Source organism: Streptomyces sp. NRRL F-2580 (genome assembly GCF_000720115.1).
In the GTDB taxonomy this organism is placed as follows: Bacteria; Actinomycetota; Actinomycetes; order Streptomycetales; family Streptomycetaceae; genus Streptomyces.
Map to the genome: position 1 here is coordinate 1 of NZ_JOIR01000003.1, position 56,014 is coordinate 56,014.

General features: G+C 71.6%; 53 protein-coding genes and 1 pseudogene (1 of these 54 cut by a window edge). 19 read left to right on the forward strand and 35 right to left on the reverse strand.

What is annotated here, in order from left to right:
- Positions 1-717 (forward strand): TerD family protein (locus IF88_RS0103045; RefSeq protein ID WP_030706985.1); only part of this gene is annotated, 717 nt, incomplete at its 5' end.
- A gap of 102 nt (positions 718-819) precedes the next feature.
- Positions 820-996 (forward strand): hypothetical protein, encoded by a 177-nt coding sequence (locus IF88_RS47155; protein ID WP_199808021.1) that lies wholly within the window; start codon positions 820-822, stop codon positions 994-996.
- Positions 997-1,135: 139 nt separating this feature from the next.
- Here IF88_RS47155 and IF88_RS0103055 read toward each other — a convergent pair whose 3' ends face one another.
- Both IF88_RS0103055 and IF88_RS0103060 read right to left on the reverse strand, forming a co-directional pair.
- Positions 1,136-2,575: an alkaline phosphatase PhoX gene (locus IF88_RS0103055; RefSeq protein WP_030706986.1), complete on the reverse strand. Its 1,440-nt coding sequence runs from the start codon at positions 2,573-2,575 to the stop codon at positions 1,136-1,138.
- 182 nt (positions 2,576-2,757) lie between these two features.
- A complete protein-coding gene (locus IF88_RS0103060) occupies positions 2,758-4,260 on the reverse strand; it encodes a hypothetical protein (RefSeq protein WP_030706987.1) in 1,503 nt (500 codons plus the stop codon).
- Positions 4,261-4,651: 391 nt separating this feature from the next.
- Between IF88_RS0103060 and IF88_RS0103065 the strand changes: the two genes are divergently transcribed.
- From IF88_RS0103065 to IF88_RS0103075, 3 genes are all read left to right on the forward strand, one after another.
- Positions 4,652-6,493: an endonuclease/exonuclease/phosphatase family protein gene (locus IF88_RS0103065; protein WP_030706988.1), complete on the forward strand. Its 1,842-nt coding sequence runs from the start codon at positions 4,652-4,654 to the stop codon at positions 6,491-6,493.
- A 59-nt stretch (positions 6,494-6,552) separates the two neighbouring features.
- On the forward strand, positions 6,553-7,014 hold the full coding sequence (locus IF88_RS0103070; RefSeq protein ID WP_030706989.1) for a GNAT family N-acetyltransferase: 462 nt from the start codon (positions 6,553-6,555) through the stop codon (positions 7,012-7,014).
- Positions 7,015-7,157: 143 nt separating this feature from the next.
- Positions 7,158-7,412, forward strand: coding sequence for a hypothetical protein (locus IF88_RS0103075; RefSeq protein WP_030706990.1), 255 nt, complete (start codon positions 7,158-7,160; stop codon positions 7,410-7,412).
- Between the two features lie 31 nt (positions 7,413-7,443).
- Here the strand turns inward: IF88_RS0103075 and IF88_RS0103080 are convergent, their stop codons facing one another.
- The 3 genes from IF88_RS0103080 to IF88_RS0103090 form a co-directional block, all read right to left on the reverse strand.
- A complete protein-coding gene (locus IF88_RS0103080; protein WP_030706991.1) occupies positions 7,444-7,857 on the reverse strand; it encodes a hypothetical protein in 414 nt (137 codons plus the stop codon).
- 151 nt (positions 7,858-8,008) lie between these two features.
- Entirely contained in the window at positions 8,009-8,989 is a 981-nt protein-coding gene (dapD, locus tag IF88_RS0103085) for a 2,3,4,5-tetrahydropyridine-2,6-dicarboxylate N-succinyltransferase (protein ID WP_030706992.1), read from the reverse strand.
- 9 nt (positions 8,990-8,998) lie between these two features.
- Positions 8,999-10,255, reverse strand: coding sequence for an MFS transporter (locus IF88_RS0103090; RefSeq protein ID WP_078892693.1), 1,257 nt, complete (start codon positions 10,253-10,255; stop codon positions 8,999-9,001).
- Positions 10,256-10,341: 86 nt separating this feature from the next.
- Between IF88_RS0103090 and IF88_RS0103095 the strand changes: the two genes are divergently transcribed.
- Positions 10,342-11,217 (forward strand): winged helix-turn-helix transcriptional regulator, encoded by an 876-nt coding sequence (locus IF88_RS0103095; protein ID WP_030706994.1) that lies wholly within the window; start codon positions 10,342-10,344, stop codon positions 11,215-11,217.
- 123 nt (positions 11,218-11,340) lie between these two features.
- Here IF88_RS0103095 and IF88_RS0103100 read toward each other — a convergent pair whose 3' ends face one another.
- Together IF88_RS0103100 and IF88_RS39990 are read right to left on the reverse strand one after the other, a co-directional pair.
- Positions 11,341-11,916, reverse strand: coding sequence for a TetR/AcrR family transcriptional regulator (locus IF88_RS0103100; RefSeq protein ID WP_030706995.1), 576 nt, complete (start codon positions 11,914-11,916; stop codon positions 11,341-11,343).
- A pseudogene (locus tag IF88_RS39990) lies at positions 11,916-12,235 on the reverse strand (DMT family transporter). The gene IF88_RS0103100 and the pseudogene IF88_RS39990 overlap by 1 nt, the downstream one beginning before the upstream one ends.
- Positions 12,236-12,361: 126 nt before the next feature.
- Between IF88_RS39990 and IF88_RS41925 the strand changes: the two are divergent.
- Positions 12,362-13,204 carry a hypothetical protein gene (locus tag IF88_RS41925; RefSeq protein ID WP_051836367.1) on the forward strand — a complete coding sequence of 281 codons (843 nt, stop codon included), beginning with the start codon at positions 12,362-12,364 and terminating at the stop codon, positions 13,202-13,204.
- Here IF88_RS41925 and IF88_RS0103120 read toward each other — a convergent pair.
- The 9 genes from IF88_RS0103120 to IF88_RS0103160 all read right to left on the reverse strand — a co-directional run bounded on the left by IF88_RS0103120 (position 13,188) and on the right by IF88_RS0103160 (position 21,341).
- Positions 13,188-14,519 carry a hypothetical protein gene (locus IF88_RS0103120; protein ID WP_107050466.1) on the reverse strand — a complete coding sequence of 444 codons (1,332 nt, stop codon included), beginning with the start codon at positions 14,517-14,519 and terminating at the stop codon, positions 13,188-13,190. The two genes, IF88_RS41925 and IF88_RS0103120, sit on opposite strands and share 17 nt — an antisense overlap.
- Before the next feature lie 227 nt (positions 14,520-14,746).
- On the reverse strand, positions 14,747-15,091 hold the full coding sequence (locus tag IF88_RS0103125; protein WP_030388904.1) for a metal-sulfur cluster assembly factor: 345 nt from the start codon (positions 15,089-15,091) through the stop codon (positions 14,747-14,749).
- A complete protein-coding gene (gene sufU, locus IF88_RS0103130) occupies positions 15,088-15,549 on the reverse strand; it encodes a Fe-S cluster assembly sulfur transfer protein SufU (protein ID WP_030706998.1) in 462 nt (153 codons plus the stop codon). Before sufU ends, IF88_RS0103125 begins: the two co-directional genes overlap by 4 nt.
- 36 nt (positions 15,550-15,585) lie before the next feature.
- Positions 15,586-16,842 carry a cysteine desulfurase gene (locus tag IF88_RS0103135; protein WP_030706999.1) on the reverse strand — a complete coding sequence of 419 codons (1,257 nt, stop codon included), beginning with the start codon at positions 16,840-16,842 and terminating at the stop codon, positions 15,586-15,588.
- Positions 16,839-17,603, reverse strand: coding sequence for a Fe-S cluster assembly ATPase SufC (sufC, locus tag IF88_RS0103140; protein WP_030707000.1), 765 nt, complete (start codon positions 17,601-17,603; stop codon positions 16,839-16,841). The genes IF88_RS0103135 and sufC overlap by 4 nt, the downstream gene beginning before the upstream one ends.
- Positions 17,604-17,610: 7 nt before the next feature.
- Positions 17,611-17,928 carry a bifunctional 3-phenylpropionate/cinnamic acid dioxygenase ferredoxin subunit gene (locus tag IF88_RS0103145; RefSeq protein WP_030027083.1) on the reverse strand — a complete coding sequence of 106 codons (318 nt, stop codon included), beginning with the start codon at positions 17,926-17,928 and terminating at the stop codon, positions 17,611-17,613.
- Positions 17,928-19,106 (reverse strand): Fe-S cluster assembly protein SufD, encoded by a 1,179-nt coding sequence (sufD, locus tag IF88_RS0103150; protein WP_030707001.1) that lies wholly within the window; start codon positions 19,104-19,106, stop codon positions 17,928-17,930. Before sufD ends, IF88_RS0103145 begins: the two co-directional genes overlap by 1 nt.
- Positions 19,107-19,167: 61 nt before the next feature.
- Positions 19,168-20,583 (reverse strand): Fe-S cluster assembly protein SufB, encoded by a 1,416-nt coding sequence (sufB, locus tag IF88_RS0103155; RefSeq protein WP_030707002.1) that lies wholly within the window; start codon positions 20,581-20,583, stop codon positions 19,168-19,170.
- Entirely contained in the window at positions 20,580-21,341 is a 762-nt protein-coding gene (locus IF88_RS0103160) for a helix-turn-helix transcriptional regulator (RefSeq protein WP_030707003.1), read from the reverse strand. The genes sufB and IF88_RS0103160 overlap by 4 nt, the downstream gene beginning before the upstream one ends.
- 366 nt (positions 21,342-21,707) lie before the next feature.
- On the opposite strand from IF88_RS0103160, the gene IF88_RS0103165 reads away from it, so the two are divergent.
- The 4 genes from IF88_RS0103165 (at position 21,708) to IF88_RS0103180 (ending at position 25,609) form a co-directional block, all read left to right on the forward strand.
- Positions 21,708-22,634: an ABC transporter ATP-binding protein gene (locus tag IF88_RS0103165; protein WP_030707004.1), complete on the forward strand. Its 927-nt coding sequence runs from the start codon at positions 21,708-21,710 to the stop codon at positions 22,632-22,634.
- Entirely contained in the window at positions 22,631-23,413 is a 783-nt protein-coding gene (locus IF88_RS0103170) for an ABC transporter permease (protein WP_030707005.1), read from the forward strand. Before IF88_RS0103165 ends, IF88_RS0103170 begins: the two co-directional genes overlap by 4 nt.
- Before the next feature lie 68 nt (positions 23,414-23,481).
- Positions 23,482-24,615: a hypothetical protein gene (locus IF88_RS0103175; protein ID WP_051836372.1), complete on the forward strand. Its 1,134-nt coding sequence runs from the start codon at positions 23,482-23,484 to the stop codon at positions 24,613-24,615.
- A gap of 4 nt (positions 24,616-24,619) precedes the next feature.
- On the forward strand, positions 24,620-25,609 hold the full coding sequence (locus tag IF88_RS0103180) for a COX15/CtaA family protein (protein ID WP_030707007.1): 990 nt from the start codon (positions 24,620-24,622) through the stop codon (positions 25,607-25,609).
- Between the two features lie 14 nt (positions 25,610-25,623).
- On the opposite strand, the gene IF88_RS0103185 is transcribed toward IF88_RS0103180, so the two are convergent.
- The 3 genes from IF88_RS0103185 to IF88_RS0103195 all read right to left on the reverse strand — a co-directional run bounded on the left by IF88_RS0103185 (position 25,624) and on the right by IF88_RS0103195 (position 28,152).
- Positions 25,624-26,724, reverse strand: a complete 1,101-nt coding sequence (locus IF88_RS0103185; protein ID WP_030707008.1) for an amidohydrolase family protein — start codon at positions 26,722-26,724, stop codon at positions 25,624-25,626.
- 105 nt (positions 26,725-26,829) lie between these two features.
- Entirely contained in the window at positions 26,830-27,180 is a 351-nt protein-coding gene (locus tag IF88_RS0103190) for a hypothetical protein (protein WP_037805494.1), read from the reverse strand.
- A gap of 24 nt (positions 27,181-27,204) precedes the next feature.
- On the reverse strand, positions 27,205-28,152 hold the full coding sequence (locus IF88_RS0103195) for a heme o synthase (protein ID WP_078892694.1): 948 nt from the start codon (positions 28,150-28,152) through the stop codon (positions 27,205-27,207).
- Positions 28,153-28,478: 326 nt separating this feature from the next.
- Between IF88_RS0103195 and tkt the strand changes: the two genes are divergently transcribed.
- The 5 genes from tkt (at position 28,479) to pgl (ending at position 35,306) form a co-directional block, all read left to right on the forward strand.
- A complete protein-coding gene (gene tkt, locus IF88_RS0103200; RefSeq protein ID WP_030707011.1) occupies positions 28,479-30,566 on the forward strand; it encodes a transketolase in 2,088 nt (695 codons plus the stop codon).
- 34 nt (positions 30,567-30,600) lie between these two features.
- On the forward strand, positions 30,601-31,719 hold the full coding sequence (gene tal / locus IF88_RS0103205) for a transaldolase (protein WP_030707012.1): 1,119 nt from the start codon (positions 30,601-30,603) through the stop codon (positions 31,717-31,719).
- Between the two features lie 5 nt (positions 31,720-31,724).
- Positions 31,725-33,251 (forward strand): glucose-6-phosphate dehydrogenase, encoded by a 1,527-nt coding sequence (gene zwf, locus IF88_RS0103210; RefSeq protein ID WP_420710900.1) that lies wholly within the window; start codon positions 31,725-31,727, stop codon positions 33,249-33,251.
- Entirely contained in the window at positions 33,248-34,285 is a 1,038-nt protein-coding gene (gene opcA / locus IF88_RS0103215; protein ID WP_030707014.1) for a glucose-6-phosphate dehydrogenase assembly protein OpcA, read from the forward strand. Before zwf ends, opcA begins: the two co-directional genes overlap by 4 nt.
- Positions 34,286-34,523: 238 nt before the next feature.
- Positions 34,524-35,306 carry a 6-phosphogluconolactonase gene (gene pgl / locus IF88_RS0103220; protein WP_030707015.1) on the forward strand — a complete coding sequence of 261 codons (783 nt, stop codon included), beginning with the start codon at positions 34,524-34,526 and terminating at the stop codon, positions 35,304-35,306.
- 60 nt (positions 35,307-35,366) lie between these two features.
- On the opposite strand, the gene pgi is transcribed toward pgl, so the two are convergent.
- The 13 genes from pgi to IF88_RS0103285 form a co-directional block, all read right to left on the reverse strand.
- Positions 35,367-37,049 (reverse strand): glucose-6-phosphate isomerase, encoded by a 1,683-nt coding sequence (gene pgi / locus IF88_RS0103225; protein WP_030707018.1) that lies wholly within the window; start codon positions 37,047-37,049, stop codon positions 35,367-35,369.
- A 151-nt stretch (positions 37,050-37,200) separates the two neighbouring features.
- Entirely contained in the window at positions 37,201-37,536 is a 336-nt protein-coding gene (locus IF88_RS0103230) for an RNA polymerase-binding protein RbpA (RefSeq protein ID WP_010352468.1), read from the reverse strand.
- A 182-nt stretch (positions 37,537-37,718) separates the two neighbouring features.
- Complete coding sequence (gene secG, locus IF88_RS0103235; protein ID WP_030388924.1) at positions 37,719-37,949, reverse strand: preprotein translocase subunit SecG; 231 nt, start codon at positions 37,947-37,949, stop codon at positions 37,719-37,721.
- A gap of 130 nt (positions 37,950-38,079) precedes the next feature.
- Positions 38,080-38,868, reverse strand: a complete 789-nt coding sequence (gene tpiA / locus IF88_RS0103240) for a triose-phosphate isomerase (RefSeq protein WP_030707020.1) — start codon at positions 38,866-38,868, stop codon at positions 38,080-38,082.
- Positions 38,869-38,874: 6 nt separating this feature from the next.
- The gene (locus IF88_RS0103245) at positions 38,875-40,089 is read right to left on the reverse strand and encodes a phosphoglycerate kinase (protein ID WP_030707021.1); all 1,215 of its coding nucleotides are present in this window, start codon (positions 40,087-40,089) and stop codon (positions 38,875-38,877) included.
- A 131-nt stretch (positions 40,090-40,220) separates the two neighbouring features.
- On the reverse strand, positions 40,221-41,228 hold the full coding sequence (gene gap / locus IF88_RS0103250; RefSeq protein ID WP_030707022.1) for a type I glyceraldehyde-3-phosphate dehydrogenase: 1,008 nt from the start codon (positions 41,226-41,228) through the stop codon (positions 40,221-40,223).
- Positions 41,229-41,460: 232 nt separating this feature from the next.
- Complete coding sequence (locus IF88_RS0103255) at positions 41,461-44,421, reverse strand: M14 family metallopeptidase (protein WP_030707023.1); 2,961 nt, start codon at positions 44,419-44,421, stop codon at positions 41,461-41,463.
- 141 nt (positions 44,422-44,562) lie between these two features.
- Positions 44,563-45,558 (reverse strand): DNA-binding protein WhiA, encoded by a 996-nt coding sequence (gene whiA / locus IF88_RS0103260; protein ID WP_030009075.1) that lies wholly within the window; start codon positions 45,556-45,558, stop codon positions 44,563-44,565.
- Entirely contained in the window at positions 45,549-46,604 is a 1,056-nt protein-coding gene (locus tag IF88_RS0103265; RefSeq protein WP_030707025.1) for a gluconeogenesis factor YvcK family protein, read from the reverse strand. Before IF88_RS0103265 ends, whiA begins: the two co-directional genes overlap by 10 nt.
- Positions 46,601-47,548 carry an RNase adapter RapZ gene (gene rapZ, locus IF88_RS0103270; RefSeq protein ID WP_030707027.1) on the reverse strand — a complete coding sequence of 316 codons (948 nt, stop codon included), beginning with the start codon at positions 47,546-47,548 and terminating at the stop codon, positions 46,601-46,603. The genes IF88_RS0103265 and rapZ overlap by 4 nt, the downstream gene beginning before the upstream one ends.
- 33 nt (positions 47,549-47,581) lie before the next feature.
- Positions 47,582-49,582, reverse strand: a complete 2,001-nt coding sequence (gene uvrC, locus IF88_RS0103275; protein WP_030707028.1) for an excinuclease ABC subunit UvrC — start codon at positions 49,580-49,582, stop codon at positions 47,582-47,584.
- 285 nt (positions 49,583-49,867) lie between these two features.
- Positions 49,868-50,659, reverse strand: a complete 792-nt coding sequence (locus IF88_RS0103280; protein WP_030707030.1) for a hypothetical protein — start codon at positions 50,657-50,659, stop codon at positions 49,868-49,870.
- On the reverse strand, positions 50,656-51,252 hold the full coding sequence (locus tag IF88_RS0103285) for a papain-like cysteine protease family protein (protein WP_030707032.1): 597 nt from the start codon (positions 51,250-51,252) through the stop codon (positions 50,656-50,658). Before IF88_RS0103285 ends, IF88_RS0103280 begins: the two co-directional genes overlap by 4 nt.
- A gap of 229 nt (positions 51,253-51,481) precedes the next feature.
- Here IF88_RS0103285 and IF88_RS0103290 point away from each other — a divergent pair, with 229 nt between their 5' ends.
- A complete protein-coding gene (locus IF88_RS0103290; RefSeq protein WP_030707034.1) occupies positions 51,482-52,414 on the forward strand; it encodes a hypothetical protein in 933 nt (310 codons plus the stop codon).
- An 11-nt stretch (positions 52,415-52,425) separates the two neighbouring features.
- Here IF88_RS0103290 and IF88_RS0103295 read toward each other — a convergent pair whose 3' ends face one another.
- Positions 52,426-52,857 (reverse strand): Rieske (2Fe-2S) protein, encoded by a 432-nt coding sequence (locus IF88_RS0103295; RefSeq protein WP_030707035.1) that lies wholly within the window; start codon positions 52,855-52,857, stop codon positions 52,426-52,428.
- Positions 52,858-53,000: 143 nt separating this feature from the next.
- Here IF88_RS0103295 and IF88_RS0103300 point away from each other — a divergent pair, with 143 nt between their 5' ends.
- Entirely contained in the window at positions 53,001-53,882 is an 882-nt protein-coding gene (locus tag IF88_RS0103300) for a carbohydrate kinase family protein (RefSeq protein ID WP_030707037.1), read from the forward strand.
- Here IF88_RS0103300 and IF88_RS0103305 read toward each other — a convergent pair.
- Positions 53,872-54,483, reverse strand: coding sequence for a TetR/AcrR family transcriptional regulator (locus IF88_RS0103305; RefSeq protein WP_030707039.1), 612 nt, complete (start codon positions 54,481-54,483; stop codon positions 53,872-53,874). The two genes, IF88_RS0103300 and IF88_RS0103305, sit on opposite strands and share 11 nt — an antisense overlap.
- A gap of 73 nt (positions 54,484-54,556) precedes the next feature.
- On the opposite strand from IF88_RS0103305, the gene IF88_RS0103310 reads away from it, so the two are divergent.
- On the forward strand, positions 54,557-55,207 hold the full coding sequence (locus IF88_RS0103310) for an NAD(P)-dependent oxidoreductase (protein ID WP_030707041.1): 651 nt from the start codon (positions 54,557-54,559) through the stop codon (positions 55,205-55,207).
- A 130-nt stretch (positions 55,208-55,337) separates the two neighbouring features.
- Here the strand turns inward: IF88_RS0103310 and uvrA are convergent, their stop codons facing one another.
- A protein-coding gene (uvrA, locus tag IF88_RS0103315) for an excinuclease ABC subunit UvrA (protein ID WP_030707043.1) crosses the window boundary here: on the reverse strand, positions 55,338-56,014 show its end. It continues 2,308 nt past the right edge of the window; only the last 677 of its 2,985 coding nucleotides appear in the window; the start codon falls outside the window, past its right edge — the gene reads right to left on this strand; its stop codon occupies positions 55,338-55,340.

Sequence of the window (56,014 nt, forward strand, 5' to 3'; positions counted from 1 at the left end):
GCGCCCACCCCGGCCCCGCCGGTCTCCTACCCGCCCTCCCCCTGGCTCGGCGGCGCCACGACCCCGGCGGCGCCCACCCCGGCCGCGCCGGTCCCGGCGGCGGCCCCCGCCGCACCCCCGGCCGCCGCGGCCGGCACGGGGAAGATCAACCTCGACAAGGGCCGGGTCAGCCTCCAGAAGAACCAGACCGTCTCCCTGGTCAAGGGCGGCCGCCCGCTGCTCTCCCAGGTCAAGATGGGCCTGGGCTGGGAGCCCGCCTTCGGCGGCCGGGACATCGACCTCGACGCCTCCGTCATCGCGTACGGCCCCCAGCGCAACCACATCGACAGCTGCTACTTCGGCAAGCTGTCCATCCTCGGCGGCTCCGTCAAGCACTCGGGGGACAACCTCACCGGTGAGGGCGCGGGCGACGACGAGGTGATCGTCGTGGACCTCGGCCGGCTCCCCGCCGAGGCCACCGGCCTGGTCTTCACGGTCAACTCCTTCTCCGGCCAGAAGTTCACCGAGGTGGCGAAGGCCTACTGCCGTCTGATCGACGCGGCGAGCGGCGAGGAGCTGGTGCGCTTCGACCTGACCTCCGCCGAGCCGCAGACCGGCGTGATGATGGCCAAGCTGATCAAGCAGTTCAGCGGCGAGTGGGAGATGACGGCCATGGGCGAGTTTGTGAAGTCGCGCACAGTGCGCGGCATGGTCAAGCCCGCCGCACAGGCACTCTGAGCAGGTGGGCGGGCACCGGCAGCCACGGCGGCGCATCCCGGGTGATGGATGCCACGCGTAATCCGTAAGTGGCTGTCAGTGTCCGCCCGTAGCCTTGAAACCATGCACGAGACACTCACACCCGCGGGTCCCGCCCGCCCGTCCGCCGCCGAGGCGAACGAGGCGATACGGCACCTCGTCGAAACCCGGGTGGACGGCGAGTGGCCCTCGGAGGCGTATGAGTTCCTGCTCTCCGAGTGGGCCGAGGCCTCGCGTGCGGAGGTTTCCGCAGGCCCCTGAGCGCGGGCGGCCGTCCGCCCGCGCCCGTCCGTACGCACGGGCCCGTCCACACGCCCGCCCGCACGGGCCCGTTCGCCCGTCCGCACGCACGGGCCCGTCCACACGCCCGCGCCCACGGGCACACCGCGCGCCGTCCGCGTCAGTGACCGCGCCGCCACGGCCCGGTGATGGCCAGCATGATGCCCGGGGTCTGGATGTTGGCGAACAGCGTGCGCCCGTCCGGGGAGAAGCACACCCCGGTGAACTCGGAGTACTCCGGCTCCTCGGCCGATCCGACATTCAGCTCGTTGCGCGCCAGCGGGTAGGTGCGGCCCGACTCGGTCGCGCCGAACAGGTGCTGCAGCCCCGAGCCGTCCTCCGCGATGACCAGGCCGCCGTACGGAGACACGGTGATGTTGTCCGGCCCGTCGTAGCCGCCGTCCACCGCCGGCTCCGCGTTGACGCCGATCAGGACGGTCAGCCGGACCGTGCGCCGCTTCGGGTCGTAGAACCACACCTGGCCGTCGTGCGCCGCGCCCGGGCTCTCCTCACGGGCGTAGGAGGAGACGAAGTACGCGCCCCCGTCGGCCCACCACATGCCCTCCAGCTTGCGCCCGCGCGTCACCACCCCGTCCGCGAACTGCTTGCGCACCGGCACGGTGCGCGCGTCGCGGTCCGTGACGTCCACCCAGTCGACCCCGTAGACGGTGCCGATCCTCGTCGCGCGCGAGAGGTCGTCGACGAACCGGCCGGAGCTGTCGATGCACTTGGCGGCCTGGAGCACACCGGCGTCGGCCGCGAGCGTACGGAGCCTGCCGCGCCCGTGGTGGAAGCCGCGGGGCGGGGTCCAGCGGTAGAGCAGCCCGTTGGGGCCGGAGGCGTCCTCGGTCAGGTAGGCGTGGCCCTGGCGCGGATCGATGACCACGGCCTCGTGGTCGTACCGCCCGAACGCCTTGATCGGGCGCGGGTCGCGGTTGGCGCGGCGGTCGTGCGGGTCGACCTCGAAGACGTAGCCGTGGTCCTTGGTCATGCCGTTCTTGCCGGCGAGGTCCGAGTTCTCCTCGCAGGTCAGCCAGGTGTCCCAGGGGGTGGAGCCGCCCGCGCAGTTGGTGGACGTACCGGCGATGCCCACCCATTCGGCGACCTCGCCGCCGCGCCGGACCTCGACGACCGTGCAGCCGCCGGCCGCGGCCGGGTCGTAGACCAGGCCCTCGGTGAGCGGGACGGGATGGGTCCAGCCCGAACGGGGTCCCTTGAGCTCGTGGTTGTTGACGAGGAGGGTGACTCCCCGGTGGCCTTCGAAGGCGGCGGTCCCGTCGTGGTTGGACGGGGTGCTCTCGCCCGACTCCAGCGTGGTGACCCCGCTGTGCGTGATCACGCGGTACGTGAACCCGGCGGGGAGGGCGAGGATGCCGGCCGGGTCGGGGACGAGCGGGCCGTAGCCGGGCTCGCAGGGCCGCCCGTGCTCGTCGCGGTGGGTGCTGTCGTCGGCCGCCAGCGCTCCCGGGGCGGTGGCGAGTGCGCCGACCGTCCCGGTGAGGGCCACGCCCGCGCCGGCGATGACGGTACGGGCGGTGAAGTCTCTGCGGCTGAGCGGCATCGGGTCTCCTGGGGTGGGGAGGTGGTGCGCCTGTCGTGCGGTCGTCGGCGCACACGCTCGCGCCCGCACGTGAACGGCGGCTGAACTACCCACGAAGAGGATCAGTCCCCTTGCCGGTGGCCGGAATGGCCAACTCCGGCCCCAGGAACGGCGCATTGTCGCCACTGCGCCGACCGCCCGGCTCAGGGGCGGCGGGAGCGCGCCTTGAACGCGGCCTTGCGGGCCTCCTTCGCCGCCTTCTTGTCCGGGTGCAGCCGACCCATCGCCTCCAGGACGTACGCCGTCGCCGGGTGCTCCACCCGCCACACCTGCTCGAAGAAGCCCGCGTGATGAGCGGTCAGGGTCTCCATCAGGAGCGGCAGCTCCTCCGTCTCCCCGTCGGCGGCCAGCTGCGCCGCGATCGTGTCGACCGTCAGCCAGAACACCATCTCCGGGTCCGGCGCCGGTACGTCGGCCACCCCGCGTTCCGCCAGCCAGACCCGGGCGAGCCCGCCGAGCTCCGCGTCGTCCAGCACCGCCCGGACCGCCGGCTCGGCCTCGGGCCCGGCCGGCGCCAGGGCCTGCTGGCACCGGAGCCGGCGCAGCGGGCCGCCCTCGTCGTCCCCGCGCGCGGCGGCCAGCAGTTCGGCGACCGCGGCGGGCAGTTCGCGGCCGGCCAGCCACTGTTCGATCTCGGCCTGGGCGGCGTTCTCGGGGTAGAAGGCGACCGCGTCGAGCAGTGCGTCGGCGCCCTTGTCGGCCAGCTCGCCGACGGCGGGGGCCTCGACCCCGGCCTCCAGCATCCGGGCGCGGATCCCGTACAGGCCGAGCGGGGTGAGGCGGACCAGGCCGTAGCGGGAGACGTCCTCGTCGTCCGCGGTGCTCGCGGTCTCCGGCTCCAGCGGTCCGTCGGCCTCCGTCATCAGCTCCTCGTCGACGGGCCGGAACTCGACCAGCCCGATCGGCGCCAGCTGCCTGAACTGGCCGTCGAGGCGCATCATCGCGTCCGAGACCTGCTCCAGCACGGCGTCGGTGGGCTCGCCCATGCCGTCCGGCACGACCATCGACGCGGCGAGCACCGGCAGCGGAACCGGCCGGTCCGCCGCCCCGCCCTCGGTGACGGTGAGCAGGTAGAGGTTGGCGAGGACCCCGTCGAGGAAGTCCGCCTCGCGGCCCGGGTTCCAGTCGAGCTGGTCGAAGTCGATCTCGCCGCCCGCGTCCAGCGCGTCGACGAGGCCGTCCAGGTCGGGCACCGCCGCGTCGGCGAGCACCGTGTCCAGGGCCGCCAGCCAGAGGTCGAGCACGTCGCCGGGGGCGCCGCTCGTCACCAGCGCCAGGTCCTCGCCGGGCGCGGCCGTGCCGAAGCGCTCCTCGCCGCCCTGACCGGGTTCTTCGCGGATGCCCTGCCCGGCGTCCTCCTCCGGCTCCGTCACGTCGACCAGGCCGGTGTCCACGGCCACCCGCCAGGCCTGGCCCGCGTACCCGGTGGAGTCCTCGTCGGCGGCGTCGAGGCCGAGCACCGCGACGGCCTCGGGCAGCTGCTCCGCGACGAGTTCGCCGCCGACGTCGACGCGGGTTCCGGGTCCGGCCCAGCGGGCGAGGCGTACGGCGCGCGCGAACAGCGGGGCGACGAGGGCGTCGCGGGCCAGTTCCGCGTCGGAGTGCAGCCGTACCGGCGGCAGCGTGGGGTGCGACTCTGCGGACATGGTGCTGTTCTCCTCGCGGACGCGGTGGGGCCGGGCGCGCAGCCGGGCCGGCGGGTCGTAACGGCCGGTTGGTCCGTCATGTGCGCGCGGACATCGGCGACATGGCCGACATGACAGGCAAGGCGGCGCGGGGCAGATGTGGCGCAGATGACAGTGGTGGCCGTCGTTCGGCGCCCCAGCGTAGACGCATTTCGGGACCATCCGGCGGGCCATCACCGTTGGTTCATCCCACAGTCAGCTGCCGTCTTCCCTGGAGGGCTTGACAACTTTGCTGGCCACGCAGGAAATTGACGCGCGTAGATGTATCGGGAGCGGCACGCCTCCCGCAGATCTCGCTGCGACCCCGCTGCCGCGCCCCTCCTTTCCCTCTCCCACACCGGAGTTCCTGCCCATGCGCTCCTCGCATCCCCGTTCCGCCGCCGTCGCGGCCCTCGTCGCCACCGCACTGGCCACCGGCCTGCTCGCGGGCTCCGCCGACGCGGCCGAAGGCGCCGTGTCCGCCGATCCGATACGCATCCACGACATCCAGGGCACCACCCGGATATCCCCGCTGAACGGCAAGCAGGTCACCGACGTCGAGGGCATCGTGACGGGCGTGCGGACGTACGGCTCGCGCGGTTTCTGGATCCAGGACCCGGACGCCGACGACAACGACGCCACCAGTGAGGGCGTGTTCGTCTTCACCAGCTCCGCCCCGACCGTCGCCGTGGGCGACGCGGTCAAGGTCGCCGGCACCGTCGGCGAGTACGTCCCCGGCGGCCTGACCTCCGGCAACCAGTCGGTCACCCAGATCTCCAAGCCGACGGTGACCGTGGTCTCCTCCGGCAACGCGCTGCCCGAGGCCACCGCGATCAACGAGTACTCGGTGCCCGCCGAGTACGCCCCGGCGGGCGACCCGGCCGCCGCCGGCAGCATCAACGGCCTGGCCCTGGAGCCCGCGCGCTACGCCCTGGACCACTACGAGTCCCTGGAGGGCATGAACGTCAAGATCGGCACCTCCCGCGTGGTCGGCGCCACCGACCCGTACTCGGAGCTGTGGGTCACGGTGAAGGGCTGGGAGAACACCGCCAAGCGCGGTGGCACGATCTACGGCTCCTACGAGTCCCAGAACACCGGCCGCCTCCAGATCCAGCAGCTCGCGCCCCTCGCGCAGCAGCCCTTCCCGGTGGCCAACGTCGGCGACAAGCTGACCGGCACCACCGAGGGCCCGCTGGACTTCAACCAGTTCGGCGGTTACACGCTGGTGGCCCGCACCCTCGGCACGGTCCAGGCGGGCACCCTCGCCCCCGAGAAGACCAAGCCGCAGGCCGAGCAGGAGCTCGCGGTGGCCACGTACAACGTGGAGAACCTCGACCCGACCGACCCGCAGGAGAAGTTCGACGCGCTGGCGAAGGCGGTCGTCGAGAACCTCGCCTCCCCCGACGTCCTCGCCCTGGAGGAGATCCAGGACGACAACGGCGCCAAGAACGACGGCACCGTCTCCGCCGAGCAGACGCTGACGAAGTTCACCGCGGCGATCACGGCGGCGGGCGGCCCGGCCTACCAGTGGCGGACCGTCAACCCGGAGGACAAGAAGGACGGCGGCGAGCCCGGCGGCAACATCCGCCAGGTCTTCCTCTTCAACCCGGCGCGGGTCTCCTTCACCGAGCGCGCCCCGGGCGACGCGGTGACGGCGACCGGCGTGGTCAAGGAGAACGGCAAGGCCGCCCTGACCCACTCCCCCGGCCGCGTCGACCCCGCGAACCCCGCGTGGGCGGACAGCCGCAAGCCCCTCGCGGGCGAGTTCGTCTTCCGCGGCAAGACGGTCTTCGTGATCGCCAACCACTTCGGCTCCAAGGGCGGCGACGAGAGCCTGACCTCGCACCACCAGCCGCCGGTCCGTTCCTCGGAGGCCAAGCGGCTGCTGCAGGCGCAGGCCGTGAACGGCTTCGTCAAGGAGATCCTGGCGGCGGACAAGAACGCGAACGTCCTGGTCCTCGGTGACATCAACGACTTCGAGTTCTCGGCGACGACGGACGCGCTCGCGGACGGCGGGGCGCTGTACCCGGCGATCAAGTCGCTGCCGAAGGCGGAGCGCTACTCGTACGTCTACCAGGGCAACGCGCAGGTGCTGGACCAGATCCTGACGAGCCCGGCGATCAAGAAGTTCACGTACGACAGCGTGCACATCAACGCGGAGTTCGCGGCGCAGAACAGCGACCACGACCCGCAGGTGCTGCGCTTCAAGCCGTAACCACGGGGCCGCGGGGGTCCGGCCGCCGTCCCGGCCGGGCCCCCTGCCACAATCCGGCCATGGACTTCCGCAACACCACGCGCCGGGACCTGCCCGCCGTACTCGCCCTGCTCGCCGACGAGGACCGGGTCCTCGACCCGGCCTCGATCGTGGTCGGCGAGGCGCACGAGCGGGCCTTCGCGGCCATCGGGGCGGACCCCCGCAACGAGATGCTGGTCCTCACCGACGGGGTGGCCGGGGAGGAGGTCGTCCTCGGCTGCCTCCAGCTGACGTACATACCGGGCCTGGGCCAGAACGGGCAGGAGCGGGCCGTGGTGGAGGCCGTACGGGTCCGCGCGGACCGGCGGGGCGCGGGACTCGGGGCGGAGCTGATGCGCCTGGCCGTCGAGCGGGCCCGTGAGCGCGGCTGCGGCCTGGTCCAGCTGACGAGCAGCAAGCGGCGCACCGCGGCCCACCGTTTCTACGAGCGGCTGGGCTTCGCGCGCAGCCACGAGGGCTTCAAGCTGCGGCTGAAGCCGTAACGGGCCTTTTCCGGGCAAGGTGGGGACTTTCGGCCCTGCCGTGACGCTCGACACATCCCTACCGAATCCACCGGTTGTGGTGTTGAGTATCTCCACGCCCGATCTTGCCCCGGCTTGTACCGCCCCCTCCCTGGAGGATCCGCGTGTTCCCCTCCATCTCCCTCGCCCAGGAAATCGGCCTCGCCGTCCTGCTCGTGGCCGCGATCGCCTGGGTCGCCGGCCTCGGTCACATGCTGTGGGACAGCCGCTTGCACCACCCGGAGCCCAGCGCCCCCGAGGGTCTGCCGATGATCCCGGCGCAGCGCGGCTCCGCCGGGCACCCTATGGAGTCGGTGGAACTGACCGAGGCGGAACAGCAGGCCTTCGCCGGCCTGATCCGCACGATCCCCCTGCACTGACCGCCGCCGAACCGGTCGCCGCGTCCTCGGCCTACTCGTGGGCGCGCCCCGGGGGCCGTCGCCGTCCCACCGCGCCGATCAGGGCGCAAACGCCGGCGGTCACGACGATGCTCCCCACCATGACCATCCCCACGCCGATGACGAAGAGCCCGCTGGCGTCGTCCGACCAGTCGTAGGCGGCGGCGATCGTCAGGCCGGCCGTGACGCCCGCGACGGTGGCCGCCGCGTGGCCCCGGAACGCCGCCCAGCACACCGGCACCAGCAGGGTCACCACGAGCCCGATCACCTGCCAGGCCTCGTAGGGGCCGGTCTGCGAACCGTCGGGCTGCACGTCGCGCTGCTGGTCCCAGCCCAACCAGGCGGCCCAGGCCGCCGACGACACCACGGCGAGCAGCAGAGCGGTCAGGAGGCGGGGAGCGGGGCCGGACAGGAGTCGTCGTCTCATGCACCCCAGCCTTCCCTCCGGCCCCACCGCCGACCAGAGCGCGCGTACTCAGTCCCGACCGAGTACGGGCCCCGCCCATGACCGAGCGCCCTCCCGGCCCCCGAGGGGCTGGAAGGGCGCTCGGTGCTGACCGCCGGCAACCGGCGAAGCGTCAGTTGTGGCTGTGCAGGACCTCGTTCAGGCCGCCCCAGGCCGCCTTGTACGGGCGGGCCTCGACGGCGCCGGTGACCGAGTTGCGGCGGAAGAGGATGTTGCTGGCGCCGGAGAGCTCCAGGGCCTTGACGATCTGGCCGTCCGGCAGGGTGACGCGGGTGCCCGCGGTCACGTACAGGCCGGCCTCGACGACGCACTCGTCGCCCAGCGCGATGCCGACGCCTGCCTCGGCGCCGATCAGGGTGCGCTCGCCGATCGAGATGATCTGCTTGCCGCCGCCCGAGAGGGTGCCCATGGTGGAGGCGCCGCCGCCGATGTCGGAGCCGTCGCCGACCACGACGCCCGCGGAGATGCGGCCCTCGACCATGGAGGTGCCGAGGGTGCCGGCGTTGAAGTTGACGAAGCCCTCGTGCATGACGGTGGTGCCCTCGGCGAGGTGCGCGCCGAGGCGGACGCGGTCCGCGTCGGCGATGCGCACGCCCTTGGGGGCGACGTAGTCGGTCATCCGCGGGAACTTGTCGATCGAGGTGACCTGGAGGTGCAGGCCCTCGGCGCGCGCGTTGAGGCGGACGGTCTCGACCTGGTCGATCGCGACCGGGCCCAGCGAGGTCCAGGCGACGTTGGCCAGCAGGCCGAAGACGCCGTCGAGGTTCTGGCCGTGCGGCTTGACCAGGCGGTGGCTGAGCAGGTGCAGGCGCAGGTACGCGTCGTGCGCGTCCAGCGGCTTGTCCTCCAGGGAGGCGATCACCGTGCGGACGGCTACGACCTCGACGCCACGGACCGCGTCCGTGCGGATCGCCTTGGCCGCGGCGGCGCCGAGGAGCTCCACGGCCTGCTCGGCGGTGAGGCGCTCGGTACCGGCCGGGCCGGGCTCGGCGACCAGCTCGGGAGCGGGGAACCAGGTGTCGAGGACGGTGCCGTCGGCGGTGAGGGTGGCAAGTCCGGCGGCGACGGCGCCGGTGGTACGCGTAGCAGTCATATCCGAAACCTAACCGGCGACGGCCGTCGGTCGCGAACCGGTCTCATGTGCCGGGCGCGCGCGTCGCGCCACGTGCCGGGCCCGCCGGGCATGCGCCCCCCACAGCGCCGCACCCGCCCCCGCAGCGAGCACCGCGCAGAGCGGCCACAGCAGCCCGGGCGCGACGGAGTACAGGGCTCCGCCGAGCGGCGGCCCGAGGACGACCCCGCTCACCGACACGCCCGCGTACAGGCTCTGGAACCGCCCGATGGCGTGCTCGGGCGCCTGGTCGGCCATGTAGGCGGTGGCGGTGGTCTTGTAGAGGATCTCCCCGAGGCTCAGCAGGATCATCATCGCCACGGAGCTCCCGATCCCGGCCCCGAGCAACAGCGCCGCGTACCCGGCCCCGACGAGCACCATCCCGGTGCCGATGACCGGCAGGGCGGGCCGCTCGCGCAGGGCTACGGCGGCGGGCAGTTCCAGCAGCAGGATCACCCCTCCGTTCAGGGCGATGACGAGCCCGAAGACGCGCGCGTCCAGGCCGTGGTCGGCGAGGAAGGCCGGGAAGGTGGAGTACTGCTGGCGGTAGACGACGTCGGTCACCAGGATCGCGCCGAGCAGCACCAGCACGGCGGGGCGGGCGCGCAGTTCGCGCCAGAGGCTCTGTTCGCCGTGGCCCGGACCCCCGTCCTGGGCCACGGCGGGTATGCGGGAAACGCCGCGGGCCGGGACGACCCGCGCGGTCCAGACGGCGAAGAGGAGCGTGCCGATGCCGTCGCCGACGAAGAGCCAGTCGTAGGAGAGGCCGGTGGCGACCAGGGCGCCCAGCGGCGGCCCGAGGGTGAATCCACCGTTGGAGACGCAGCGCACGAGGGCGAAGGCCTGGCGGCGGGCCCCCTCCGGGACGGCGACCGCGACCAGCGCGGAGTTGGCGGCCCGGATCACGCCGGAGGCGTACTGGGCCACCGGCAGGGCCGCGTACAGCAGCGGGGTGGGCAGCAGCGGGAGCGCCGTCAGGGCGATGCCGCCGAGGGTGGCGGCGGTGAGCAGCACCCGGCGGTGTCCGAAGCGGTCGCCGTACCAGCCTCCGGTGAAATTGCCGGCGATCAACCCGACGCCGCCGATGCCGACGGCCAGGCCCGCCTGGGCGGCGCCGAGGCCTCGCGGGCCGGTCAGGTAGAGGAAGACGAAGACGAAGGTGAAGCTGACGACGGCGTTGACGAAGACCCCCGCAGCCAGCAGCCACACGACCCTCGGTATGTCCTTGAACCCCTGCAGCACACCCATGTCCCCCTGGATCCATCGACTAAGTTCCCTTTGGGAACTGACTATGTCAGCATGACAACCTCGGGTCAACGGACAAAGGAGCTCCCATGGCCCAGCGCACACACCTCGGCGACGCGGACTGCGCCATCGCCCAGGCCCTCGACGTGGTGGGCGACTGGTGGACGCTGCTGATCGTGCGCGACACCGCGCGCGGCCTGTACCGCTTCGACGAGCTCCAGCGCGAGCTGGGGATGTCCCGCAAGGTGCTGACGGAGCGACTGAAGATGCTCGTCGAGGCCGGGGTGCTGACGCGCGAGCCGTACCAGGAACGTCCGGTGCGGTACGAGTACCGGCTGACCCCGCGCGGGCGGGGGCTGCTGCCGGTCCTGGTGGCCCTCCAGGACTGGGGGGACACCTGGGTCCTGGGAGAGGGAGAGATGACGGCGACGACCGGGGAGGCCTCGCGGGAGGCGGAGCGGGTGCACGCGCTGCGCGGCACGCGGGTGCCGGAGCTGCTGCTGCCGGACCGTTTCGGCGGACTGAGCGACCCGGTGGCGGACACCCCGTTCACGGTCCTGTACTGCTTCCCGGGCGCGTACGCGCGCGCCGAGGCCTACCCGCCCGGCTGGGCCGGCATCCCCGGCGCCAAGGGCTGCACGTTCGAGTCGTGCACGTACCGCGACCAGCTCGCGGAGTTCACCGCGGCCGGCGCCACCGTGCACGGGGTGTCGTCCCAGCGCCCGGACGAGCAGCGGGAGTTCGCCGAGCACGAGCGGCTGCGGTTCCCGCTCCTCTCGGACGCGGACCTGGCGCTGACGGCGGCGCTGCGGCTGCCGACGTTCCGCGCGGCGGGCGTGACCCGGATCAAGCGGCTCACCCTGGTCGTGGACCGCGGCCGCACGGTCCGCGAGGTGTTCTACCCGATCGGCGACATCGAGGCGAGCGTGGCCGCGGCGCTGGCGGCGGTCCGCTCCGCGGGTTAGCGGGGCCCGCGAGTCGGCCGGGCCGCCGGGCCGCGGTGGGGGCCGGGCCGCAGCTGCGCGGATCCCCCACCCCGTCCCGTGCCGCCCCCCGCCCCGAAACCGGGCTCCGCCCGGGCCCGGCCCTCAGACGCCGGACGGGCCTGAGGACCCGGACCCGCGGAGCACCCGGCCCAGGACCTCGCGGGCGTACGGCTCGTCGTACGGGGTGTCCGTCAGCAGGACCTGGAGGCCGATGCCGTCCATGACGGCCACGAGCGCCCGCGCCGTCACCGGATCCGTCCGCTCGGCGAGCGCCCCGGACACGGACTCGCACCACTGCGACGCCACCGGCCGCAGCGCCGGGCGGCGCAGGGCCGCGAGGTAGAGCTCGTACTCCAGCTCGACCCCGCTCCGGTCCGCTGCCAGGAGCTCCCCCAGCAGGCGGGCCAGCGTGCGGGCGAGGTCCGCTTCCGGGTCGGCCAGCGCCGCCGAGTCCGCCACCGCCCGCGCGAAGCCCTCGTTGGCCTGGCGCAGCGCCGCGACCAGCAGGTCGTCCAGGGTCTTGAAGTGGTACGTCGTCGACCCGAGCGGTACGTCGGCCTCCGCGGCGGCGCTGCGGTGGCTCAGCCCCGCGATGCCCTTGGCCCCCACCACGCGGATCGCCGCGTCGATGATCCGCTGCCGCCGGTCCGGGTCGTAGCGCCGCACGCCGGGGGACATCAGTGCGCTCCGCCGAGGTTCAGCAGGACCACCCCGCCGATCACCAGGACGATTCCGGCGATCTTCGCGGCGGTGGCCGCCTCACCCATGAACACCATGCCGATGGCGGCGATGGCGGCGGTGCCGACGCCCGCCCATATGGCGTAGGCCGTACCGACCGACATCGACTTGAGCGTCTGCGCGAGCAGGGTGAAGGCGATGACGTACCCCAGCAGGGTGCCCAGCGAGGGCCCAGCCTGGTGAAACCGTCGCTGTACTTCATGGCGGTGGTTCCGGCGACCTCCGCGGCGATGGCCGCGGCAAGCAGTACGTAAGGCATGTGTACGAGGGTACACATCGATGCGTACACCCGTACACATCAGCGACCCGCCGCACGACCCGGGACTCCTGCGGCCCGCGGCGCTACCCTGTCCGCCTCCTCGGGAGACGAAGGGGCGGCCCGCGCATGGCGCAGCATGGGATCCACCAGGGCGGCGGCCGGCTGCCCCCGCGCTCTCCCCGGCCGGGCGTCATACCCCTGCGCCCGCTGGCACCGGGGGAGATCCTCGGCGGCGCCCTCGTCACCCTGCGCCGCTACGGCGGCCGACTGCTCGGCGCCCTGCTCCTCGGCCAGCTCGGCGGGCTGCTGCTGGTCGCCGTGGTCGCCGGGGCGGCCACCCTCGCCTCCCTGACCCGTACCGCCGGCAGCCGGGCCTTCGTCTACGCCCTCGTCCCGGCCTTCGCCCTGTTCCTGCTGTTCGGCTGGGCCCTGTCCGGCGCCCTGGCCGCGGCCCTGCTCCGGCCGGCCGTGCTCGGGCGCCGCGTCGCCGCGCGCGAGCTGCTGCGGACCGCCCTGCCCCGGACGCCCGCGGTGCTCGGCGCCGGGCTGCTGGCCCTGCTCGCCGCCGTCGGCCCGGGCGCCGGCGCCTTCGCCGCCGGGCTGCCGGCGCTCGCGCTGCTCCCGCTGGCCCCGGTCGCCCTGTGGCTCGCCGTGCTCTTCGCCCTGGCGCCCACGGCCGCCGGGTACGAGGGGATCGGCCCCGTGGCGGCCCTGCGCCGCTCGGCCCGCCTGGTGCGCGGCGCCTGGTGGCGGACCCTGTGCGTCACCGCACCGGCGGCGGCGTTGGCGCTGGGTGCCGCGTACGCCCTCCAGTACTGGTTCGGCGCCGTCGGCGTGCTGCTCGCGGCGGCCCTGCTGCCGGCCTTCCCCCAGCTGACCGCCGGCCTGCTCTACGCCGACCGGCGGCTCCGCCGTGAACACCTGTCCGGGTCCTTCACGGCGGAGCCCCTGATCACGGGCTCAGCGTGAACCAGGCCGCCCGCGCCTTCTTCCACTCGGCGTGCGTCAGGTCCTTGGCCTCGGTGCCGTCGCCGTAGAGGTCCGCGGACCCGCTGTCGGTGACCAGCTGCACCCGGGCACCGGAGGCCGTCAGGTCCGGGACGTCCACGACGGCCTCCCAGCCGCCCGGGTCGGTGGTCGGCAGGTCGGCGCGCTTGACCGGGGCGTGCCCGGGAACGCCGTCCCACTGGTAGAGCGCGTACGGGTCGGAGTTGTCGTCCGCGGCCCAGGAGCCGGCCAGGATCAGGTACTGCCCGGCCGCGTTCTTGCGGAGGTCCCGGACGGCCAGCCCGCCGAGGTCCAGCTCGATGCCCGCCCCGAACACGGCATTGGCCCCGCTCGCCAGGACCTTGTCGAAGTTGGTGACGGGCACGATCAGCGCCTTGCCGCCCGGCACGGCCGGTGCCAGCGGGGCCCGGAAGCCCAGGTAGGCGGTGGTCGTGGAGCCGGGCGCGAACTCCAGCCCCTCCACGTTGAAGCCGTCGATCTGCTGGGGTGCCTCGCCGGCCGCGGTGCCCGCCGCGAAGCCGTAGCGGTTGCCGTTCGCCGTGTCCCAGGCGACCAGGTCCTCGCGGAGCTTCTTGTACGAGCGCCCGTACGCCAGCTGCGTGCCCGTACCGGATCCGCTCACCGTGGTGGTGAACACCGTGTTCCGGGGCGCCTTGTACTCGCCGTCCTTGTTGTTGCCGAGCGAGCCCGTCCAGTAGACGGTGTCGCCGATCCGGGTCGCCCCCTCGATGTCCACCTCCTTGCTGACCCCGAGCTGCGAGCTGAAGTCCCAGGTCCTCACGGGCGCGCCCGAGCGGGAGCGGTCGTACAGGCGCAGCACGTTGGACTCGTCGTCCGCCACCACCGCGTACCCGCCGCCCACGTCCACGGCGGCCGAGGCGTCCGCGGAGCCGGTGAAGTAGCGCGCGTCGGCCGGGTTCTGCACGGCGGCCGAGGCGGCGTAGGAGAGGGTCTTGGTGGCGGTCTTGCCGCCCAGCCCGGTCACCTTGACGGTGAGGTCGGTGTAGCCGAGGCCGCGCGCGGCGACGGCCAGCTGCCGCACCGCCCCGACGCCGGTGACGGTGACGTCGCCGGTCCCGGCGACCGAGGCCTTGCTCGACGCCGAGGCGCTGACCGTCAGGGCGGAGGCGTCGGCCCCGCTCTGGCCGACGGTGACGTTCACGACCGGGTCCCCGACGCCCCCGAGGGCCCCGGAGAGGTAGGACGCGGACAGGGCGATCGTCGGCGTCCCGTACGTCACGGCCTGTGCGGGCGCGGTCAGCCCGACGATCAGCAGGGCGGCGGCGCCGGCTGTCCCGGCGGCGAAACGAACGGTCACAGAGGGTCCTCTCGTATGCGGCGCCACGTCGTGACGGCCGTCGAGAAGGTTCGGCGACGGGGGACAACTCCGGGTGCACGCCGTCCGTCCACCCGGAGAACAGCGTTCCGGATCAAGAAGACAACGGCGGAAAGCGGAGAGGGCCCCGGCACGACCGTGCCGGGGCCCTCATCCGCGAGCGGTGATCAGACGTTGAAGCCGAGCGCGCGGAGCTGCTCACGACCGTCGTCCGTGATCTTGTCCGGGCCCCACGGCGGCATCCAGACCCAGTTGATCCGGAGTTCGTTGACGATGCCGTCCGTCGCCGACTTCGCCTGGTCCTCGATGACGTCCGTCAGCGGGCAGGCCGCCGAGGTCAGCGTCATGTCGAGGGTGGCGATGTTGGCGTCGTCGATGTGGATGCCGTAGATCAGGCCCAGATTGACGACGTCGATGCCCAGCTCGGGGTCGACCACGTCGTAGAGGGCCTCGCGGACCTCTTCCTCGGTGGCCGGCTTGATCGACGCCTCGGGCGTCGCGTTCTCGGTCATGCCGTCTTCCTCTCCGCGTCGCCCAGAGCCTGGGCGGTCGCGTCCTTCCACGCCATCCAACTCAGCAGAGCACACTTCACGCGAGCCGGGTACTTGGAGACCCCGACGAACGCGACCGCGTCCTCCAGCACGTCCTCCATGGCCTCGTCCGGCTCGATCTTGCCCTTGGACTGCATCATCTCCAGGAACACGCCCTGGATCTTCTGCGCCTCGGCCAGGTCCTTGCCGACCAGCAGCTCATTGAGTACGGACGCGCTGGCCTGGCTGATGGAGCAGCCCTGGCCCTCGTACGAGACGTCGGTGAGCGTCTCGCCGTCGTACTTCACGCGCAGCGTGATCTCGTCGCCGCACGTCGGGTTGACGTGGTGCACCTCGGCGTCGCCCTCGCGCAGGCCACGCCCGTGCGGGTGCTTGTAGTGGTCCAGGATCAGTTCCTGGTACATCGAATCCAGCTTCACAGCGTCCTCGTCAGCCTCATCGTCGTCGACTCGTCGTCACCCGAAGAAGTTCCGTACGTGCTCCAGCCCGTCGACCAGCGCGTCGACCTCGGCCGGAGAGGAGTACAGATAGAAAGACGCTCGCGTCGTCGCCGGAATTCCGTAGCGCAGGCAGACGGGGCGCGCGCAGTGGTGTCCCACGCGGACCGCGATGCCCTGCTCGTCCAGCACCTGGCCGACGTCGTGCGGGTGGATGTCGCCGAGGACGAAGGAGATCGCGGCGCCGCGGTCCTCGGCCGTGGTGGGGCCGATGATCCGCAGGTCCGGCACCTCGGCGAGGCGCTTGATCGCGTACTCGGTGATCGCGTGCTCGTGCGCGGCGATCTTGTCCATGCCGATCGCGGACAGGTAGTCCACGGCCGCGCCGAGGCCGACGGCCTGGGCGATCGGGGGCGTACCGGCCTCGAACTTGTGGGGCGCCGGGGCGTAGGTCGAGGCGTGCATCGACACGGTCTCGATCATCTCGCCGCCACCGAGGAACGGGGGCAGGTCCTCCAGGAGCTCCTGGCGGCCCCAGAGGACGCCGATGCCGGTCGGGCCGCACATCTTGTGGCCGGTGAAGGCCACGAAGTCGGCGCCGAGCGCCTGTACGTCCAGCGGCATGTGCGGGGCGGCCTGGGAGGCGTCGATCAGCACCAGGGCGCCGACGTCCTGGGCGCGCCGGACGATCGCCTCGACGGGGTTGACCGTGCCCATGATGTTGGAGACCAGCGTGAAGGAGACGATCTTCGTCTTCTCCGTGATGACCTCTTCGATGTTGGACAGGTCGAGCCGGCCGTCGTCGGTGAGGCCGAACCACTTCAGCTTCGCACCGGTGCGCTGCGAGAGCAGCTGCCACGGGACGATGTTGGAGTGGTGCTCCATCTCCGTGATGGCGATCTCGGTCTCGCGGTCGACCCGGTAGGGCTCGTCCGCCCAGCCGAGCATGTTCGCGACCAGGTTGAGCGACTCCGAGGCGTTCTTGGTGAAGATCACCTCGTCGCGGCTCGGCGCGTTGATGAAGGCGGCGACCTTGTCGCGAGCGCCCTCGTACAGCGCCGTGGCCTCCTCGGCCAGCACGTGCACGCCACGGTGGACGTTGGCGTTGTGCTGCTCGTAGTACTCGTTCAGCGCGTCGAGCACCTGGCGCGGCTTCTGCGAAGTCGCCGCGTTGTCCAGGTAAACGATCTTCTTCCCGTCGTGGACCACACGATCCAGCAGGGGGAAGTCCTTGCGGATCGCCTCGATGTCGAGGAGGCCAGGCAGCTGTGTCACGCGGTCGCGCCACCCTTCACGTACTTGTCGTAACCCTCGGCCTCCAGCTGGTCGGCGAGCTCGGCGCCACCGGACTCGGCGATACGGCCGTTCGCGAACACGTGCACGAAGTCGGGCTTGATGTAGCGCAGGATGCGCGTGTAGTGGGTGATCAGCAGGGTGCCGACCTCACCGCTCTCGCGGACGCGGTTGACGCCCTCCGAGACGATGCGCAGCGCGTCGACGTCGAGGCCGGAGTCGGTCTCGTCGAGGATCGCGATCTTCGGCTTCAGGAGCTCCAGCTGCAGGATCTCGTGGCGCTTCTTCTCACCGCCGGAGAAGCCCTCGTTGACGTTGCGGTCGGCGAAGGCCGGGTCCATGTGGAGCTGCTCCATCGCGGCCTTGACCTCCTTCACCCAGGTGCGCAGCTTCGGCGCCTCGCCGCGGATGGCGGTGGCCGAGGTGCGGAGGAAGTTGGAGACCGAGACGCCGGGGACCTCGACCGGGTACTGCATGGCGAGGAAGACGCCGGCGCGGGCACGCTCGTCGACGGACATCTCCAGGACGTCCTCGCCGTCGAGGGTCACGGTGCCACCGGTGATGGTGTACTTCGGGTGACCGGCGAGCGAGTACGCCAGGGTGGACTTGCCGGAGCCGTTCGGACCCATGATGGCGTGCGTCTCACCCTGCTTGACGGTGAGGTCGACGCCCTTGAGGATCTCGCGGGCGCCGTTCTCGGCCTCGACGGAGACGTGCAGGTCGTGGATTTCAAGCGTTGCCATGGATACCTCAGGACTCCTGGGTGAGGGAGACGAGCACGTCGTCCCCTTCGATCTTTACGGGGTATACGGGTACGGGGCGCGTCGCGGGCAGACCGGAGGGCTTGCCGGTGCGCAGGTCGAAGGCCGACCCGTGCAGCCAGCACTCGATCATGCAGTCCTCGACCTCGCCCTCCGAGAGCGAGACGTTCGCGTGCGAGCAGATGTCGTTGATCGCGAACACCTCCCCATCGGTGGAGACGATGGACACCGGCGTGCCGTCGAGTTCCACCCTCTTCGGGGTGTTCTCCTCCAGCTCGCTCAGCGCGCAGGCCTTGACGTAATTCATCAGACGGAACCCTGGAGCTCGGTCTCGATCTTGGTGAGCAGGCGCTCCTCGATGTCCGGGACACCGATCTGCTGGACGAGCTCGGCGAAGAAGCCGCGGACGACCAGACGGCGGGCCTTGTCGGCCGGGATGCCACGGGCCTGGAGGTAGAAGAGCTGCTCGTCGTCGAAGCGGCCGGTCGCCGAGGCGTGGCCGGCGCCGACGATCTCGCCGGTCTCGATCTCCAGGTTCGGCACCGAGTCGACGCGCGCGCCGTCCGTGAGGACGAGGTTGCGGTTCATCTCGTAGGTGTCGGTGCCCTCGGCGGTCTTCTCGATGAGCACGTCACCGATCCACACCGCGTGGGCGTCCTGGCCCTGGAGCGCGCCCTTGTAGACCACGTTCGACTTGCAGTGCGGCGCGTCGTGGTTGACCAGGAGGCGGTGCTCCTGGTGCTGGCCGGCGTCCGTGAAGTACAGGCCGAAGAGCTCGGCCTCGCCGCCGGGGCCGGCGTAGCTGATGCGCGGGTGGATGCGGACGACGTCGCCGCCGAAGGTGACCACGACCGACTTGAAGGTCGCGTCGCGGCCGATCAGCGTGTTGTGCTGCGAGCAGTGGACGGCGGTGTCGTCCCAGTCCTGCACGGAGACGACGGTGAGCTTGGCGCCGTCGCCGACCAGGAAGTCGACGTTGGCGGCGCGCACGGCGTCACCGGTGTGGTCGATGACGATGACGGCCTCGGCGAAGGCCTGCACGTCGAAGACGGTGTGTCCGAAGGTGGTGCCGCCCTCGCCGTGCAGCGAGAGGCGCACCGGCTCGGTCAGGACGGCTTCCTTGGGCACGGTGACGACCGTGGCCTTGGCGAAGGACGAGAACGCCTGGGCGGCGATCCGGTCCACCGGGGTGCCGGCCTTGCCGATGCGCGGGTCGTCGCGGTCCACCGACTCGACCGTGACGCCCTCGGGCGCGTCGATCTGGGCCTTGATGGCGCCGTCGGCGACCGCCGTGCCGTCGTGGAGACCACGCAGGCGGGCCAGCGGGGTGAAGCGCCACTCCTCCTCGCGGCCGTGGGGCACGGGGAAGTCCGCCACGTCGAAGGACGGGGGGGCACTCATCCGGGTGGCGACGGTGGACTCGGCGGCCACCGCGATCGCGCCGGCGGTGGTCGAACCCGCCGGAATGTTCTGAGCCTCAGCCATGGCTGTCTTCGTGCTCTCTTCCTACGTCAAAGAATGTCTGCGGGACTCGGGCGGGTCGGAATTACCCGACCGAGCCCTCCATCTGCAGCTCGATCAGCCGGTTCAGCTCGAGGGCGTACTCCATGGGCAGCTCGCGCGCGATGGGCTCGACGAAGCCGCGCACGATCATGGCCATCGCCTCGAACTCCGTCATACCGCGGCTCATCAGGTAGAAGAGCTGGTCGTCGGAGACCTTGGAGACGGTGGCCTCGTGGCCCATGGAGACGTCGTCCTCTCGGACGTCCACGTAGGGGTACGTGTCCGAGCGGGAGATGGTGTCGACGAGGAGCGCGTCGCACAGCACGTTGGACTTCGAGCCGTGGGCACCCTCGCCGATCTCGACCAGGCCGCGGTACGAGGTGCGGCCGCCGCCTCGCGCCACCGACTTGGAGACGATGTTCGAGGAGGTGTTCGGCGCCATGTGGACCATCTTGGAGCCGGCGTCCTGGTGCTGGCCCTCGCCCGCGAAGGCGATGGAGAGAGTCTCGCCCTTGGCGTGCTCGCCCATCAGGTAGACGGCCGGGTACTTCATGGTGACCTTGGAACCGATGTTGCCGTCGATCCACTCCATGGTCGCGCCCTCGTACGCCACGGCGCGCTTGGTGACCAGGTTGTAGACGTTGTTCGACCAGTTCTGGATCGTCGTGTAGCGGCAGCGGCCGCCCTTCTTCACGATGATCTCGACCACGGCACTGTGCAGCGAGTCCGAGGAGTAGATCGGGGCGGTGCAGCCCTCGACGTAGTGGACGTAGGCGTCCTCGTCCACGATGATCAGCGTCCGCTCGAACTGGCCCATGTTCTCCGTGTTGATACGGAAGTAGGCCTGGAGCGGGATGTCGACCTTGACGCCCTTGGGCACGTAGATGAACGACCCGCCCGACCACACGGCGGTGTTCAGCGACGCGAACTTGTTGTCGCCGACCGGGATGACCGTTCCGAAGTACTCCTGGAAGAGCTCCGGGTGCTCCTTCAGCGCGGTGTCCGTGTCGAGGAAGATGACGCCCTGCTCCTCCAGGTCCTCACGGATCTGGTGGTAGACGACCTCGGACTCGTACTGGGCCGCGACACCGGCGACGAGGCGCTGCTTCTCCGCCTCGGGGATGCCGAGCTTGTCGTACGTGTTCTTGATGTCCTCCGGCAGGTCCTCCCAGGAAGCGGCCTGCTTCTCGGTGGAGCGCACGAAGTACTTGATGTTGTCGAAGTCGATGCCGGAGAGGTCGGAGCCCCAGTTCGGCATGGGCTTCTTGTCGAACAGCTTCAGGCCCTTGAGGCGGAGCTTCAGCATCCACTCGGGCTCGGACTTCTTCGCCGAGATGTCGCGGACGACATCCTCGGACAGACCCCGCTTGGCAGCGGCGCCGGCCGCGTCGGAGTCGGCCCAGCCGTATTCGTAGGTGCCCAGGCCATCGAGCTCAGGGTGAGCAGTCTCCGTGGTCATGCGGGGTTCCTCCCGGCCGTACTTGCAGATACTGATGTGTCGGTCTGTGTCGTGCTCGCGCTACGCGGAATGAACGTCGTGCACACCCCGTCGCCATGGGCGATCGTGGCGAGGCGCTGCACGTGTGTCCCGAGCAGGCGGGAGAAGACCTCGGTCTCCGCCTCGCAGAGCTGCGGGAACTGCTCGGCGACGTGGGCGACCGGGCAGTGGTGCTGGCAGAGCTGTTCACCGCTGTGCGGACCGGGAGCGCTCTTCGCCGTAGCAGCGTACCCGTCCGCGGTCAACGCCTTGGCCAGGGCCTCCGCGCGGTCCCCGGGGGCGGCCGCGTCGACGGCTTCCCGGTAGCCACGCGCCTGCGTCTCCATCCGCGCCCTGGCGAAGGCGGCGACGGCCGCCTCGCCCTGTTCGCCGCCGCCGACCGACTGCGCGATCCAGCGCAGGGCGTCGGCGGCGAGGGTGTCGTAGGACTGGTCGAAGGCGTCTCGGCCGCAGTCGGTGAGCGCGAAGACCTTGGCGGGCCGACCCCGGGTGCGCGCACCGTACACACGCTGCTCACGGGGTTCGACCACGTCGTCGGTGACGAGCGCGTCGAGGTGGCGGCGGACGGCGGCCTGGGTGAGGCCGAGGCGCTGCGCGAGGTCGGCGACGGTGGACGGACCGTGGTCCAGGATCGAGCGCGCCACTCGGTTGCGGGTTGACCGCTCCCCGGTGGCGAGCTCCCCCTGGGGGGCCTCGTTCTGCCGTTCGCCGTATTTCACAACGCCATTGTTGCGTAATTAGTCGAGCCCCGACAAGCCGTGACGGAGGCCACTCCTGGTGGCCTCCATCACTAAGGGTTACCTTATTTGTCGACGCAGAGTTACTTGGAGGGGAAGATTCCGCACCCCTCCCGAGTGGCTTCGGGGAGCCGGTAAACGGCCCCCACCAGCACACCTCCGCCCATTGGCGTTCCCCGCCCCGGTGCACGCCGCGTTCCGGAAAAGATCACGGAAAGCGGCTGGGCCATCCGGACAGCCCGACGGAAAAGAGCCGTATTTCGCTACGCCAGGTCAGCAACGGGCCGCCCTTTACCCCTCGACCCCGGGGCCCGTGCTCCCTCCCGCGGCTCCGTAGACTCACCCCTCATGAGCAACGACCCCGCCGTGGAGATCCGCGGACTGGTGAAGCGGTACGGCGCCAAGACAGCGGTGGACGGCCTGGACCTCACCGTCCGTACGGCATCCGTCACCGCGGTCCTCGGTCCCAACGGCGCGGGCAAGACGACCACGGTGGAGACCTGCGAGGGCTACCACCGCCCCGACGCCGGAACCGTCCGCGTCCTCGGCCTCGACCCCGTCGCCCAGGCCGAGGCGCTGCGCCCGCGGATCGGCGTGATGCTCCAGTCCGGGGGCGTCTACTCCGGAGCCCGCGCGGTAGAGATGCTGCGCCACATGGCCAAGCTGTACGCCGACCCGCTCGACGTCGACACCCTGGTGGAACGCCTCGGACTCGGCGGCTGCGGCCGCACCGCCTACCGCCGGCTCTCCGGCGGCCAGCAGCAGCGCCTGGCCCTGGCCATGGCCGTCGTGGGCCGCCCCGAGCTGGTCTTCCTGGACGAGCCCACCGCCGGCCTGGACCCCCAGGCCCGCCGCGCGACCTGGGACCTCGTACGGGAGCTGCGCACCGACGGGGTCACCGTCGTCCTCACCACCCACCACATGGACGAGGCCGAGCAGCTCTCGGACGAGGTCGCCGTCGTGGACGCGGGCCGGGTCATCGCGCACGGCAGCCCCGAGCAGCTCTGCCGGGGCGGCGCCGAGAACACCCTGCGCTTCACCGGCCGCCCCTCCCTCGACCTCGCCTCGCTGCTGAAGGCGCTGCCCGACGGCACCCAGGCCGCCGAGCTCGTCCCGGGCACCTACCGGGTCACCGGCGACGTCCACCCGCAGCTGCTGGCCACCGTCGCCTCCTGGTGCGCGCAGCACGGCGTGATGCCGGACAGCCTCACCGTGGAGCGGCACACCCTCGAAGACGTGTTCCTGGAGCTGACCGGTAAGGAGCTGCGCGCATGAGCGCCGGTACGTTCACCCCCAACCCGGGGGCCGCGCCCGTGTCCCGCATGATCCTCGCGCAGACGGCTCTGGAGACCCGGATGCTGCTGCGCAACGGGGAGCAGCTGCTGCTGACCGTGATCATCCCGGCGCTGCTGCTGACCCTCTTCTCCGCCGTCGACATCGTCACGGTGCCCGTTCAAGAGGGGGGCGGCGAGAAGTCCGTGGACTTCCTCGCCCCCGGCATCCTCGCGCTCGCCGTGATGTCCACCGCCTTCACCGGCCAGGCCATCGCCACCGGCTTCGACCGCCGCTACGGGGTCCTCAAGCGGCTCGGGGCCTCCCCGCTGCCGCGCTGGGCCCTGATGGCCGCCAAGACCCTGTCGGTGCTGGTCACCGAGGTGCTCCAGATCGCCCTGCTGACGGTGATCGCCTTCGCCCTGGGCTGGTCCCCGCACGGGAACCCGCTGTCGGTCGCCGCGCTGATCCTGCTGGGCACCGCCGCCTTCTCCGGGCTGGGGCTGCTGATGGCGGGGACGCTCAAGGCCGAGATGACGCTGGCCGCCGCCAACCTGGTCTTCCTGCTGCTGCTGGTCGGCGGCGGGGTGATCGTGCCCCTGGAGAAGTTCCCGGAGGCCGCGCGGTCCGTCCTCGGGCTGCTGCCCATCGCGGCCCTGTCCGACGGCCTGCGCGAGGTGCTCCAGCACGGGGCCGCGCTGCCGTGGGGCGACGCGGCCGTGCTCGCCGGCTGGGCCGTACTCGGTCTGGGCGCCGCCGCGCGCCTCTTCCGCTGGGAATGAAACCCTTCCCCTCGCGCCGAGAATGCCGCGAGGATGGGCGCCTCCACACATGAAGCCGGGGGGCGGACATGGTGCAGCGGGAGGCCGTACTTCGGCTGGACGAGCAGTGGGCACAGGTGCGGTCGGGGGCGGCGCACGCGGAACCGGAGGAGCGCGAGCGGCTCCTCGACGAGCTGATCGGCGCCCTGCGCCCCCTCGCGGACGACCCGCAGTGCACCGCGCTGCTCGGGCTGCGCCTCGCCGACCGGGCCGCCCTGCGGTTCGCCGCGGGGGACCGCGCGGGAGCGCTGGCCACGATCGAGGAGGGGCTGCGCAGCTCCGAGCGCGCGGCCCGGTACTCCCCCGAGTTCGCCCGCTGGTACGCCCGCGGGCTGATCAACCACGGGGTGTGGCTGGCCTGGCCGCTGAGCGACGGGGCCCGGCTGCCGAAGCACCCGCTGGGACCGGCCGGCGGAGGGGGGCCGAGCGCCATGGAGCGGGCGGCCGGGGAGCGCGCCCGCGACCTGACCCGGAGCGCGGTGGAGGTGTGGGCGGGACTGGACCAGCGCGATCCGGTCAACCGGCGGGGCCTCGCCCAGGCCAAGGTGTTCCTCGGGGACCGCCTCGCCGAGCTGGGCTTCGCCGAGGACGCGGTGGCCTGGGCGGTGGACGCGGAGTCCGACTTCCGGCAGCTGCTGCTCGCGGATCCCGCCGCGGAGGCGTCGCAGGAGGCCGAGGAGGCCCTGGACCACATCGGCCGCCAGCTGGAACTGCGGCTGCGCTTCCTGGCCTTCGAGTCCCTGGTCGGCCTGCGCGCGCGGGGGCTGATGCCCGAACGGCTGCTGCCGCAGGCCGTGGTGGCCGCCCGCATCCAGGGGGCGGAGGAATCCGAGGTCGCGGCCCGGCTGCGCCTCGACCCCGAACAGGTGCGGACGATGCTGGAGGTCACGCCCTGGCTCGCGGTGTGGCGCGTCGAGGTGCGCGGTCCTGACGGACTATGGAACGTATTAGCGCATCCCTGGCACAGCACCACAGAAGTAAGGAACCAGACGGCCGAGGACGTAGCGGGCGAACTGGTGCGCGGGTTCGTCGGCTCGACGGACTACCCGGGCGACGGCGTCCCCTGGCGCATCCTGCTGTGGTGGCACGAGGAGGGCGAGCCCGCGGGAGCGAAGTACCGCCTGGTCGTCGGCCCCGACGCCGCCATGGGCACCCCCTCGTGAAACTTTGCACAAGGGGTCGCCTACGATATGGGGCGTGTTGAACCCCCTCGCCCACATCGCCAGCCGCTGGACCCCGTCACCCCGGACCGTCCAGCGGGCCGCACTCGCCGCGCTCGTCATGAGCGTGGTCATCGTCGTCACCGGCGGCGCGGTACGGCTGACCGGGTCCGGCCTCGGCTGCGACACCTGGCCCAAGTGCACCGACGACAGCCTGATCGTGACGCAGGAGCAGGGCTTCCACGGCGCCATCGAGTTCGGCAACCGCATGCTGACCTACGTGCTCAGCGCGGCCGTCGGCTGGGCGATCATCGCCGCCCGCTCGGCCAAGCCCTGGCGGCACTCCCTCACGAAGCTCGGCTGGGTGCAGTTCTTCATCGTGATGGCGAACGCCGTACTCGGCGGCATCACCGTCCTGACCGGGCTCAACCCCTACAGCGTGGCCGGGCACTTCCTGCTCGCCACCGCGCTGATCACCGTGACGACGCTCACCTGGCAGCGCACCCGCGAGGGCGACGGCTCCCCCAGGCCGCGCGTGCCCGGCCCGGTGCGCAAGCTGTCGTGGGCGCTGCTCGCGACCACCCTGGTCCTGATCGCGGCGGGCACCGTCGTGACGGGCTCCGGCCCGCACGCCGGTGACAGCAGCGAGATCCGGCGCATGCCCTTCGACTGGGACGCCACCGTCCACGTGCACGCCGTCGCCGCCTGGCTGGTGTGCGCGCTCGCCGTCGCGATGTGGCTGGTCCTGCGTGTCGTCGACGCTCCGGCCGACACCCGGGCGCGCGCCCGCGACCTGCTGGTCGTGCTGCTCGCCCAGGGCGCCATCGGCTACGTGCAGTACGCCACCCAGGTCCCCGAGGCCCTGGTCGCCGCCCACATGCTGGGCTCCTGCCTGGTATGGATCGCCGTGCTCCGGGTCGCACTGAGCCTGCGCGAGCGGCCGGCCGAGCAGGCGGAGATCCCCTCCCAGGGCGACCCGCAGCTCTCCGCCGTCTGATCCCCCCAGGCCCGTCAGGGCGTGTCGGGGCCGTCCAGACGGTAGACGCGGCGGGCGTTGCCCGCCGCGACCAGGCCGGCCACCCGGTCCGCGTCCGGCCAGGACCAGGACCCCTCGGCGACCCAGCCGCCCAGCACCCGGCCCAGCGCCTCCCGGAACACCAGGGCGCCCACCGCGTGCAGTTCGGGCAGCTGCCGGCCGCCGCTGGAGAACAGCACCTTCCCGAACGGCGCCAGCTCCAGCAGTTCGGCCAGGACCGCCGCCGCCCGCGCCCCGGTCTGCCCGAGGGCCGCGCCGGCATCGGCGTAGACGTGCGGGAAGGCCGCGGCGAGCTGCGCCGTGTGCCGGTGGTGGGGGTATCCGCCGATCAGCACCAGCCGCGCGCCCAGGCCCGCGGTGGCCCGTACGAACTCCGTCAGCGGGGCGGGATCGGCCGCGCCCGTGTGCAGCTGGAGGGGCAGCCCGGACGACACCGCGCTCCACAGCAGGTGCCGCAGGAGTACGGGGTCCCGTACGGCTCCGCCCCGGGGCCGCCCGGCCAGCCACCGTCCGGCCGCCCCGCGCACCTCGCCGGGACCGGGCGGATCGGGTACGGAGGCCGGGGCGCCGGCGCCGTCGAAGGCGGCCGCGCAGGTGAAGGCCGCGGCCCCGGCGGCGGCGTGGTGGACGGCCTCGGCGAGATTGGCGAGGAAGGCGGAGACCGTCCCGGAGGTGTCGGCCACCTGCTCGGCCAGTACCTCCAGCCGGACCGACTCGAAGGCCTCCGCGTCCCCGGCGAGCGCCAGCTCCTTGGGCCCGGTGAGGTCCCCGGTCCCTCCGGTGTCGACCAGGTACGCGGCGACCCCGGACCCCCTGAGCAGCCGCCGGGCGGACTCGGCCGCGCCCAGCTCGCGCCGCCGCGCCAGATAGCGGGCGGGGGCGGCGTGCGGCTCCAGCCCCAGCAGCGGCGGGCACCAGCGGCGCACCGCGAAACCGGTCTGGGTGTCGAAGAAGGTGGTGCCCGCGGCGGGCGGGCCGGCCGAGCGGATCAGCTGGGCCTCGAAGGTGCCCAGGCCCAGCTCCGTACGGAGTACTCCGTGGCAGTACTGGTCCACCAGGGGCGGCGTTTCGATCATCCGGGCATCCCGTTGCGGACGTGAGGAAGGGGCTTCCACACGTCCTAACGGGTGAGCGGGGTGTGAGGTGTTGCTCGCGCTGTTGACCGATCGCCCGGACAGGGCTTAGTTCTCGCGTCCGCCGAGCTGGATGCCGGCCATCCGCGTCCACTCGTACGGGCCGGTGCGCACGCGCGCGGCGAACTCCCCGTCGAACTCCTCGTGGAGGGTCAGCCCGGCCTTCGCGGCGGCCAGCTGCGCCGTCGCGAACGTCGGCGCCACCAGGTCGCCCCAGCCGCCGTCCGTTCCCACGAGCACGATCCGGGTGCCGGCCTGCCCGATGTGGGCGAGCTGGCCCTCGGCGCCCCCGTGCTTCTTGGCGAAGGCGCCGATCTGCCTGGCGAGCTTCGCCGCCGTACGGTCCTGCTTCTTGTCCGCGGCGCCTGCGGCGGCTGCGGTGTCTGCGGTGTCTCCCATGGAGGGCATGCTACCGGCGAGTAATCAGCGGAGGAAGGGATCCACGGCCACCGCCACGAACAGCAGCGACACGTAGGTGATCGACCAGTGGAACAGGCGCATCTCCTTGAGCTTCGCGCCCGTCACGCCCGCCTTGGCCCGCGCGTGCAGCGCGTGCGCCTCCCACAGCCACCAGCCGCCCGAGACCAGCGCGACCGAGGTGTAGAACCAGCCGGTGTACCCCATCGGGGTCAGCAGCAGCGAGACCGCCACCATCACCCAGCTGTAGAGGACGATCTGGCTCGCCACGGCCTTGTTGCCCGCCACGACGGGGAGCATCGGCACGCCGGCGCGCGCGTAGTCGTCCTTCACCTTCATGGACAGCGGCCAGTAGTGCGGCGGCGTCCAGAAGAAGATGACGAGGAAGAGGACGACCGCGGCCCAGGAGACCTCGTTCGTGACCGACGACCAACCGATGAGCACCGGCATGCAGCCCGCGATGCCGCCCCAGACGATGTTCTGGGCGGTGCGCCGCTTCAGCAGCATCGTGTAGACGACGACGTAGAAGAGGAGCGCGCCGAGCGACAGCGCCGCCGACAGCCAGTTGACGAGCAGACCGAAGAACAGGGTGGAGACCACCGCGAGGGTGAGGCCGAAGGCCAGGCACTCGCGCGGGCTCACCATGCCGGTCACCAGCGGGCGCTGCGAGGTCCGGTCCATCAGCGCGTCGATGTCGCGGTCGATGTACATGTTCAGCGCGTTGGCGCCGCCCGCGGACAAGTAGCCGCCGAAGCAGGTCACGAGGACCAGCCACAGGGACGGCACGCCCTGCTCGGCCAGGAACATCACCGGCACTGTGGTGATCAGCAGAAGTTCGATGATCCGCGGCTTGGTCAATGCCACGAAAGCCATGACGCGGGCCCCGAACGGCCGGTGACCGGGGCTCGTCCCGAGCACCGCCGCTGGACGGGATTCGACGGCCGTCACGCACACCCCTGAGAGAGAATCCAGCAAGCTACGACCCGGGCCGCCATCGACATGAAGGCCCGGTTGAGGCTTGCGCGTACCACGCCACTGTAGACGTTGCACTTACGTCGCCCCGCGCCGGGGTCGCCCCGTGTTGGGCCGATCGGACCGTGCATACCTACGGGGGACGGCGCGGTCGGGGCCCCCGTGGGCGGGTGAACACCGGGCGGCGGCGCGGTGACGGACTGCGTGCACTCGAATAGCTGCACGCCGTTGCGGGGGTAGGCTCGGAATCGCGCCGGTGCACCGTTCGTCACCGGGAACAGACATGTGGAGAGGAGCCCTGACCCACGGTGAGCACCAAGCCGACCACCACAGAGCTCGAGTGGACCGAACTGGACCAGCGGGCCGTCGACACCGCCCGCATCCTGGCCGCTGACGCGGTCCAGAAGGTCGGAAACGGCCACCCCGGTACGGCGATGAGCCTGGCCCCCGCCGCGTACACCCTCTTCCAGAAGGTGATGCGGCACGACCCGGCGGACCCCGAGTGGGTGGGCCGCGACCGTTTCGTGCTCTCCGCGGGGCACTCGTCCCTGACGCTCTACACCCAGCTGTACCTCGGCGGGTTCGGGCTCGAACTGGACGACCTCAAGGCGTTCCGCACGTGGGGTTCCAAGACCCCCGGTCACCCGGAGTACGGCCACACGGCCGGCGTGGAGACCACCACCGGCCCCCTCGGCCAGGGTGTCGCCAACGCGGTGGGCATGGCCATGGCCGCCCGCTACGAGCGCGGCCTGTTCGACCCGGAGGCCGCCCCGGGCACCTCCCCCTTCGACCACATGGTCTACGCGATCGCGGGCGACGGCTGCCTCCAGGAGGGCATCTCCCACGAGGCGTCCGCGCTGGCCGGCCACCAGAAGCTCGGCAACCTCGTCCTGCTGTGGGACGACAACCACATCTCCATCGAGGGCGACACGGAGACGGCCGTCTCCGAGGACACCCTCAAGCGCTACGAGGCCTACGGCTGGCACGTCCAGCGCGTCGCGCAGCAGGAGAACGGCGACCTCGACCCGAAGGCGCTGTTCGCCGCCCTCCAGGCCGCCAAGGCCGAGACCGGGCGCCCCTCCTTCATCGCGGCCCGCTCGATCATCGCCTGGCCCGCCCCGCACGCCCAGAACACCGAGGCCGCGCACGGCTCGGCGCTCGGCGACGACGAGGTCGCGGCCACCAAGCGCGTCCTCGGCTTCGACCCGGAGCGGAGCTTCGAGGTCTCCGACGAGGTCCTCGCGCACACCCGCGGCCTCGGCGACCGCGGCCGCGAGGCCAAGGCCGCCTGGGAGAAGGACTTCTCCGCCTGGCGCACGGCCAACCCGGAGCGCGCCGCCTCGTTCGACCGCATCAACGCCAACGAGCTGCCCGCGGGCTGGGAGGACGAGCTCCCCGTCTTCGAGGCCGGCAAGGGCGTCGCCACCCGCGCCGCCTCCGGCAAGGTGCTCCAGGCCCTCGGCGCGGTCATCCCGGAGCTGTGGGGCGGCTCGGCCGACCTGGCCGGCTCCAACAACACCACCATCGACAAGAACTCCTCGTTCCTGCCGAAGGACAACCCGCTGCCGGAGGCCGACCCGTACGGCCGCACCGTCCACTTCGGCATCCGCGAGCACGCCATGGCCGCGACCATGAACGGCATCGCCCTGCACGGCCACACCCGTGTCTACGGCGGCACCTTCCTGGTGTTCTCCGACTACATGCGCAACGCCGTGCGCCTGTCGTCCCTGATGCACCTGCCGGTGACCTACGTGTGGACGCACGACTCCATCGGTCTCGGCGAGGACGGCCCGACCCACCAGCCGGTCGAGCACCTCGCCTCGCTGCGCGCCATCCCGGGCCTGAACGTCGTCCGCCCGGCCGACGCCAACGAGACCGCGATCGCCTGGCGCGAGATCCTCAAGCGCCACACCAAGGTCTTCGGCAAGGGCGCCCCGCACGGTCTGGCGCTCACCCGCCAGGGCGTGCCGACCTACGAGCGCAACGAGGACGCCGCCAAGGGCGGGTACGTACTCTTCGAGGCCGAGGGCGGTCCCGCCCAGGTCGTGCTCATCGGCACCGGCTCCGAGGTCCACCTCGCCGTCGAGGCCCGCGAGCAGCTCCAGGCCGAGGGCATCCCGGCCCGGGTCGTCTCGATGCCGTCCGTCGAGTGGTTCGAGGAGCAGCCGCAGGAGTACAAGGACAGCGTCCTGCCCTCCTCGGTGAAGGCCCGCGTCGCGGTCGAGGCCGGCATCGGCCTGACCTGGCACCGGTACGTCGGCGACGCCGGCCGCATCGTGTCGCTGGAGCACTTCGGCGCCTCCGCCGACGCGAAGGTGCTGTTCCGCGAGTTCGGCTTCACCGCCGAGGCCGTGACCGCCGCCGCCAAGGACTCCCTCGCAGCCGCCGCGCGCTGACGCCGGTCCAGAACCAAGTAGGAGATGTAATCCCATGACAGACGCACTCAAGCGCCTCTCCGACGAAGGCGTGGCGATCTGGCTGGACGACCTGTCCCGCAAGCGCATCACGTCCGGCAACCTGGCCGAGCTCATCGACCAGTCGCACGTGGTCGGTGTCACCACCAACCCGGCGATCTTCCAGAAGGCGATCAGCGGCGGCGAGGGCTACGAGCAGCAGCTCACCGACCTCGCGACCCGCAAGGTCACCGTGGAGGAGGCCCTGCGCATGATCACCACGGCGGACGTCCGCGACGCCGCCGACATCCTGCGCCCGGTCTACGACCGCACCGACGGCCAGGACGGCCGCGTGTCGATCGAGGTCGACCCGCGCCTGGCGCACAGCACGCCGGCGACCATCGCCGAGGCCAAGCAGCTGGCCTGGCTGGTGGACCGCCCGAACACGCTCATCAAGATCCCGGCGACCAAGGCCGGCCTGCCGGCGATCACCGAGGTCATCGGCAAGGGCATCAGCGTCAACGTCACGCTGATCTTCTCGCTGGAGCGCTACCGCGAGGTCATGGACGCGTACCTGGCGGGCCTGGAGAAGGCCAAGGCCGCCGGCCTGGACCTGTCCCTGATCCACTCGGTCGCCTCCTTCTTCGTGTCCCGCGTGGACAGCGAGATCGACAAGCGCCTGGACGCGGTCGGCACCGACGAGGCGAAGGCCCTCAAGGGCAAGGCGGCACTCGCCAACGCCCGTCTGGCTTACGAGGCCTACGAGGAGGTCTTCTCCTCGGACCGCTGGGCCGCCCTGGAGCGCGTCGGAGCCAACAAGCAGCGTCCGCTGTGGGCCTCGACGGGCGTCAAGGACCCGGCGTACAAGGACACCCTGTACGTGGACGACCTGGTCGCCCCGAACACGGTGAACACCATGCCGGAGGCCACCCTGGAGGCCGCCGCCGACCACGGCCGGATCACGGGTGACACCGTGCGCGGCACCTACGAGCAGGCGCGTGCCGAGCTCGACGCGGTCGCGAAGCTGGGTATTTCGTACGACGATGTGGTGCAGCTGCTCGAGGACGAGGGCGTCGAGAAGTTCGAGGCGTCCTGGAACGACCTGCTGAAGTCGACCGAGGCGGAGCTTGAGCGCCTTGCCCCCACGGAGGCCTGAACACCTTGTCTGTGAACGGAGCGAACCCGCTTCGTGACGCACAGGACCGGCGGCTCCCGCGCATCGCGGGGCCGTCCGGCCTGGTCATTTTCGGCGTTACGGGTGACCTGTCGCGCAAGAAGCTGATGCCTGCCATCTACGACCTGGCCAATCGCGGCCTGCTCCCGCCGGGCTTCTCGCTGATCGGGTTCGCCCGCCGCGAGTGGGAGCACGAGGACTTCGCCCAGGAGGTGTACGAGGCCGTCAAACAGCACTCGCGCACCCCCTTCCGGGAGGAGGTCTGGCAGCAGCTGGTGCAGGGCTGCCGGTTCGTGCAGGGCGATTTCGACGACGACGCGGCGTTCGAGACCCTCAAGGCGACGATCGACGACCTGGACAAGGCGCAGGGCACGGGCGGCAACTTCGCCTTCTACCTGTCGGTCCCGCCGAAGTTCTTCCCCAAGGTGGTCCAGCAGCTCAAGAACCACGGGCTGGCGCAGAAGGAGGGCTCCTGGCGGCGTGCCGTCATCGAGAAGCCCTTCGGCCACGACCTGAAGAGCGCCGAGGAGCTCAACAAGGTCGTCCACGAGGTCTTCCCCCGGGACGAGGTCTTCCGGATCGACCACTACCTCGGCAAGGAGACCGTCCAGAACATCCTGGCGCTCCGCTTCGCCAACACCATGTTCGAGCCGATCTGGAACCGGTCGTACGTCGACCACGTGCAGATCACCATGGCCGAGGACATCGGCATCGGCGGCCGGGCCGGGTACTACGACGGCATCGGCGCGGCCCGTGACGTCATCCAGAACCACCTGCTGCAGCTGCTCGCGCTCACCGCGATGGAGGAGCCCGGCTCCTTCCACCCCAAGGCGCTGGTGGCGGAGAAGCTCAAGGTCCTCACGGCCGTCGAGCTCCCCGAGGACCTGGGCAAGCACACCGTGCGCGGCCAGTACTCGGGCGCGTGGCAGGGCGGCGAGAAGGTCGTCGGTTACCTCGAAGAGGACGGCATCGACCCCAAGTCGAAGACCGACACCTACGCGGCCATCCGACTGGAGATCAACAACCGCCGCTGGGCGGGCGTCCCGTTCTACCTGCGGACGGGCAAGCGCCTGGGCCGCCGGGTGACCGAGATCGCCGTGGTCTTCAAGCGTGCCCCGTACCTGCCGTTCGAGTCGGGCGCGACCGAGGAGCTGGGGCAGAACGCCCTGGTCATCCGGGTCCAGCCGGACGAGGGCGTGACGGTCCGTTTCGGTTCCAAGGTTCCGGGCACCTCCATGGAGGTCCGGGACGTCACGATGGACTTCGCCTACGGCGAGTCCTTCACGGAGTCGAGCCCCGAGGCGTACGAGCGGCTCATCCTCGACGTGCTCCTCGGCGACGCGAACCTCTTCCCGCGTCACCAGGAGGTCGAGCTGTCCTGGAACATCCTCGACCCGATCGAGGAGTACTGGGACAAGCACGGCAAGCCCGCGCAGTACCCGGCGGGCACCTGGGGTCCGGTCGAGGCGGACGAGATGCTCGCACGAGACGGACGGAGCTGGCGCCGGCCATGAAGATCGACCTCACGGAGACCAACTCCAGCAAGATCAATGCCGCGATGGTGCAGGCCCGCCGGGACATCGGCACGCCGGCCATCGGCATGGTCCTCACGCTGGTGATCGTGACCGACGAGGAGAACGCGTACGACGCGCTCAAGTCGGCGAACGACGCGTCCCACGAACACCCCTCGCGGATCGTCGTCGTCATCAAGCGGGCCAGCCGCTCGCCGCGCAGCCGCCGCGACGCCCGGCTCGACGCGGAGATCCGCGTCGGGGCGGACTCCGGCAGCGGTGAGACGGTCGTGCTCCGCCTTCACGGCGAACTGGTCGACCACGCCCAGTCGGTGGTTCTCCCACTGCTCCTGCCGGACGCCCCGGTGGTCGTCTGGTGGCCGGACGGTGCCCCCCAGGACCTGGCGGGCGACCCGCTGGGGACGCTGGGCCAGCGCCGGATCTCGGACACGTACTCCTGCGAGGACCCGATCCGGGAGCTCAGCGCCCGGGGGGCGTCGTACGCCCCGGGGGACACGGACCTGTCGTGGACCCGCATCACCCCGTGGCGCTCCATGCTGGCCGCCGCACTGGACCAGCAGAACCTCTCGGTCGCCTCGGCGACCGTCGAGGGCGAGGACGAGAACCCGAGCTGCGAGCTGCTGGCCATGTGGCTGGCGGACCGGCTCGACGTCCCGGTCACGCGCACGCTGTCCTCGGGCCCCGGCCTGACGGCGGTACGCCTGTCCACCAAGGACGGCGACATCGTCCTGGACCGGGCCGACGGGGCACTGGCCACGCTCTGCATGCCGGGGCAGCCCGACCGTGCGGTGGCGCTCAAGCGCCGCGAAACGGCCGAGCTCCTGGCGGAGGAGCTGCGCCGGCTGGACCCGGACAACACGTACGAGTCCGCGCTGAAGTTCGGCGTGACCAAGCTCCAGCCGCCGGCTCCGGCCAAGGCCGAGGCCCCGGCGAAGCCCGACACCGAGGCCGAGGCCGAGGCCAGGCCGCAGCCGAAGCCAGCGGCCAAGCCGTCGAAGAAGGCCGCGCCCAAGTAATCGGGCCCTGCGGGGCTCTCCCCCACCCCGCCCTTTCACCGTTTCCGGGGGCTCCGCCCCAGACCCCGGTCCTCAAACGCCGGACGGGCTGAAAGACTCAGCCTCGCCGGCGTTTGAGGCGCGGGGGTCCGGGGGCGGAGCCCCCGGTTTCGGGAAGGGGCGGGGTGGGGGAAAGGCTCCGCGCAGCGGTACCCGCACCCGCACCCCTGAACTACACAGAAGGCGGCAGCACATGGGTATGACGACTCCCCAGGTCGTCGTCCACCGGGACAAGGAACTGATGGCCCGGGCCACCGCGGCCCGGCTCATCACCAAGATCGTGGACGCGCAGGCGGCCCGCGGCACGGCGTCCGTGGTCCTCACCGGCGGACGCAACGGCAACGGCCTCCTCGCCGCACTGGCCGCCGCCCCCGCCCGCGACGCCGTCGACTGGGCGCGCCTGGACCTCTGGTGGGGCGACGAGCGGTACGTCCCCGCCGACGACCCCGAGCGCAACCACACGCAGGCCCGCGAGGCCCTCCTGGACTCGGTCCCGGTGGACCCCGCCCGCGTGCACGTGATGCCGGCCTCGGACGGCCCGTACGGGGCCGACGTCGACGCGGCCGCGGCCGCCTACGCGGCCGAGCTGGCGAAGGCGGCCGGCCCCGAGGACCACGGCCCGGTCCCCCGCTTCGACGTGCTGATGCTGGGTGTGGGCCCGGACACGCACGTGGCCTCGCTCTTCCCGGAGCACCCGGCGGCCCGCGAGAGCGAGCGGACGGTGGTCGGCGTCCACGGCGCCCCGAAGCCCCCGCCCACCCGCATCTCGCTGACGCTCCCGGCGATCCGGGCGGCTCGCGAGGTCTGGCTGCTGGCGGCCGGCGAGGACAAGGCCGGAGCGGTCTCCATCGCCCTCGGCGGGGCGGGCGGGGTGCAGGCCCCGGCCGCGGAGGCGTACGGCCGCTCCCGCACCCTGTGGCTCCTGGACCGCGCGGCGGCGGCGAAGCTCCCGACCGGAATGTACCCGCCGGCCTCTTCCTGACCCGTACGACCCGAAGGGCCCGCTCTCCCGAGGAGAGCGGGCCCTTCGGCCGTCCTGCCGTCAGGTCCGGCCGCGCAGCTTCCGGTACGTGGCCACCAGGGCCTTCGTCGAGGCGTCGAGGCCCTCGACGTCCACGCCCTCGGTCAGGGCGGGCTCGACGCGCTTGGCGAGGACCTTGCCGAGCTCGACGCCCCACTGGTCGAAGGAGTCGATGTTCCACACCGCGCCCTGGACGAACACCTTGTGCTCGTAGAGCGCGATCAGCTGGCCCAGCACCCCCGGGGTGAGCTCGGTCGCCAGGATGGTGGTCGTCGGGTGGTTCCCGTGGAAGGTCTTGTGCGGGACCAGCGATTCCGGGGCCCCCTCGGCGCGCACCTCGTCCGCCGTCTTGCCGAAGGCCAGCGCCTGGGTCTGCGCGAAGAAGTTGGCCATGAGCAGGTCGTGCTGGGCCGCGGGGGCCTCCTCCAGCTCGGCCACCGGCTTCGCGAAGCCGATGAAGTCCGCGGGGATCACCTTCGTCCCCTGGTGGATCAGCTGGTAGTAGGCGTGCTGCCCGTTGGTGCCGGGCGTGCCCCAGACCACCGGGCCCGTCTGCCACTCCACCGGATTGCCGTCGCGGTCCACGGACTTGCCGTTGGACTCCATGTCCAGCTGCTGCAAGTACGCGGTGAAGCGCGAGAGGTAGTGGCTGTACGGGAGCACGGCGTGCGACTGGGCGTCGAAGAAGGCGCCGTACCAGATCCCCAACAGGCCCATCAGGAGCGGGGCGTTCTCCTCCGGCGGCGCCGTGCGGAAGTGCTGGTCCATCAGGCGGAAGCCGGCCAGCAGGTCGCGGAAGGCGCCCGGACCGATCGCGATCATCAGGGAGAGGCCGATGGCCGAGTCGACGGAGTAGCGGCCGCCGACCCAGTCCCAGAACCCGAACATGTTGGCCGGATCGATGCCGAAGTCGGTGACCTTCTCGGCGTTGGTCGACAGCGCCACGAAGTGCCGTGCCACGGCCGCCTGTCCCCCAGCCTCCGGCCGGGAGGTGCCCCCATCGCCGAGGCCGGCCAGCAGCCAGCCGCGCGCCGAGGTGGCGTTGGTGATGGTCTCGATGGTGGTGAAGGTCTTGGAGGCGATGATGAACAGCGTCTCGGCCGGGTCCAGGTCCCGCACGGCCTCGTGCAGGTCGGCGCCGTCGACGTTGGACACGAAGCGCACGGTCAGAGCGCGGTCGGCGAAGGCGCGCAGGGCCTCGTAGGCCATGGCCGGACCGAGGTCGGAGCCGCCGATGCCGATGTTGACGACGTTCTTGATGCGCTTGCCGGTGGAGCCGGTCCACTCCCCCGACCTGACCTGGTCGGCGAAGGCCGCCATCTTGTCCAGGACGGCGTGGACGCCGGGGACCACGTTCTCGCCGTCCACCTCGACGACGACGTCCCTGGGCGCGCGCAGGGCGGTGTGCAGCACCGCCCGGTCCTCGGTCGTGTTGATCTTCTCGCCGCTGAACATCGCCTCGCGCAGCTCGGCCACGCCGGTGGCCGCGGCCAGCTCGCGCAGGAGCGTGAGCGTCTCGTCGGTCACGAGGTGCTTCGAGTAGTCGATGTGCAGGTCGCCGACCTGCAGGGTGTAGTCGGCACCGCGGCCGGGATTCTCCTCGAACAGCTCCCGCAGATGCGTCTGCCCGAATTCCTCCCGGTGCTTGCCGAGTGCCAGCCACTCCGGCGTCCGGTTGAGCTTCGTCCTGCTGTCTGCGTTCATCTCGGACATCAACCCGTTTCTTCCATCCTGTCGTGCCCCGCCGTTCTCCAACTTAAGGGATCAGAAGCGGCGCAACGCACACAAAGAGGCCCGGCTCCGCAGGAGATGATTCCTGCGGAGCCGGGCCTCACGTCACACATATGGGGCGGTGTCAGATCTCGCCGCGGAGTTTGGCGAGCGCCTCGGCGAGGATCGCCTCGCCGTCGGCGTCGGAGCGCCGTTCCCGTACGTACGCCAGGTGCGTCTTGTACGGTTCGGTGCGCGGCGGCGCGGGCGGGTTGTCCCGGTCCTGGCCGGCCGGGAACCCGCAGCGCGGGCAGTCCCAGGTGTCCGGCACCTGCGCGTCGCTGGCGAAGCTCGGCTGCGTCTCGTGCCCGTTCGAGCACCAGAAGGAGATGCGCAGGCGGGGCGCGGACTCGCCGCGCTCTGCCTCACCCATCGGCCCCGCTCCGACCCGGCTACCACGGATCGCGTTGCCACTTGCCACGGTCGTAACTCCCTGCGTGATGGTGCCGCGGAGTGTGAGTGGAATTTCCGCCGCGGAGCGCCCAAGTCTACGTAAGGCCCAACGCACGTCCAGTGAGCGGAGTTACTGATTCCGCGCTACGGACGCCGGACCTCATGATAGGCCGGGCACCACCGACAGGACTGCCGGAATGGCCAGAACGGTCAGCTGCTCGACTTCATCAGCAGACCGAGCGCGACGATGCACGCGAACCACAGCAGACCCACGACGACGGTGATGCGGTCCAGGTTGCGCTCCGCGACGGAGGAACCGCCGACCGACGACTGCATTCCGCCGCCGAACATGTCGGAGAGGCCGCCGCCCTTGCCCTTGTGCATCAGCACGAGCAGCATCAGCAGGGCGCTGAAGACGATCAGGGCGATCGAGAACCCCATAATCACGGCTGATTCCTACTTTCTGGCTTTTTCAGGCTTTCCGGCTTTGCGGGATGTGCGCGGGGGCCAGAGGCTGGTGGTTCAGCCTCTGGCCCCCGCAAGGGTACGACGGATCCGCCCTACCGCATACTTACTGGTCGCGGAAGCGGACGATCTTGACGAACTCCTCCGCGTCCAGCGCCGCGCCGCCGATCAGGGCGCCGTCGACGTCGGGCTGGGCCATGATCGCCGCGATGTTCCCGGACTTCACCGAGCCGCCGTACTGGATGCGGACCTTGTCGGCCAGCTCCTGCGAGTACAGCTCCGCGAGGCGGGTGCGGATCGCCCCGCAGACCTCCTGGGCGTCGTCGGGGGTGGCGACCTCGCCGGTACCGATGGCCCAGACGGGCTCGTAGGCGATCACGATGGACTCGACCTGCTCGGCCGGGACGTCCTTGAGGCCGCCGTCGAGCTGGCTCAGCGTGTACGGGACCTGCTGTCCGGCCTTGCGGACGTCCAGGCCCTCGCCGACGCACAGGATCGGGGTGATCCCGTGCCGGTAGGCGGCCTTGACCTTGGCGTTGCAGATCTCGTCGGACTCGCCGTGGTACTGGCGGCGCTCGCTGTGGCCGACGGCCACGTACGTGCACTTCAGCTTCGCCAGCATGGAGCCGGAGATCTCGCCGGTGTAGGCGCCGGAGTCCTGCGCGGACAGGTCCTGGGCACCGTACTTGATCTTCAGCTTGTCGCCGTCGACCAGGGTCTGGACCGAGCGGAGGTCGGTGAAGGGCGGGAGGACCGCGACCTCGACGGCGTCGTAGTCCTTGTCGGCGAGCGCGAAGGCGAGCTTCTGGACGTGGGCGATGGCCTCCAGGTGGTTGAGGTTCATCTTCCAGTTGCCCGCCATCAGCGGGGTACGACCGTTTGCAGCGTCAGACATAAGGGGTCAGCCCTCCAGGGCGGCGAGGCCGGGGAGCGTCTTGCCCTCGAGGTATTCGAGGGAGGCGCCGCCACCGGTCGAGATGTGGCCGAAAGCATTCTCGTCGAAGCCGAGGATGCGGACCGCGGCGGCGCTGTCTCCGCCGCCGACGACGGTGAAGGCGCTGCTGTCGAGCAGGGCCTGGGCGATGGCCGTGGTACCGCCGGCGTAGTCGGGGTGCTCGAACACGCCGACCGGACCGTTCCAGAAGACGGTCTTGGCATCGGTGATCTTCGACGCGTACAGCTCGCGCGTCCGGGGACCGATGTCCAGGCCCTCCTTGTCCTTCGGGATCGCGTCGGCGTCCACGGTCTCGAAGACGGCCGGGGTCTTGCCCTTGAGGTCCGGGAAGTCCGAGGAGACCAGCACGTCGACCGGGAGGACCAGCTCGACGCCGGTCTTCTCGGCGCGCTCCATGTACTCCTTGACCTTCTCCACCTGGTCCTTCTGGAGCAGGGAGATCCCGACCTCGTAGCCCTTGGCGTAGAGGAAGGTGTAGGCCATGCCGCCGCCGATGAGGATGCGGTCGGCCTTGCCGAGCAGCTCGTCGATGACGGCCAGCTTGTCGGAGACCTTGGCGCCGCCGAGGACCACGACGTAGGGGCGCTCGACCTCGGCGGTGAGCTTCTTCAGGACGCCGACCTCGGTGGCGATGAGGTAGCCGGCCGCGTGCGGGAGGCGCGCCGGCAGGTCGAAGACCGAGGCGTGCTTGCGGTGGACGGCGCCGAAGCCGTCGCCGACGTAGACGTCGGCGAGCTCGGCGAGCTGGTCCGCGAAGGCGCCGCGCTCGGCGTCGTCCTTCGAGGTCTCACCGGCGTTGAAGCGCAGGTTTTCGATGACGGCCACCTGACCGTCGGTGAGGGCCGCGACGGTCGCCTTGGCGGAGGCGCCGACCGTGTCGCCGGCGAAGGCGACGTCCGCGCCGAGCAGTTCGCCGAGGCGGGTGGCGGCGGGGGCGAGCGAGAAGGCCGGCTCCACGCCGGTGCCCTTCGGGCGGCCCAGGTGCGAGGCCACGATGACGCGGGCGCCGGCGGCGGCGAGCTTCGCGATCGTGGGCTGGACGGCGCGGATGCGGCCGTCGTCGGTGATGGTGCCCTCGGCCAGCGGGACGTTCAGGTCCGCGCGGACGAAGACCCGCTTGCCCTTGACGCCCTCGGCGAGGAGTTCATCGATCGTCTTCATGTGTACCTACTCCTTTGTGCCCTTCGCTCGAAGGGCGAGGAAGGGAGAACGAGGCAAGCAACAGGGCCCGTGCGGCGCTTCGTCGCGCTGCTCGGACCCTGTGCTCACATCGTGGTGCCTTGCCTATGTGCTTAGAGCTGACCGCCGACGAAGACGGTGAGGTCGACGAGACGGTTGGAGTAGCCCCACTCGTTGTCGTACCAGCCGACGACCTTAACCTGCGTGCCTTCCTGGACCATGGTCAGGGAGGAGTCGAAGGTGCAGGACGCGGGCCAGTTCACGATGTCGGAGGAGACGATCGCGTCCTCGGTGTAGTCGAGGATGCCCTTCAGCTGCCCCTCCGAGGCCTTCTGGAAGGCCGCGTTGATCTCTTCCACCGTGGTCTCGCGGGAGAGCTCCAGGACCAGGTCGGTGACCGAACCGGTCGGGACCGGGACGCGCATGGCGATGCCGTCCAGCTTGCCCTTGAGCTGCGGGAGGACCAGCGCGGTGGCCTTGGCGGCACCGGTGGAGGTCGGGATGATGTTCTCGGCGGCGGCGCGGGCGCGACGCAGGTCCGAGTGCGGGAAGTCCAGGATGCGCTGGTCGTTCGTGTATGCGTGGACCGTCGTCATCATGCCCTTGACGATGCCGAAGTTCTCGTCGAGGACCTTGGCCATCGGCGCCACGCAGTTGGTGGTGCAGGAGGCGTTGGAGATGACGTGGTGGTTGGCCGCGTCGTACTTGTCCTGGTTGACGCCCATGACGATGGTGATGTCCTCGTCCTTGGCCGGAGCCGAGATGAGGACCTTCTTCGCGCCGGCCGCGATGTGCTTGGCGGCGTCGGCCTTCTTGGTGAAGATGCCGGTCGACTCGATGACGATGTCGGCGCCCAGTTCACCCCAGGGGAGGTTCGCGGGGTCGCGCTCGGCGAAGGTCTTGAAGGTCTGGCCACCGACGGTGATGCTGTTGTCGGTGTGGCTGACCTCGTGCTTCAGCCGGCCCAGAATGGTGTCGTACTTGAGAAGGTGCACCAGGGTGGCGTTGTCAGTCAGGTCGTTGACACCGACGATCTCGATGTCCGCTCCCTGCTCCAGGAGCGCCCGGAAATAGTTGCGGCCAATGCGGCCAAAACCGTTGATGCCTACGCGGATCGTCACGAACCGATCTCCTCGTTGGTGCGCCGGTTAGTGCGCCGGCGAGCTGAAATGGGATGTCCCCGACCGCTTACGACCCTACCTCTCCGTGAGCTTTTGGGTGACATCGGTCGGAGCCTGACACTCCCCCCACTTCGTGGGGGACCCCCGCCCCGGTCCCGTTCCTGACGCTCCGGAACGGGACCGGGGGACCTTGGTCCCGGTCACTCAGGGTGAGCGACGAAGGGGCCGTCGATCAGCGGTTCAGTGTGCGCAGCGCCTTACCGACGAGTAGGGCGCGGTCCGCCGCGGCGGGCAGGTGTTCCAGTCCGAAGCCCAGCAGGACGGTGTCACGGGTAGTGACCGCCGCGTAGGACTTGAACAGCTCGCCGGAGCGGGACCAGTCGCCGGGGACATCGGGACTTCCGGCGGGTGCGGCCTGGGCCGTCCAGACACCGAGGGAGGACTCGAAGCCCTCGACGGCCTGTTCCGCGCCGCCGACGGACAGGCGCGCCTCGTCCGCGAAGACGCCGCGGCCGCCCGAGCCCGGGTCGGTGATGTAGGAGAGCGAGACCTCGACGGTCTTGCCCGCGTACGCGCTCAGGTCGAAGGAGACCTGCTTCCAGCCGCCGGAGGAGCCGGTGAAGCTGTTCCACTGGCCGCTGGTGCCCTGCGCGGTGCAGCCGCCGGAGTCCAGGGTGAGGTAGCGCCGCAGGAAGGGGTGGTCGTTCACGAAGAACCCGGCCGCGCACTCCTCCGGCACCGTGGTGCTGCTCAGTCCGTCCCGGTCCGCCAGCGTGGTCCAGTCGTCGCCGCCGGCCGTACGGGCTTCCAGCGCGGCGTGGTCGTAGCCCTCCTCGGTGTTCCAGTTGAGGGCGAGCTTCAGCTGCGGCTGGTCGGCCGCGGTGACGCCGGTGAGGTCGATCGTGCGGACGAGGCGCTTCCAGTCGTCGTCCGCGTGCAGGGCCGAGGCCATCCCGGTGCCCGAGTAGGGGGCGTACGGGTTCACGACCCCGGTGAACTGGCCCGCCTGGGCGCTCTTGAACTGCGGGAACTGCGCGGGGGCCAGGCTCTCGGAGGTGACGGTGTAGGCGCCGGGGGCGTTCAGCGGGTTGCCCGCGGCGTCGCCGAGGCCGCCCTTCGCCCCGGCCAGGGAGCCGGCGCCGGTGAAGCCGTTCGCGCCGGGCGTGCTGGTCCGGCTGTACGCGCCGAGCCAGTACTGGCTGAAGTCGTTGGTCACGGCGCGGCCGACCTGGGCGTTGCCGCCCGCCAGCTCACCGGCCTCGATCAGCTTGCCGCCCTCGTTCAGGAAGTCGCGCACCGCGAGCTGGGTGTCACCGCCGGGGGTCTTGGCCCCGGTGTAGTGAACGGCCGTACGGAAGTGCGAGAGCACGCCGAGGTGGTGCGGGGCACCCTGCGTCGCCACGTCCCAGACCGCCGCGGACTTCCCGTTGGCGCGCAGGGCGTCGACGTAGCTCTGGGCGTGCTGGGCCTTGGCCCCCTCCTCGGCGATCACCAGGACGTCCGCGCGCGGCCGCTCGGCCACCGTGTACGTGAAGTGCTCGCTGGAGACCTGCTTGCCGGCGCGGTCGCGCCCGGTGAACCAGACCTCCACCTTGTCGCCGGGCTTCGCGCCGTCCACCTCGGCGCGGTACTCGTCGAACCAGTTGTTGTCCTCGCCGCCGTAGGCCTCGCCGCCCTTCCATGCCTTGAGCCCCTCGTCGTGCGTGCGGCCGCCGTTGATCCGGAAGTTGAGCTCCTTGTCCTTGAGCGCCTTGCGGGCCGTGACGGAGACCGTCTGGTCCTCGCCGCGGGCGACGTAGGAGGTGGTGAAGGGGTCGACGGTGAAGTCGGCGGCCTTCAGGCCCAGGGAGGACTTCGGCTGGTCCGGGTGCTCGGCGCTCTCGGCCACGGACAGCGCGAAGGGGACGTTCTTGGCGAACTCCGCCTGGATGAGCTTCTCGTCGTCCGGGAAGTTGAACCCGGAGGCGCAGTCCTCGGGCTTCCACTGGTCGTTCGGGTCGGCCGCCGAGGCGGTCTGGCAGGTGGTCATCTCCGGCGTGAACATCATGATGCCGTTGACGTTGGAGGCGTGGCCGTCGGCCTCGCCGTTCGTCGTGTAGAGCTCGGAGGAGACCTGCGGGTAGTAGCCGGGGACCGCGGGGTTCTCCGGGGTGCCGGCGAGCGCCTTGTAGGCGACGTCGTCGGGGGTGGGGGTGGCCACCTGCCAGCCCACGCCGTAGAGCAGCAGCTCGGCGGCGGAGTGGTAGTTGATGGCGTAGTCGAAGCCGATGCGCTTCTCGAAGGCGTCGAGGGCGGCGGTCTCGGGCTCGGAGGAGGCCTTCGGGCCGCGGTAGGTCTCGCTCGCCTGGTTCGGCGAGGAACCCTCGTTGTCGTAGCCCCACTTGTAGGCGAAGTTGCGGTTGAGGTCGATCCCGTCGCCGGCGGTGATCTTGCCGTCGCCGTTGTTGTCGCGCAGGTTCTTGCGCCACAGCCGCTCGCCGTCCGGGGCGTGCGTGAAGTCGTACCCGTCCGGGTTGGCGGAGAGCAGGAACCACAGCTCGGTGGAGTCCACCAGCTTGGTGATCCGCTGGTCCTTGCCGTAGTTGTCGATCGTGTGGTGCATCAGCCGCCGGGTCATCTCGGGGGTGATCCACTCACGGGCGTGCTGGTTGGACATGTAGAGCACGGAGGGCTTGTCGCCGTCCTTGGTCTTCTTGGCGTTCTTGCTGACCTTGAGGGCGAGGATGTCCTTGCCCCGGACGGTCTTGCCGATGGAGACGACCTTGGTGAGCGCCGGGTTCTCCTGCGCCGTGCGCAGGATCTCCTCCTGGAGGCCGCCCTTGCCGCTGTACGGGCGGAACACGCCGTCGCCGGCGGCCTTGGCACGGGCCAGCCCCTGGGCCCCGATCTTCCGCTCGGCGAGCTTGACGCCCTGGGCGGCGAGCTCCTCGGCCTGGCCGCCGGTGAGGAAGAGCTCGACCCGGGCGGTCCCGCTCTCCGGGGCGCGCTCGCCGAGCTCGTGGGCGTCCTGGCCGGCGGCGAGGACGAGCGGGACCTGTTCCCGGGTGATGTCGGCGTCGTAGACCCGCACCTCGTCGGCGCCGGATGCGGTGCCGGAACCGGGCTGGGCCTGGGCCGCCGCGGGTAGCGCGGCGAGTGTGGTTGCGAAGACGAGTGCGCTTGCGGCGAGGATCGATCTCGCGCGGTGCCTCATGTGCCCCCCTGGGCGTCGTCTGCCACGAAAGCGTTCGGACGCCAGACTCAAGACCGGCCCATGCTCATGTCAATGGGGCCTACGGCAAAGGGGCCCGCACGAGTGATCGCGCGAGCCCCTTTGCCGTACAGGGACCGTCGGTTAACCGGCCATGTTGTCGGCCATCTCCTCGCTGAGGTCGAGGTTCGACTCGGTGCCCGGGATGCCGAGGTCCTGGGCCCGCTTGTCGGCCATCGCCAGCAGGCGGCGGATCCGGCCCGCGACGGCGTCCTTGGTCAGCGGCGGGTCGGCGAGCGCGCCCAGCTCCTCCAGGGAGGCCTGCTTGTGCTCCATGCGCAGCCGGCCGGCCGCGGCGAGGTGCTCGGGGACCTCCTCGCCGAGGATCTCCAGCGCGCGCTGCACGCGGGCTCCGGCGGCCACCGCGGCCCGCGCCGAGCGGCGCAGGTTGGCGTCGTCGAAGTTGGCGAGGCGGTTGGCGGTGGCGCGCACCTCGCGCCGCATCCGCCGCTCCTCCCAGGCCAGCACGGACTCGTGGGCGCCGAGGCGGGTCAGCAGGGCGCCGATCGCGTCGCCGTCGCGGACGACGACCCGGTCGACCCCGCGCACCTCGCGCGCCTTGGCGGCGATGGAGAGCCTGCGTGCGGCGCCCACCAGGGCCAGGGCGGCCTCCGGGCCGGGGCAGGTGACCTCCAGGGAGGAGGACCGGCCCGGTTCGGTGAGCGAGCCGTGGGCCAGGAAGGCGCCGCGCCAGGCCGCCTCGGCGTCGCAGGTGGCCCCCGAGACCACCTGCGGGGGAAGGCCCCGGATGGGGCGCCCGCGGCCGTCCACGAGGCCCGTCTGGCGCGCCAGCTGGTCGCCGCCGGCCACGACGCGGACCACGTAGCGGCTGCCGCGGCGCAGTCCGCCGGGGGCCATCACCACCAGGTCCGAGGAATGGCCGAAGATCTCCAGGATGTCCTTGCGCAGGCGTCTGGCCGCGATCCCGGTGTCGAGCTCCGCCTCGATGACGATGCGGCCGCTCACCAGGTGCAGGCCGCCCGCGAACCGAAGGATCGCCGAGACCTCCGCCTTCCTGCAGCAGGTCCGGGTGACGGGAAGGCGGGAGATCTCATCCTTCACCGCGGGCGTCATCGCCATGGGCCGATCCTTCCATGCATCCGAAAAATACGGTCGTACGCGGCGGCCAGCAGCTCCGGATCGTGCTTCGGAGAACCGTCCTGCCTGGCCACGGGGGCCAGCTCGACCGCGGCACCGAACCGTTTCGCGGCATCGGCGAGGGACTCGCGGTCGGGTACGGCGGCCTCGTCGGCCAGCACCACGTCCAGGGCGAGTTTAGGGGCGTGTCGGGCCAAAACCTCCAAATGACGCTGCGGAGAGAAGCCCTCTGTTTCGCCGGGCTGCGGCGCGAGGTTCAGCGAGAGGACCCGCCGGGCCTTCGTCTCGACCAGCGCGTCGAGCAGTTCCGGCACCAGCAGGTGCGGAATGACGGAGGAGAACCAGGACCCCGGGCCGAGAACCACCCAGTCGGCGTCCAGGACCGCCGCGACGGCCTCCGGCACGGCCGGCGGGTCGCCGGGCACCACCTGTACGGAGAGCACCTCGCCCGGGGTCAGCGCCACGGTGGCCTGCCCGCGGACGGTGTCCACGTCCTCGGGTCTGGCCGGATCGTGCCCCCTGACCAGGGCCTGGAGCTCCAGCGGCACCGCCGACATCGGCAGCACCCGGCCCTGGGCACCGAGCAGCCTGCCCACCAGGTCGAGGGCCTGGACGGGGTCGCCGAGCTGTTCCCACAGGGCGACGATCAGCAGGTTGCCGACGGCGTGCCCGTGCAGGTCGCCCTCGGACTGGAAGCGGTGCTGGATGACCCGGGCCCAGGTCTGGCCCCAGTCGTCGTCCCCGCACAGCGCGGCCAGCGCCTTGCGCAGGTCGCCGGGCGGCAGTACGCCGAGCTCCTCCCGGAGCCGGCCGCTGGAGCCGCCGTCGTCGGCGACGGTGACCACGGCGGTGAGGTCACCGGTGATCCGGCGCAGGGCGGCGAGGGAGGCCGACAGGCCCTGGCCGCCGCCGAGCGCGACCACCTTGGGCGCGGCGCCGCGCCGGCGGCCGGAGCGGCCCGCGCCGTCCTCGCCCCGTCCCGGGGTGAGACGGCGCAGACGGCTCAGGCGCGGGGTCCGTGCGGTCACTCGCGCCCCATGTCCCGGTGGACGACGACGGTCTCGACTCCCTCGGAGGCGAGGCGGGCGGCGAGCTTCTCGGACATGGCCACGCTGCGGTGCTTGCCGCCCGTGCAGCCGACCGCGATCGTCACGTACCGCTTGCCCTCGCGGCGGTAGCCGGTGGCGATGAGCTGGAGCAGCTCGGTGTAGCGGTCGAGGAACTCCTTGGCGCCGGGCTGGCTGAAGACGTACCCCGACACCTCCTCGTTGAGCCCGGTGAAGGGGCGCAGCTCCGGGACCCAGTGCGGGTTCGGGATGAAGCGGCAGTCGACGACGAGGTCGGCGTCGACGGGGAGGCCGTACTTGTAGCCGAAGGACATGACGGTGGCCCGCAGCTCGGGCTCCTCGTCCCCGGCGAACTGGGCGTCCATCTTGGCGCGCAGCTCGTGCACGTTCAGGCTGGAGGTGTCGATCACCAGGTCGGCGTCGCCGCGCAGCTCGCGCAGCAGGTCGCGCTCGGCGGCGATGCCGTCGGTGATGCGCCCGTCGCCCTGGAGCGGGTGCGGACGGCGGACCGACTCGAAGCGGCGGACCAGCGCGTCGTCGGAGGACTCCAGGAAAACGATCCGGCGGGTGACGCCGCGGCTGTCGAGGTCGGCGAGGGACTCGCGCAGGGCGTCGAAGAACTGGCGGCCGCGGACGTCGACGACGACGGCGATGCGTGCCACGTTGCCCTGGGAGCGGGCGCCGAGCTCCACCATGGTGGGGATCAGCGCCGGCGGGAGGTTGTCGACGACGAACCAGCCGAGGTCCTCCAGACACTTGGCCGCCGTACTGCGGCCGGCCCCGGACATGCCGGAGATGATCACCAGCTCGGGGATGGCCGCCTCGGCGGTCTCGCCGGGCTCCACTGTCGTGCCCGTACTCACCTGTGCTCCGTCTCGGTCGTGCGTGGTCTCGTGCTCGGTCATTGCTCGGTCCCCCGTTCGGACGATGGCTCCCGGCTACCGCCGGGAGGTGCCCCCACCCGCGGGGGCGGGGTTCTCATCCTCAATGATCTCTCCTGTCGCCATGTTGACGGCAGGGCCGGCGGGGACCGCCCCGGCGAGGGCCGCGGCCACGGTCTCGGCCGTCTTGCGTCCTATGCCCGGGACCTCGCAGATCTGGTCGATTGTCGCCTGTCTCAGCTTCTTCACCGAACCGAAGTGCTTGATCAGGGCTTGTTTGCGGCTCTCGCCGAGGCCGGGCACCTCGTCCAGGGGGCCGGACTTCAGGCGCTTGCCGCGCTTGTTGCGCTGGTACTGGATGGCGAAACGGTGGGCTTCGTCACGCACCCGCTGGAGCAGGTAGAGGCCCTCGCTGGTGCGGGGCAGCACGACGGGGTCGTCCTCGCCGGGCAGCCAGACCTCCTCCAGCCGCTTGGCCAGGCCGCACACGGCGACGTCGTCCACCCCGAGCTCCTCCAGGGCCCGCTTGGCGGCGGCGACCTGCGGCTGCCCGCCGTCGACGACGACGAGCTGCGGCGGGTACGCGAAGCGCTGGGGCCGCCCGTCGTCCTCGGGCACCGCGCCCTCGCCGTCCTCGGCCTCCCACTCGCCGGTCTTCAGCTTCTCCTGGAGGTAGCGGCGGAAGCGCCGCGAGACCACCTCGTGCATGGAGCGGACGTCGTCCTGCCCTTCGAACGACTTGATCTGGAACCGCCGGTACTCGCTCTTGCGGGCCAGCCCGTCCTCGAACACGACCATCGACGCGACGACGTCGTCCCCTTGGAGGTGGGAGATGTCGAAGCACTCGATGCGCAGCGGGGCGCTGTCGAGCTCCAGGGCCTCGGCGATCTCCTCCAGGGCCCGGGAGCGGGTGGTGAGGTCGCTGGCGCGCTTGGTCTTGTGCAGGGCGAGGGACTGCTGCGCGTTGCGGTGGACGGTCTCCATGAGGGCCTTCTTGTCGCCGCGCTGCGGTATCCGCAGGCTGACCTGGGACCCCCGGCGGTCGGCGAGCCACTGGCTCAGCGCGGCCGTGTCCTCCGGCAGCGCCGGGACCAGCACCTCCTTGGGGACGGCCTCGCCCTTCTCCTCGCCGTACAGCTGCTGGAGGGCGTGCTCGACGAGCCCGGCGGTGTCGACGGCCTCCACCTTGTCGGTGACCCAGCCGCGCTGGCCGCGGACCCGGCCGCCGCGCACGTGGAAGATCTGCACCGCCGCTTCGAGCTCGTCCTCGGCGACCGCGATCAGGTCGGCGTCGGTGGCGTCGGCCAGCACGACGGCGTTCTTCTCCATGGCCCGGCGCAGCGCCCCGATGTCGTCGCGCAGCCGGGCGGCCTTCTCGTACTCCATCTCCTCGGCGGCCTCGTGCATCTCCTTCTCCAGGCGGGAGAGGTACGTCCCCGTCCGCCCGGCCATGAAGTCGCAGAAGTCCTCGGCCAGTTCGCGGTGCTCATCGGGGGTGACGCGGCCGACGCAGGGCGCGGAACACTTTCCGATGTAGCCGAGCAGGCAGGGGCGGCCGATCTGGGCGGAGCGCTTGAACACTCCGGCGGAGCAGGTCCGTACCGGGAACACCCGGAGCATGAGGTCGACGGTCTCGCGGATGGCCCAGGCGTGTCCGTACGGACCGAAGTAGCGCACGCCCTTCTTCTTGGGCCCGCGCATGACCTGGACCCGGGGGTACTGCTCGTTCATGGTCACGGCGAGGGAGGGGTAGCTCTTGTCGTCCCGGTACTTGACGTTGAACCGGGGGTCGAACTCCTTGATCCACGAATACTCCAGCTGGAGCGCCTCGACCTCGGTGGACACCACGGTCCACTCGACGGAGGCGGCCGTGGTCACCATGGTGGCGGTACGGGGGTGCAGGCCGGCGACGTCCTGGAAGTAGCTGGCCAGGCGCTGGCGCAGGCTCTTGGCCTTCCCGACGTAGATCACCCGGCGGTGCTCGTCGCGGAACCTGTAGACCCCCGGGGAGTCGGGGATCTGTCCCGGCTGGGGGCGATAGCTGGAAGGGTCGGCCATGCCAACCACCCTACTGGCGCGGTCCGACAACGCGCCGCAGCCCTCCGGGCCCGGTCTGCGGATCCGGGCCGTCCGCCGCTCGGGGCTCCCGGGCTCCGCCCGGACCCGTAAAGAACGGGGCTCCGCCCCGGACCCCGTGCCTCAAACGCCGGCGAGGCTGTATTTCAGCCCGTCCGGCGTTTGAGGACCGGGTCGGGGGCGGAGCCCCGGGAAACGGCGAAAGGGCGGGGGGAGCCGCCCACAGGGCCCGGCCGCTGGCCGCAGCCGGACCCTGCTGGTGCGGGGTTACCCCGCAGTCACGGCCCGGCGGCGGCGCAGGCCCAGTGCCCCGGCCCCGCCGAGCGCGAGGGCACCGGCGGCAGCCACCACCCCGCCCGGAATCCCGGCGCCCTCGGCAGGGGCTTCGGCGTAGCCGCCCGCACCGCCCCGCGAGGCATACGCGGAGCCGGGGAGCTTGTCCCCGTAGGCGGCAGCCACCCGGGCCCGGTACCCGTCCAGGCCGGCGCCCCCGGCGCCCACGGCCCGCACCGCGTCCTCGTCCAGCGGCAGCACCCGGCCGCCCCCGGCCACGTACCACGCGTCGATCTGCGGCTCCCGGAACACCGTCCCGCCGGGCAGTTTCTCCGCGCCCAGGCGCGCGTAGCGGAATTCGTCGTCGCCGGTGGCGATGTTCACCACCTGCCAGCCCGCCTCCGTCCGCGCCGTCCACAGCGCGGCCTGCTGCCCGTCGGAGGAGACCGCCTTGCTGGCGAGGAACTCCAGGCGGGCGACGGACGCCCCCGCCCGGCCCGCGACGAAGTCCGGGGAGAGGTGGTTGACCGGTATCGCCTCGCCCTCGATCCGGGGTCGCGCGGCCGTGAGGGAGACCTTGCCCTCCCGGGCGAAGAAGCGGGAGAGCGTGGCGAGGGTGTCGGGTGCGGTGGCCGCCCGCGTGGCGGCGGCCCGGTTCTCGGCGGTGGCGGCCTCGGGCTGCGGCACGGGACCCCCGGGAGCCGCGGCGGCGAGCGGGGCGAGCCCGAGGAGGGCGGTGGCGGCGAGGACCGCGGCGGCGGTGGCGCGCAGGGTCATGGCGGTCACGCCCCGATCCGGTAGAGGGAGTGGGTCCAGGAGAAGGTGCTGTTGTTCACGTACCAGGCGTGCGAGGCCCAGTTGTAGCGGTCGCTGGAGGGCCAGGGGTCGCCCCAGTACACCCAGTTGCTCGCGGTGTCGTAGCCGTAGACGACGTGCATGTGGCCGCCGCCGTTCGACCACTGGATCCGGGTCTCGATCGGCCGGTTGGCGTTGATCTCGCTCTGGACGGTGGAGTACTGGAGCCAGCCGGTCACGTACGAGCCGGGGTTGATGCCGGCCCAGCGCAGTCCGGTCTGGACGTTGCCGAGGGTGGCCTGGTTGTTGGGGCACTCGGAGCCCTGCTGGCGGTTGAAGGCAGCGTTGCAGAACTGGTTCTGGGTGTGGTTCCGGCCGAACCAGGTGGCGATGGTGTTGCCGCCCGCGGCCCAGCACCAGTTGGTCTTCTGCTGCGCCTGCATGGTGATGTTCAGGCGTTTGTAGGCCAGGGCGGAGTCGGTGCCGGTCTCGGCTGCCGTGGCGGTGGCGGTGCCGACGGGCAGGGTGAACAGCACGGCGGTGAGGAGGGCGGCCGGGGAAAGCCGCCGGTTTCGGGTGCGCATCGCGTTCCTCCCGGTGTGGGGAGTGGGGGGTGGAGGAGCGCGTCCGGACGCTGTGGAGGAGCATCGAACAGTTGTCGCGATCAGGTCAACACGCTTCAATACGCGGTGACGTTGCAGTGTGAACGGTGGGGCTGCGGTGTGAACGGTTGCTGTCGTTCCACCTGGTCCCCCGGAGCCTCCGGCGCGATCCTCCGCGCCGACGCGTGTGAACGTTCACAGAGGAGTCGTGATGGCGCCGACGGGGGACACGGCCGAACTCGGCCGGTTGCTGCGCGGCGGCCCCTTCCACCTCGCCCTGCGCGCCGCCCTCGCCGCGCGCGGGCTGCCCCTGCACCGGATCCAGCACCGGCTGGCGGCACGGGGCATCAAGGTCGGTGTCACCAGCCTCAGTTACTGGCAGCAGGGCGCCCGGCGGCCGCGCCACGCGGAGTCACTGCGGGCCGTCACCGCACTGGAGGAGATCCTGGAGCTGCCCGAGGGCGCCCTCCTGCGCCTGCTCGCCGCGCCGGAACCCGGCCCGGGGCCGGCCCGTCCGGCCACCCGCTCGTACCGGGCCCTGTTCAGCATGGGCGCCGCGGTGGAGCGGCTGCTGGACGGGATGGAGCTGCCGCCGGACGGCGGACTGCACTCGCTCGGCCACCACGAGCGGGTCCGCATCGGTCCGGCGGGCGAGCTGCGGGTCCGCGAGTCGCAGCAGATCGTCCGCGCGCACCGCGACGGGGTCGACCGCTACCTCGCCGTCCACCACGGAGACCCGGGCTGCGACGTCTCCCGGATCCGCGTGGCGGCGTACGAGAACTGCCGTACGGGCCGGGTGCGCTGCCATCCGGAGGCCGGGGTGGTGGTCGCGGAGCTGCTCTTCGACGCGCGGCTGCGGCGCGGGGACACCTACGTCTTCGGCTACGGCATCGAGGACGGCACGGGCTCCCGCAGCGGCGAGTACGTGCGCGGCTTCAGCTACGCGGGCGGCCAGTACATGCTCCAGGTCCGCTTCGACGAGGCGGCCCTGCCGGTGCGCTGCCGGCGCTTCGCCCGTACCGGGCCGAAGGCCCCGCGCACGGGCCTCGCGGACCTGACGCCCAGTGGCCGGCACCGGGCGGTGCACCTGGTGGAGCAGACGGTGCGGCGCGGGATCCTCGGGATCAGCTGGGACTGGGAGTGACCTGCGCGGGGTCAGCCCGCGATGAGCTTGCCGTTCTCGGCCCGGACGGGGACGGCGGCCAGCGGGGCGGACGCCGGGCCGCGCAGGACCTTGCCGGTGGCCACGTCGAAGCGGCTGCCGTGGCAGGGGCAGTTGCCCTGACCCTCGACGATCTTGTCGAGGACGCAGCCGGCGTGCGTGCACTGGGCGCTGAACGCCGTGTACCGGCCCTCCGCCGGGCAGCTGACGATCAGCTTCCTCTCCCGGTACAGCTTGGCGCCGCCCACCGGGACGTCGGACGCCGCGCCGAGCTCCACCGGCGCGGTGGGCGTGGCGGGGGTGGCGCTCCCGCTGTTGGTCTCGGTGGAACAGGCCGCGAGCGTCACTCCGGCGCCGGCGGCCCCGGCGAGCGCGGCGGCGCCCTTGAGGACGGTGCGGCGGGCGGCTGACTGCGACGCGGGCATGCGGTTCTCCTGGGGTGCGGGCACGGTGGGGCGGGGTACGGGTACGGCTACGGGCGGAGGCACGGACCGTGCGCGGGCGGAAGCCCGGCCGGGGCACCGGCCCACCCGACGATACCGCCGGCGCATGGGGTACCTTCCCCCGCGTGATCGTCGTCGGCGGAGAAGCCCTCATCGACCTGGTGCCCGCGGCGCGGCCGCCGGGCGCGCTGCTGCCCCGGCCGGGCGGCGGACCGTACAACACCGCGCTCGCCCTCGGCCGGCTCGGCGCCGAGGCGGCCTTCTGCTCGCGGGTCTCGGCGGACGGCTTCGGCGAGAGCCTGCTGGCCGGGCTGCGCGCGGCCGGGGTGGACGTGTCGCTGGTCCAGCGCGGACCGGAGCCGACCACGCTCGCCGTGCCCTCGCTGGCCCCGGACGGCTCCGCCTCGTACGGCTTCTACGTCGAGGGCACGGCGGACCGGCTGTTCACCCTGCCCCCCGCCCTCCCCGACGGGGTACGGGCCCTCGCGCTCGGCACCTGCTCGCTGGTCCTGGAACCTGGCGCGAGCGCGTACGAGGCCCTGCTGCGCCGGGAGTCGCGGCGCGGGCTGCTGACGCTGCTGGACCCCAACATCCGGCCGGCGCTGATCGCGGACCCGGCGGCGTACCGCGCACGCTTCCTGGAGCGGCTGCTTCCGAGCACGACCGTCCTCAAGCTGTCCGAGGACGACGCGGCCTGGCTGGGCGGCGGGGTCCGCGACTGGCTGGCGGCGGGGCCCTCGGCGGTGGTGCTGACCCGGGGCGCGGCGGGCCTGACCGTCTGGACGCGGGAGGGCGCGGAGCACTCGGTGGCGGCCCGCCGGGTCGCGGTGGCCGACACGATCGGGGCGGGCGACACCGTCAACGCCGCCCTGCTGCACCGGCTGGCCGGGGCGCCGGGGCAGCCGGTGGACTGGCCGGACGTCCTGGCCTACGCCGCCCACGCTGCGGCCCTGACCTGCACGCGGGCGGGCGCGGAGCCCCCGTACGCGGCGGAGCTCAGCGGATAGCGGCCCACAGGGTCCCGGCCACGGCCGGGGCGAACTCCTCCACCGGCTGGACCACCTGGGCGCCGGAGAAGTGCAGGAAGAAGGCCCGCTGGAAGCAGGCGCCGAGCAGCAGGGCGGCGGCCGCCGCCGGATCGGCGTCGGCCCGCAGCCGGCCGGCGTCGAGCTCCCGCCGCAGCCGGCCGGCCAGCGCGTCGAGGACCACGTGGGGCCCGGAGCCGATCTTCTGCACGCCCTCGCGGTGGCGGATGAGCAGGGCGGGTTCGGCGAAGAGCGAGGCGGCCATGGGCATGGCGTCGGCGTAGAAGAGCGAGGCGTGCCGGGCGATGTCGGCGAGCGCCTCCTCGACCCCCTGCTCCGCCGGATCGGGATCGGCGTCCAGGGCGGCCATGAGCGGGCCCGCGTTGGGGGTGCGCTCCATCAGCACGCGGACGAACAGCTCCTCCTTGTTCGCGAAGTACTTGTAGAGCGCGGCCTCCGAGCACCCGGCCTCGCGGGCGATGGCCTTGGTGGTGGCGTTGGCCAGGCCGCTGGTGCGCATCAGCTTCTCGGCGGCGTCGAGCAGCCGCTCGGGGGTGGGACGGCTTGACTTCGGGGTGAGCATTCACTCACTCTAAAGGCAAGCAGAGGTGAGTAAACACTCACCCACCCGCATTCCCCTATGTCAGGGAGCCAGGATGAAACTCACGGTGTTCGGAGCCACGGGCGGCGTCGGCCAGGAGGTCGTCAGGCAGGCACTGGCCGCGGGGCACGAGGTCACGGCGGTCGTCCGCGACCCGGCCCGGCTGTCGGTGCCGGCCCACGACCGCCTCCGGGTGGCCGTCGTCGCCGATCTGACGGACGAGGACGCGCTGGTCCCCGTACTGGCGGGCCGATCCGCGGTGATCTCCGCGCTCGGCGCGGCGAGCAACAAGCAGGCCAAGGCGGCCCCGGTGACGGGCCCGGCGGTACGGGCCATCCTCGCGGCGATGGACCGGGCGGGCGTGACCCGCCTCTCGGTCGTCAGCGCGGCCCCGGTCGGCCCGCCGGCGCAGGGCGAGAGCGTGCTCACCCGGGCGGTCGTCTACCCGCTGCTGCGCCGACTGCTGCGCGACCTCTACGCGGACCTCGCGGTCATGGAGGCGGAGCTGAGCGCGAGCGGAGCCGAGTGGACGGTGATCCGCCCGCCGATGCTCCGCGACAAGCCGCACACGGGCACGTACCGCCGCGCGCTCGACGCCAACGTCCGCGGCGGCCGCGCCATCCCCCGCGCGGACGTCGCCGACGCCCTCCTCACCACCCTCACCGACCCGGCCTACACGGCCCACACGGTCGGCGTCGCCTCCTGAGGGCGCTGGGAAATCCAGCCCCGCCGGCGTTTGAGGCGCGGGGGCCCGGGGGCAGAGCCCCCGGCAGCGGCGCCGCAGACGAAGAGGGGCCCGGCCGCGGCCGAACCCCTCCTGCCGAGCTGCGCAGCGGCTACGCCTTGCGGGCCCGCGACGCCGTCTTCTTGGCCGGGGCCGTCTTCTTGGCCGGGGCCGCCTTCTTCGCGGAGGCGGCGGTCTTCTTGGCCGGAGCCTTCTTCACCGCGGCCCGCGCCGGAGGCGTCCCGTCGGAGACCCGGTCCGCCCCCAGGATGTCCCGCAGGAACTTGCCCGTGTGGCTGGCCCCCACCGACGCCACCTGCTCCGGCGTGCCCTCGGCCACCACCAGACCGCCGCCGTAGCCGCCTTCCGGGCCCATGTCGATGACCCAGTCCGCGGTCTTGATGACGTCGAGGTTGTGCTCGATGACGATCACCGAGTTCCCCTTGTCGACCAGCCCCGACAGCACCTTGATCAGCTTCGAGATGTCCTCGAAGTGCAGACCCGTCGTCGGCTCGTCCAGCACGTACACCGTCCGGCCCGTCGACCGCTTCTGCAGCTCGGAGGCCAGCTTCACGCGCTGTGCCTCACCGCCCGACAGCGTCGGCGCCGACTGGCCGAGGCGGACGTAGCCCAGCCCGACCTCGTTCAGCGTCTTCAGGTGGCGCGCGATCGTCGGCACGGCCTCGAAGAAGCCCAGCGCCTCCTCGATCGGCATGTTCAGGACCTCTGCGATGGACTTGCCCTTGTAGTGGACCTCCAGCGTCTCCCGGTTGTACCGGGCGCCGTGGC

Excerpts from the sequence above, each read along its gene's own strand:
- pgl (WP_030707015.1), top strand. The coding sequence starts at position 34,524 with ATGACGACTCCCCAGGTCGTCGTCCACCGGGACAAGGAACTGATGGCC.
- tal (WP_030707012.1), top strand. The coding sequence starts at position 30,601 with ATGACAGACGCACTCAAGCGCCTCTCCGACGAAGGCGTGGCGATCTGG.
- IF88_RS47155 (WP_199808021.1), top strand. The coding sequence starts at position 820 with ATGCACGAGACACTCACACCCGCGGGTCCCGCCCGCCCGTCCGCCGCC.
- sufB (WP_030707002.1), bottom strand. The coding sequence starts at position 20,583 with ATGACCACGGAGACTGCTCACCCTGAGCTCGATGGCCTGGGCACCTAC.
- IF88_RS0103175 (WP_051836372.1), top strand. The coding sequence starts at position 23,482 with ATGGTGCAGCGGGAGGCCGTACTTCGGCTGGACGAGCAGTGGGCACAG.
- IF88_RS0103305 (WP_030707039.1), bottom strand. The coding sequence starts at position 54,483 with ATGCTCACCCCGAAGTCAAGCCGTCCCACCCCCGAGCGGCTGCTCGAC.
- IF88_RS0103245 (WP_030707021.1), bottom strand. The coding sequence starts at position 40,089 with ATGAAGACGATCGATGAACTCCTCGCCGAGGGCGTCAAGGGCAAGCGG.
- IF88_RS0103070 (WP_030706989.1), top strand. The coding sequence starts at position 6,553 with ATGGACTTCCGCAACACCACGCGCCGGGACCTGCCCGCCGTACTCGCC.
- IF88_RS41925 (WP_051836367.1), top strand. The coding sequence starts at position 12,362 with ATGGCGCAGCATGGGATCCACCAGGGCGGCGGCCGGCTGCCCCCGCGC.
- sufD (WP_030707001.1), bottom strand. The coding sequence starts at position 19,106 with ATGGCTGAGGCTCAGAACATTCCGGCGGGTTCGACCACCGCCGGCGCG.
- IF88_RS0103095 (WP_030706994.1), top strand. The coding sequence starts at position 10,342 with ATGGCCCAGCGCACACACCTCGGCGACGCGGACTGCGCCATCGCCCAG.
- opcA (WP_030707014.1), top strand. The coding sequence starts at position 33,248 with ATGAAGATCGACCTCACGGAGACCAACTCCAGCAAGATCAATGCCGCG.
- IF88_RS0103290 (WP_030707034.1), top strand. The coding sequence starts at position 51,482 with ATGGCGCCGACGGGGGACACGGCCGAACTCGGCCGGTTGCTGCGCGGC.
- dapD (WP_030706992.1), bottom strand. The coding sequence starts at position 8,989 with ATGACTGCTACGCGTACCACCGGCGCCGTCGCCGCCGGACTTGCCACC.
- whiA (WP_030009075.1), bottom strand. The coding sequence starts at position 45,558 with ATGGCGATGACGCCCGCGGTGAAGGATGAGATCTCCCGCCTTCCCGTC.
- IF88_RS0103090 (WP_078892693.1), bottom strand. The coding sequence starts at position 10,255 with ATGGGTGTGCTGCAGGGGTTCAAGGACATACCGAGGGTCGTGTGGCTG.
- uvrC (WP_030707028.1), bottom strand. The coding sequence starts at position 49,582 with ATGGCCGACCCTTCCAGCTATCGCCCCCAGCCGGGACAGATCCCCGAC.
- IF88_RS0103170 (WP_030707005.1), top strand. The coding sequence starts at position 22,631 with ATGAGCGCCGGTACGTTCACCCCCAACCCGGGGGCCGCGCCCGTGTCC.
- secG (WP_030388924.1), bottom strand. The coding sequence starts at position 37,949 with ATGGGGTTCTCGATCGCCCTGATCGTCTTCAGCGCCCTGCTGATGCTG.
- IF88_RS0103310 (WP_030707041.1), top strand. The coding sequence starts at position 54,557 with ATGAAACTCACGGTGTTCGGAGCCACGGGCGGCGTCGGCCAGGAGGTC.
- rapZ (WP_030707027.1), bottom strand. The coding sequence starts at position 47,548 with ATGACCGAGCACGAGACCACGCACGACCGAGACGGAGCACAGGTGAGT.
- tpiA (WP_030707020.1), bottom strand. The coding sequence starts at position 38,868 with ATGTCTGACGCTGCAAACGGTCGTACCCCGCTGATGGCGGGCAACTGG.
- IF88_RS0103185 (WP_030707008.1), bottom strand. The coding sequence starts at position 26,724 with ATGATCGAAACGCCGCCCCTGGTGGACCAGTACTGCCACGGAGTACTC.
- IF88_RS0103145 (WP_030027083.1), bottom strand. The coding sequence starts at position 17,928 with ATGAATTACGTCAAGGCCTGCGCGCTGAGCGAGCTGGAGGAGAACACC.
- IF88_RS0103165 (WP_030707004.1), top strand. The coding sequence starts at position 21,708 with ATGAGCAACGACCCCGCCGTGGAGATCCGCGGACTGGTGAAGCGGTAC.
- IF88_RS0103080 (WP_030706991.1), bottom strand. The coding sequence starts at position 7,857 with ATGAGACGACGACTCCTGTCCGGCCCCGCTCCCCGCCTCCTGACCGCT.
- IF88_RS0103255 (WP_030707023.1), bottom strand. The coding sequence starts at position 44,421 with ATGAGGCACCGCGCGAGATCGATCCTCGCCGCAAGCGCACTCGTCTTC.
- sufC (WP_030707000.1), bottom strand. The coding sequence starts at position 17,603 with ATGGCAACGCTTGAAATCCACGACCTGCACGTCTCCGTCGAGGCCGAG.
- IF88_RS0103190 (WP_037805494.1), bottom strand. The coding sequence starts at position 27,180 with ATGGGAGACACCGCAGACACCGCAGCCGCCGCAGGCGCCGCGGACAAG.
- IF88_RS0103060 (WP_030706987.1), bottom strand. The coding sequence starts at position 4,260 with ATGTCCGCAGAGTCGCACCCCACGCTGCCGCCGGTACGGCTGCACTCC.
- IF88_RS0103065 (WP_030706988.1), top strand. The coding sequence starts at position 4,652 with ATGCGCTCCTCGCATCCCCGTTCCGCCGCCGTCGCGGCCCTCGTCGCC.
- pgi (WP_030707018.1), bottom strand. The coding sequence starts at position 37,049 with ATGAACGCAGACAGCAGGACGAAGCTCAACCGGACGCCGGAGTGGCTG.
- IF88_RS0103055 (WP_030706986.1), bottom strand. The coding sequence starts at position 2,575 with ATGCCGCTCAGCCGCAGAGACTTCACCGCCCGTACCGTCATCGCCGGC.
- IF88_RS0103100 (WP_030706995.1), bottom strand. The coding sequence starts at position 11,916 with ATGTCCCCCGGCGTGCGGCGCTACGACCCGGACCGGCGGCAGCGGATC.
- IF88_RS0103285 (WP_030707032.1), bottom strand. The coding sequence starts at position 51,252 with ATGCGCACCCGAAACCGGCGGCTTTCCCCGGCCGCCCTCCTCACCGCC.
- IF88_RS0103295 (WP_030707035.1), bottom strand. The coding sequence starts at position 52,857 with ATGCCCGCGTCGCAGTCAGCCGCCCGCCGCACCGTCCTCAAGGGCGCC.
- IF88_RS0103125 (WP_030388904.1), bottom strand. The coding sequence starts at position 15,091 with ATGACCGAGAACGCGACGCCCGAGGCGTCGATCAAGCCGGCCACCGAG.